54 protein-coding genes (1 of these 54 cut by a window edge) are annotated in these 55,684 nt (G+C 66.2%); 36 read left to right on the top strand and 18 right to left on the bottom strand.

Going from position 1 to position 55,684, the window contains the following annotated elements; all coding sequences use genetic code 11:
• Nucleotides 1–264: hypothetical protein (locus O9Y01_RS19310; RefSeq protein WP_269633244.1), on the top strand; the 264-nt coding region annotated here is incomplete at its 5' end.
• Nucleotides 265–795: 531 nt separating this feature from the next.
• Here the strand turns inward: O9Y01_RS19310 and O9Y01_RS19315 are convergent.
• From O9Y01_RS19315 to radC, 4 genes are all read right to left on the bottom strand, one after another.
• A complete protein-coding gene (locus tag O9Y01_RS19315; RefSeq protein ID WP_269633245.1) occupies nt 796–1,101 on the bottom strand; it encodes a DUF736 domain-containing protein in 306 nt (101 codons plus the stop codon).
• A 696-nt stretch (nt 1,102–1,797) separates the two neighbouring features.
• Nucleotides 1,798–3,885, bottom strand: coding sequence for a ParB/RepB/Spo0J family partition protein (locus O9Y01_RS19320; RefSeq protein ID WP_269633246.1), 2,088 nt, complete (start codon nt 3,883–3,885; stop codon nt 1,798–1,800).
• Between the two features lie 590 nt (nt 3,886–4,475).
• Nucleotides 4,476–4,865: an ATPase gene (locus tag O9Y01_RS19325; RefSeq protein ID WP_269633247.1), complete on the bottom strand. Its 390-nt coding sequence runs from the start codon at nt 4,863–4,865 to the stop codon at nt 4,476–4,478.
• 279 nt (nt 4,866–5,144) lie between these two features.
• Nucleotides 5,145–5,657 (bottom strand): RadC family protein, encoded by a 513-nt coding sequence (gene radC, locus O9Y01_RS19330; protein ID WP_269633248.1) that lies wholly within the window; start codon nt 5,655–5,657, stop codon nt 5,145–5,147.
• A 460-nt stretch (nt 5,658–6,117) separates the two neighbouring features.
• Between radC and dndB the strand changes: the two genes are divergently transcribed.
• From dndB to dndE, 4 genes are read left to right on the top strand one after another with little or no spacing between them, the layout of a single operon-like run.
• Nucleotides 6,118–7,245, top strand: coding sequence for a DNA sulfur modification protein DndB (gene dndB, locus O9Y01_RS19335; RefSeq protein WP_269633249.1), 1,128 nt, complete (start codon nt 6,118–6,120; stop codon nt 7,243–7,245).
• Nucleotides 7,242–8,696 (top strand): DNA phosphorothioation system sulfurtransferase DndC, encoded by a 1,455-nt coding sequence (gene dndC / locus O9Y01_RS19340; RefSeq protein WP_269633250.1) that lies wholly within the window; start codon nt 7,242–7,244, stop codon nt 8,694–8,696. Before dndB ends, dndC begins: the two co-directional genes overlap by 4 nt.
• A 3-nt stretch (nt 8,697–8,699) precedes the next feature.
• Complete coding sequence (gene dndD, locus O9Y01_RS19345; RefSeq protein WP_269633251.1) at nt 8,700–10,682, top strand: DNA sulfur modification protein DndD; 1,983 nt, start codon at nt 8,700–8,702, stop codon at nt 10,680–10,682.
• Nucleotides 10,682–11,065, top strand: a complete 384-nt coding sequence (gene dndE / locus O9Y01_RS19350) for a DNA sulfur modification protein DndE (RefSeq protein ID WP_269633252.1) — start codon at nt 10,682–10,684, stop codon at nt 11,063–11,065. Before dndD ends, dndE begins: the two co-directional genes overlap by 1 nt.
• An 18-nt stretch (nt 11,066–11,083) precedes the next feature.
• Here the strand turns inward: dndE and O9Y01_RS19355 are convergent, their stop codons facing one another.
• The 5 genes from O9Y01_RS19355 to O9Y01_RS19375 are packed head-to-tail and all read right to left on the bottom strand — an operon-like array spanning nt 11,084 to nt 17,377.
• Nucleotides 11,084–11,896 carry a restriction endonuclease gene (locus O9Y01_RS19355; protein ID WP_269633253.1) on the bottom strand — a complete coding sequence of 271 codons (813 nt, stop codon included), beginning with the start codon at nt 11,894–11,896 and terminating at the stop codon, nt 11,084–11,086.
• A gap of 45 nt (nt 11,897–11,941) precedes the next feature.
• The gene (locus tag O9Y01_RS19360) at nt 11,942–12,991 is read right to left on the bottom strand and encodes a DGQHR domain-containing protein (RefSeq protein WP_269633254.1); all 1,050 of its coding nucleotides are present in this window, start codon (nt 12,989–12,991) and stop codon (nt 11,942–11,944) included.
• A 2-nt stretch (nt 12,992–12,993) separates the two neighbouring features.
• Entirely contained in the window at nt 12,994–13,614 is a 621-nt protein-coding gene (locus O9Y01_RS19365; protein ID WP_269633255.1) for a hypothetical protein, read from the bottom strand.
• Nucleotides 13,615–13,674: 60 nt separating this feature from the next.
• Nucleotides 13,675–14,940 carry a hypothetical protein gene (locus tag O9Y01_RS19370; RefSeq protein WP_269633256.1) on the bottom strand — a complete coding sequence of 422 codons (1,266 nt, stop codon included), beginning with the start codon at nt 14,938–14,940 and terminating at the stop codon, nt 13,675–13,677.
• The gene (locus tag O9Y01_RS19375) at nt 14,933–17,377 is read right to left on the bottom strand and encodes a DEAD/DEAH box helicase family protein (RefSeq protein ID WP_269633257.1); all 2,445 of its coding nucleotides are present in this window, start codon (nt 17,375–17,377) and stop codon (nt 14,933–14,935) included. Before O9Y01_RS19375 ends, O9Y01_RS19370 begins: the two co-directional genes overlap by 8 nt.
• A 168-nt stretch (nt 17,378–17,545) precedes the next feature.
• Between O9Y01_RS19375 and O9Y01_RS19380 the strand changes: the two genes are divergently transcribed.
• From O9Y01_RS19380 to O9Y01_RS19430, 11 genes are all read left to right on the top strand, one after another.
• Complete coding sequence (locus O9Y01_RS19380) at nt 17,546–18,157, top strand: DUF6088 family protein (RefSeq protein ID WP_269633258.1); 612 nt, start codon at nt 17,546–17,548, stop codon at nt 18,155–18,157.
• Nucleotides 18,150–19,094 (top strand): nucleotidyl transferase AbiEii/AbiGii toxin family protein, encoded by a 945-nt coding sequence (locus O9Y01_RS19385; RefSeq protein ID WP_269633259.1) that lies wholly within the window; start codon nt 18,150–18,152, stop codon nt 19,092–19,094. The genes O9Y01_RS19380 and O9Y01_RS19385 overlap by 8 nt, the downstream gene beginning before the upstream one ends.
• Nucleotides 19,095–19,964: 870 nt before the next feature.
• Nucleotides 19,965–20,822 carry a branched-chain amino acid ABC transporter permease gene (locus O9Y01_RS19390; RefSeq protein WP_269633260.1) on the top strand — a complete coding sequence of 286 codons (858 nt, stop codon included), beginning with the start codon at nt 19,965–19,967 and terminating at the stop codon, nt 20,820–20,822.
• Nucleotides 20,819–21,793: a branched-chain amino acid ABC transporter permease gene (locus tag O9Y01_RS19395; protein WP_269633261.1), complete on the top strand. Its 975-nt coding sequence runs from the start codon at nt 20,819–20,821 to the stop codon at nt 21,791–21,793. Before O9Y01_RS19390 ends, O9Y01_RS19395 begins: the two co-directional genes overlap by 4 nt.
• Complete coding sequence (locus tag O9Y01_RS19400; protein ID WP_269633262.1) at nt 21,790–22,521, top strand: ABC transporter ATP-binding protein; 732 nt, start codon at nt 21,790–21,792, stop codon at nt 22,519–22,521. Before O9Y01_RS19395 ends, O9Y01_RS19400 begins: the two co-directional genes overlap by 4 nt.
• Nucleotides 22,518–23,381: an ABC transporter ATP-binding protein gene (locus O9Y01_RS19405; protein WP_269633263.1), complete on the top strand. Its 864-nt coding sequence runs from the start codon at nt 22,518–22,520 to the stop codon at nt 23,379–23,381. The genes O9Y01_RS19400 and O9Y01_RS19405 overlap by 4 nt, the downstream gene beginning before the upstream one ends.
• Before the next feature lie 45 nt (nt 23,382–23,426).
• Nucleotides 23,427–23,822, top strand: a complete 396-nt coding sequence (locus O9Y01_RS19410) for a RidA family protein (protein ID WP_269633264.1) — start codon at nt 23,427–23,429, stop codon at nt 23,820–23,822.
• A 64-nt stretch (nt 23,823–23,886) separates the two neighbouring features.
• A complete protein-coding gene (locus tag O9Y01_RS19415; protein ID WP_269633265.1) occupies nt 23,887–25,140 on the top strand; it encodes an ABC transporter substrate-binding protein in 1,254 nt (417 codons plus the stop codon).
• A gap of 18 nt (nt 25,141–25,158) precedes the next feature.
• Complete coding sequence (locus O9Y01_RS19420) at nt 25,159–26,208, top strand: NAD(P)-dependent alcohol dehydrogenase (RefSeq protein ID WP_269633266.1); 1,050 nt, start codon at nt 25,159–25,161, stop codon at nt 26,206–26,208.
• A 63-nt stretch (nt 26,209–26,271) separates the two neighbouring features.
• Nucleotides 26,272–27,078 (top strand): FadR/GntR family transcriptional regulator, encoded by an 807-nt coding sequence (locus O9Y01_RS19425; protein WP_269633267.1) that lies wholly within the window; start codon nt 26,272–26,274, stop codon nt 27,076–27,078.
• A gap of 64 nt (nt 27,079–27,142) precedes the next feature.
• Nucleotides 27,143–27,382 (top strand): hypothetical protein, encoded by a 240-nt coding sequence (locus O9Y01_RS19430; protein ID WP_269633268.1) that lies wholly within the window; start codon nt 27,143–27,145, stop codon nt 27,380–27,382.
• 12 nt (nt 27,383–27,394) lie between these two features.
• On the opposite strand, the gene O9Y01_RS19435 is transcribed toward O9Y01_RS19430, so the two are convergent.
• Entirely contained in the window at nt 27,395–28,480 is a 1,086-nt protein-coding gene (locus tag O9Y01_RS19435) for a DUF72 domain-containing protein (protein WP_269633269.1), read from the bottom strand.
• Nucleotides 28,481–28,511: 31 nt separating this feature from the next.
• Here O9Y01_RS19435 and tadA point away from each other — a divergent pair, with 31 nt between their 5' ends.
• Both tadA and O9Y01_RS19445 read left to right on the top strand, forming a co-directional pair.
• Entirely contained in the window at nt 28,512–29,186 is a 675-nt protein-coding gene (gene tadA, locus O9Y01_RS19440; protein WP_442952777.1) for a tRNA adenosine(34) deaminase TadA, read from the top strand.
• Complete coding sequence (locus tag O9Y01_RS19445) at nt 29,183–30,091, top strand: LD-carboxypeptidase (protein ID WP_269633271.1); 909 nt, start codon at nt 29,183–29,185, stop codon at nt 30,089–30,091. Before tadA ends, O9Y01_RS19445 begins: the two co-directional genes overlap by 4 nt.
• 394 nt (nt 30,092–30,485) lie before the next feature.
• Here O9Y01_RS19445 and O9Y01_RS19450 read toward each other — a convergent pair whose 3' ends face one another.
• Nucleotides 30,486–33,536, bottom strand: a complete 3,051-nt coding sequence (locus O9Y01_RS19450) for a TonB-dependent receptor (RefSeq protein ID WP_269633272.1) — start codon at nt 33,534–33,536, stop codon at nt 30,486–30,488.
• A 755-nt stretch (nt 33,537–34,291) separates the two neighbouring features.
• Here O9Y01_RS19450 and O9Y01_RS19455 point away from each other — a divergent pair.
• From O9Y01_RS19455 to O9Y01_RS19475, 5 genes are all read left to right on the top strand, one after another.
• Nucleotides 34,292–34,933, top strand: coding sequence for an ABC transporter substrate-binding protein (locus O9Y01_RS19455; RefSeq protein ID WP_269633273.1), 642 nt, complete (start codon nt 34,292–34,294; stop codon nt 34,931–34,933).
• A 101-nt stretch (nt 34,934–35,034) separates the two neighbouring features.
• Nucleotides 35,035–35,865 (top strand): MotA/TolQ/ExbB proton channel family protein, encoded by an 831-nt coding sequence (locus O9Y01_RS19460; RefSeq protein ID WP_269633274.1) that lies wholly within the window; start codon nt 35,035–35,037, stop codon nt 35,863–35,865.
• A gap of 24 nt (nt 35,866–35,889) precedes the next feature.
• Nucleotides 35,890–36,318 carry an ExbD/TolR family protein gene (locus tag O9Y01_RS19465; RefSeq protein WP_269633276.1) on the top strand — a complete coding sequence of 143 codons (429 nt, stop codon included), beginning with the start codon at nt 35,890–35,892 and terminating at the stop codon, nt 36,316–36,318.
• 14 nt (nt 36,319–36,332) lie between these two features.
• On the top strand, nt 36,333–36,767 hold the full coding sequence (locus tag O9Y01_RS19470) for an ExbD/TolR family protein (protein ID WP_269633277.1): 435 nt from the start codon (nt 36,333–36,335) through the stop codon (nt 36,765–36,767).
• Between the two features lie 70 nt (nt 36,768–36,837).
• Nucleotides 36,838–38,091 carry a hypothetical protein gene (locus tag O9Y01_RS19475; RefSeq protein ID WP_269633278.1) on the top strand — a complete coding sequence of 418 codons (1,254 nt, stop codon included), beginning with the start codon at nt 36,838–36,840 and terminating at the stop codon, nt 38,089–38,091.
• Between the two features lie 151 nt (nt 38,092–38,242).
• Here the strand turns inward: O9Y01_RS19475 and O9Y01_RS19480 are convergent, their stop codons facing one another.
• The 7 genes from O9Y01_RS19480 to O9Y01_RS19510 form a co-directional block, all read right to left on the bottom strand.
• Nucleotides 38,243–39,001: a 3-hydroxyacyl-CoA dehydrogenase gene (locus O9Y01_RS19480; protein WP_269633279.1), complete on the bottom strand. Its 759-nt coding sequence runs from the start codon at nt 38,999–39,001 to the stop codon at nt 38,243–38,245.
• A gap of 100 nt (nt 39,002–39,101) precedes the next feature.
• Complete coding sequence (adk, locus tag O9Y01_RS19485; protein ID WP_269633280.1) at nt 39,102–39,758, bottom strand: adenylate kinase; 657 nt, start codon at nt 39,756–39,758, stop codon at nt 39,102–39,104.
• 166 nt (nt 39,759–39,924) lie between these two features.
• Nucleotides 39,925–40,680, bottom strand: coding sequence for a 3-deoxy-manno-octulosonate cytidylyltransferase (kdsB, locus tag O9Y01_RS19490; RefSeq protein WP_269633281.1), 756 nt, complete (start codon nt 40,678–40,680; stop codon nt 39,925–39,927).
• On the bottom strand, nt 40,677–40,886 hold the full coding sequence (locus tag O9Y01_RS19495; protein ID WP_269633282.1) for a Trm112 family protein: 210 nt from the start codon (nt 40,884–40,886) through the stop codon (nt 40,677–40,679). Before O9Y01_RS19495 ends, kdsB begins: the two co-directional genes overlap by 4 nt.
• A gap of 2 nt (nt 40,887–40,888) precedes the next feature.
• Nucleotides 40,889–41,920, bottom strand: a complete 1,032-nt coding sequence (gene lpxK / locus O9Y01_RS19500) for a tetraacyldisaccharide 4'-kinase (RefSeq protein ID WP_269633283.1) — start codon at nt 41,918–41,920, stop codon at nt 40,889–40,891.
• 36 nt (nt 41,921–41,956) lie between these two features.
• A complete protein-coding gene (locus tag O9Y01_RS19505; RefSeq protein ID WP_269633285.1) occupies nt 41,957–42,388 on the bottom strand; it encodes an ExbD/TolR family protein in 432 nt (143 codons plus the stop codon).
• Complete coding sequence (locus O9Y01_RS19510) at nt 42,385–43,014, bottom strand: MotA/TolQ/ExbB proton channel family protein (protein WP_269633287.1); 630 nt, start codon at nt 43,012–43,014, stop codon at nt 42,385–42,387. The genes O9Y01_RS19505 and O9Y01_RS19510 overlap by 4 nt, the downstream gene beginning before the upstream one ends.
• A gap of 386 nt (nt 43,015–43,400) precedes the next feature.
• On the opposite strand from O9Y01_RS19510, the gene xseA reads away from it, so the two are divergent.
• From xseA to O9Y01_RS19575, 13 genes are all read left to right on the top strand, one after another.
• Nucleotides 43,401–44,750: an exodeoxyribonuclease VII large subunit gene (gene xseA / locus O9Y01_RS19515; RefSeq protein ID WP_269633288.1), complete on the top strand. Its 1,350-nt coding sequence runs from the start codon at nt 43,401–43,403 to the stop codon at nt 44,748–44,750.
• A gap of 156 nt (nt 44,751–44,906) precedes the next feature.
• Nucleotides 44,907–45,488, top strand: coding sequence for a superoxide dismutase (locus O9Y01_RS19520; protein ID WP_269633289.1), 582 nt, complete (start codon nt 44,907–44,909; stop codon nt 45,486–45,488).
• Nucleotides 45,489–45,599: 111 nt separating this feature from the next.
• Entirely contained in the window at nt 45,600–46,295 is a 696-nt protein-coding gene (locus tag O9Y01_RS19525) for a response regulator (RefSeq protein WP_269633290.1), read from the top strand.
• On the top strand, nt 46,282–47,733 hold the full coding sequence (locus tag O9Y01_RS19530) for a sensor histidine kinase (RefSeq protein ID WP_269633291.1): 1,452 nt from the start codon (nt 46,282–46,284) through the stop codon (nt 47,731–47,733). The genes O9Y01_RS19525 and O9Y01_RS19530 overlap by 14 nt, the downstream gene beginning before the upstream one ends.
• Nucleotides 47,734–47,919: 186 nt before the next feature.
• Entirely contained in the window at nt 47,920–50,211 is a 2,292-nt protein-coding gene (locus O9Y01_RS19535) for a heavy metal translocating P-type ATPase (RefSeq protein WP_269633292.1), read from the top strand.
• 23 nt (nt 50,212–50,234) lie between these two features.
• Nucleotides 50,235–50,417, top strand: a complete 183-nt coding sequence (gene ccoS / locus O9Y01_RS19540; RefSeq protein WP_269633293.1) for a cbb3-type cytochrome oxidase assembly protein CcoS — start codon at nt 50,235–50,237, stop codon at nt 50,415–50,417.
• A gap of 37 nt (nt 50,418–50,454) precedes the next feature.
• Complete coding sequence (ccoN, locus tag O9Y01_RS19545) at nt 50,455–51,894, top strand: cytochrome-c oxidase, cbb3-type subunit I (RefSeq protein ID WP_269633294.1); 1,440 nt, start codon at nt 50,455–50,457, stop codon at nt 51,892–51,894.
• 18 nt (nt 51,895–51,912) lie between these two features.
• Nucleotides 51,913–52,539 (top strand): cytochrome-c oxidase, cbb3-type subunit II, encoded by a 627-nt coding sequence (gene ccoO / locus O9Y01_RS19550; RefSeq protein ID WP_269633295.1) that lies wholly within the window; start codon nt 51,913–51,915, stop codon nt 52,537–52,539.
• 11 nt (nt 52,540–52,550) lie between these two features.
• The gene (locus tag O9Y01_RS19555; RefSeq protein ID WP_269633296.1) at nt 52,551–52,730 is read left to right on the top strand and encodes a cbb3-type cytochrome oxidase subunit 3; all 180 of its coding nucleotides are present in this window, start codon (nt 52,551–52,553) and stop codon (nt 52,728–52,730) included.
• Nucleotides 52,723–53,637, top strand: coding sequence for a cytochrome-c oxidase, cbb3-type subunit III (ccoP, locus tag O9Y01_RS19560; RefSeq protein WP_269633298.1), 915 nt, complete (start codon nt 52,723–52,725; stop codon nt 53,635–53,637). Before O9Y01_RS19555 ends, ccoP begins: the two co-directional genes overlap by 8 nt.
• Nucleotides 53,638–53,664: 27 nt before the next feature.
• A complete protein-coding gene (gene ccoG, locus O9Y01_RS19565; RefSeq protein WP_269633299.1) occupies nt 53,665–55,128 on the top strand; it encodes a cytochrome c oxidase accessory protein CcoG in 1,464 nt (487 codons plus the stop codon).
• A gap of 9 nt (nt 55,129–55,137) precedes the next feature.
• Nucleotides 55,138–55,404, top strand: coding sequence for a hypothetical protein (locus tag O9Y01_RS19570; protein WP_269633300.1), 267 nt, complete (start codon nt 55,138–55,140; stop codon nt 55,402–55,404).
• A 31-nt stretch (nt 55,405–55,435) separates the two neighbouring features.
• Nucleotides 55,436–55,684: the 5' portion of a hypothetical protein gene (locus O9Y01_RS19575; RefSeq protein WP_269633301.1), read on the top strand. It continues 39 nt past the right edge of the window; the window shows 249 of its 288 coding nt (coding positions 1–249); it begins with the start codon at nt 55,436–55,438; the stop codon falls past the right edge of the window.

A 55,684-nucleotide genomic window follows, 5' to 3' on the forward strand; every position in this document is an offset into this window, starting at 1 on the left:
TGGGGCCGCTGGGCCACGTCCCGCCTGCCGAGTTCGAAGCCAATTACCATCGTCAACGCGCTGGTCAGGCCGCGAACGTCTGACTTAAACCAACTAGCCTCCGCGGAAGCCGGGGCGATTCAGCCTGCTTCGGCCTGCCTGAGGAAGCCAATGATCTGCTCCTCGGTGAATCTGCTCTTCTTCATGTCCGTCATTCTCCTGGTTGACGGACTTCACTACCTTTACGCTGGTACGGCTGGGAGGGGGCAGGTCAAGATCGGCTGATCCGGATCGAGCAAGGCAGGACCGGTGTTGCCAGCCTCATCTCCATAGATGAGCGGCAGAGCTCTCTCGACGTCATTGGGGGTCATACCTGCATTTTCGAGCAGCAGCGATCTGACAAAAGATGAGACTGGCCCTGTTGCGGGGGAAGCGGCGCGTCAGCGATGGAAGCCCGAAGGGGGCGAGACGCCCGCAGCGCAGCGAGGACGGCTCGATGCGAAGCACGACAGCGCGGCCCGGCAGCGCCGGGAGACGCACGGATGGGCGGTTCCGTGCAGAACCTCCAAACCTCGAAGCCAATTCGGCGCACAAGCACGAAGCCACGCATGCGACTTCTCACGAAGCCACGCATGCGCAATGCTGCATCTGCTCATCTGTCCGAAAGCGCAGTTGCTCGATTGAACGAAGCCGGCTTCTTGCGAAGCCGCAAAGCCACGAAGCCGGATTTACGTAAAGCCGGCACCACGACGGCGAGCGTGCCGCCGCAGCACGCCGGCGCCCCGCCGGTGGGCGGGGCGCGGAGCCGGAGGGCGTTCAGTCGCCCTTGCTGCGCGACCAGATCAGGTTGTGCGCGCCGTCCTCGCCTTCGACCAGGCGGGCGTAGATGGTCGCCGGGAACGACGGGTCATCCAGCGTCACCGACAGGTAGGGCCGGTCCGCCTGGCTGACCTTCTTCCACGCCGCGCCGATCTCGAAGTTGCCGGCGACGATGCGGTAGTCGGGCGAGTTCTCGCTCGTCTTGTCGTTCGGGACCATCTTGACCTTGACGTTGAGCGTTAGGGTGCGGACGGTGCCGGCGAAGCCGTTGTTCTGTGCGGTGAAGGTGCCGATGTTGGCCATGATGAAACTCCTTGCGGTGGTTGAAAGGTCGCGCCCATCGCGGCCTTGTCGGTGATCTGAAGGGCGAGGTACGGGCGGGCTGCATCCCGCAGCGCAGCGAAGGGGCCGCAACAGCGTGAAGGACCGGGAGTGCCCGAGGAAATTTGCTGCGCGAGGAAGCCGCCGAACGCAGTGACAGCGGCGGGGAAATTTGTTCGGGCCGGACGATTGCAGCCATCAAGCCCGAGGCGCAGCCGGTGCATCGCCAGGATTCACGACAAGCCAAGGCCGCCGGTGGGCTCGATTGCCGCCGCACGGGGTCATGGCGTGGCACCGCCCCACGAACGTTGGCGGCACCGTCCGTGCCTCTCACCGTCGAGATGGTGGCGAACGCGCGAGCGCATCGCCGACATGCAACGTCGCTGGCTGGATCGGCGCTCGAAGCGTGGAAGGTCATGGCGACAGGCCTTTCGGTGCTGCGGCCTCCCGTGCGGTCCTGGCAGCCTGCCCGCCAGCGTTGGCGAGGACGGCTCCCTGCACAACCGGGCGCAGCAAGCGCCGGCGCAGCCCGTCGCACTGCGCATCGCCGCCGGGGGGGCGCCATGCACCAGCCCATGCCCGCCAGTGGCGGGCCGAAACGAAAACGCGCGCGGCACACCTGCCGCGCGCGCCGCAGCGATTTCGGCACGCCCCGGCCGAAGGCCGGGGCTGCCCAGGTCAAGCCGCCTCGGCTGCTTCCTGCTCCTCGGAACCGGTCTCGGCACCGCCTTCATACTCGGGCGCCGCCTCGTCCCCCGCCGCGTCAGCCGGAGCCGCAGCGTCCGCGCCCGCATCAGCCGTGCGGAACATCGCCGGCAGCCAGCCGCTGCCCGTCGCGAGCCGTTCGGCCTCGGCGGCGATCTGCGCCTTCTTGAGCTTGCCCAGCCGGTTCACCTCGGCCGGCGCGAACGCCTGCACCGCTTCCAGCGCCTTGGCCTTGGAGACGTGCTCGAAGTAGCCCGCCGCCGTGGGCGTCCACCACTGGCCCATGTCCAGCCCCACGGCCTGCGCCAACAGCGCGGCGGGGCGCTCGCCCTCGCGCGACGTGATCGCGCTCACCGTGAAGCCCACGCACAGCGCCAGCAGCGACAGCAGCTCGGACTGCGGCATCGCCCGCAGCGCTGCGAACAGCGCATCGGAGTCTTGCGGCAGACGCTCTGCCCACGCCTCGCGCACCTTGCGCATGCCCACGGCGGCGGGCGCCTCGGCCACGTCCGGCGCATGCTGCTCCAGCCGGTCCTGCGGATCGGCGCTGACGTTCAGCGGCGAGCCCTGATAACCCTCCAGCACGACGCGCTGCGCCAGCCGGTGCACCACGGCGACCAGCGCCACCTGCGGATGCCGCGCGACCTCGGCCTGCAAGGCGGCGGTGCGGTGCGCCGACAGCCTGCGGGCCAGCTTCTCCGAGATCGTCAGCGTCTGTGGCTCGTCCTCTGCCTGATTGGCGCCACCGTCCTCGTCGGCCCCTTGGGCGGCAGGCTCCCCCTGTGCCTGCCGTGCCCGCAGCGCCTTGGCGTCTTCTTCGCGCAGCAGGCCCCGGTGCTGCATGATCGCGCCCGCTGCGTCCAGCGTCACCACTACGCCGGCCAGCGGCACCGACCCGGCCGGGTAGTCCAGCAGCGTGCGCTCGATGGCGTCCAGTTCGGTGCCGATGGCATCCATCGCATCCTGCAGCGCCTGCGCTTCCTTGTCGCTGAGGGCTTCGTCCTCGTCGTCGAGCCGGTCCTGCAGCTTGCTCTGCTCGGCTTCGAGCTTGGCGATGCGCTTGGCTTCGGCCTTGCGCGGTTCGCGCCGCGTGGCACGTACGCGCTGGAAGCGGTGCAGGTCGGCATAGGTGGCGCGAACGGCCACGTCCACCCAGCCCCAGCCCTCGGCGCGCACCTCGTCGGCGGTTGCTGCCAGCTTGTCACGTGCCAGCGCGTCGAGCAATGCCGCGTCGGCCAGGAACACGCCGTTCTGCTCGTCGGCGAACAGGTCGCGGCGGACGGCGCCGCCCGCCTGCTCGTAGGCGTCCAGTCCGACGAAGCGCGCCACCGGATCGCGGCTCACGTCGATTTCATCGCGCGTCAGGTGATCGCGCAGCGCGTCCGGGCTGCGCTGCCACTGCGGCGACTCGTAGAACGCGGCTTCCTGCGCCGCGTGGTCGTCGGTGACGGCCAGCGCCATCAGTTGGTCGAGCGACACCGTGTCGGCGCGGTAGTCCGCCAGCAGCCGGGGCGAGACGTTGGCGAGTTTCAGGCGCCGCTGCACCACCAGCGGTGTCACGCCGAAGTCGGCGGCAATGTCTTCGATGGGGCGCCCTTCGGCCACCAGCGCGGCGAAAGCCTCGAACTGGTCGGCCGGGTGCATGGCTTCGCGCTGCACGTTCTCCGTCAGGCTGACGGTGCGCGCCGCAGCGTCGGGCACCAGCAGGCAGGGCACGTCGTGGTCCTTGGCCAGCTTGCGCCGCTTGACCAGCAGCTTCAGCGCCGCCAGCCGCCGCCGACCTGCCACCACCTCGTAGCGCTCGCCATCGGGCGACAGCACGACCGTGAGGTTTTGCAGTAGGCCCACGCGCGCGATGCTCGCGGCCAGCTCGGGAATCGACGTGCTGCCGCTCTTGCGCACGTTGCGCGCCGAGGGGCGCAGCCGCGATAGCGGAATCAGCAGCAGTTCCTGGCCGGCGCCGATGGCGCCATTGGTGCCGCAGGCGCCGCCGATGCCTGCGACGGTCTGCGCCACGGCAGCCGCGACGGCGGTGGTTTCATGAAAGGTAGCGGTGTTCATCATCAAACTCCTGTCGAAGTGAATGGCCGAATGAATGAGTAGGGCCGTTGAAGAAACCCCCACCGGATTCCAAGATTCGGAGCCCTCTTCGGACTCCCCGGTGGGGTTGGCGCAGAGACCTGGGCCGGCCTCGTTGCCACCGTCTTTCCTGAGTTCATCGCCCGCGACCCAAGAAGACCGTGGACGGGCGCCGTCAAGGAGCCAAGCGCCGGGTTGGGGCGGCCCGCAGGCCCAGCCGAGGACACGGCCCGGCGCGCCTTGACGGCGCCCGGCAGCGGGCTACGGTCGCGAGACAGGCGATGGACTCGGGAAAGTCGCCACCAGGCACTGGCCGCGGTCGGCGCCGGCACCCCGCAAGCGAAGCGCGCAGCGCCGCCAGGCGCGAAGGCCGATCAGGCGCAGCCTGTTCGGCGGGCTTCAAAGGGGCGCCAAACGCAGTGCGGCGGGGATGGGCTGTCCAGCCGATCCCCTGGAGGCAAGCGCAGCGCGCAGGCCAGGCAGGGCCGAAGCCTTCGACACGATGCGCGGCAAAGCCAAAGCGCCGCGCCCGTAGCCAGCGGGCGTGGCGCATGAGACGCCGTCACCAACGATCAGCTCGACGCGGACGGCGTCATCGCCTGAAGCTGGTCGATGACGCCGGGCTCGACGAAGACGCAAGGCTGGCCAGCGTCGATCGGGACGTTGAACACGTTGGCGAACACGTGGCGCTTCAGATGCGCCAGTCGGCCCGTGCGATAGGCCTGCTCGGGCTTCAACCGGCCACCCGGCGACCTGCTGCGCTGCGGGTCACACTCGACCAGTGCGACGAAGCCGTCGTCGGCCAGCTTCTGGTGTTCGGCGCACAGGCCCCATCCTGTCGTCGTGTGACGCTCCATGCTCGCGCGCAGGCGCTTGTTCAGCAGGATGGCGCCGGTATCGAAGGCCTGGCCGCAGACCAGGCAGACGCGCTGCTCCATCGAAACGTGTGATTTGTCGCTCATGGCGATCTCCGGTTGCTCGGGCGGAATTGCCCGGAACCGTGGCCCGCACGGCGCAGCGCAAGCAGTCATGGGTCTCAGACGGCCAGCGGCCGCAAGCGCCACCGGCGCGCAGCCCTTGACGGCGAGAACGGCGTGCTACGGTAAAGGAGACAGCAAGCCGCCCCCGCCACCTCCCAACATCACCAGACAGGCAAGCGCAGCGCGCAGTCCCCGGCCAGGCCGGGCCGCAGTGAAGGTGCCGCTATGGAAAAAGAGGGGCCGGTCGCCCCTCGGTGCGGCTCAAAGAAGGCCGCGCTCCGCGAACGAAAGGATGTTTGCGCCCGCCACGATCAGGTGGTCCAGCACGCGCACGTCCACCAGCGCCAGCGCGCTCTTCAACGTCTGCGTCAGCACCTCGTCGGCACGCGACGGCTCGGCCACGCCCGACGGGTGGTTGTGCACCAGGATGACCGCCGCCGAGTTGTGCGCCAGCGCCTCTTTCACCACCTCGCGCGGGTAGACCGAGGTCTGCGTCACCGTGCCCCTGAACATCTCGACGTACTCGATCACCCGGTTCTGCGCGTACAGGTGGATGACCGCGAACACCTCGTGCTCCAGCGTACCCAGCTTGATCCGCAGGAAGTCGCGCACCACCTGCGGCGACGACAGCATCTGCGTGCCGCGCAACTGGCCCGCCAGCACGCGCAGCGCCGCCTGCAGTACCTCGCCGGCATCGGCCGGCCGGTAGCTGCCCGCAACGTCGCGAACGAGCAGGGAGGAATCGAAGAAAGAGGAAGAAGACAGCTGCGACATGATCGGCTCCGGTTCGGAATCGGGCGGGATTGCCCGGAACCGGCCCCTCACGCCGCAGCGCAAGCGGTCAGGGGTCGAAGGCGCAGCCGACAGACGGCCGCCAGGACGCCAGCGTGCAGCGCACGCGCCGCCCTTGACGGCGAGAACGGCGTGGTAGGTTGAAAGGGCACAGCAAGACCGCCTCCGACGCACGCCTCCGACGCACGCCTCCGACGCACGCCACCGCACCCCGGCAAGCGCAGCGCGCAGCGCGCAGCGGCACCGCCGCGGAGGCGTCAGGGATCGAAGCCGGATGGCCGGGATTCGGCACGAAGCCCGGGGGCAGCCCGCGAGCTCGGCGGCGCAGCCGAGACGCCCTCACGGTCTTCGCCACCAGATCAAAACGCAGCCAACAAACCATGTCCTGCCTGCGCGCGTACGTTTGTTTGTGGGTAAACAAACAGGCTAGAATGGAGGGGGTATGGCTGAGAACTTTTCCTATGTCTTTCCGGCGATTCGGGGGGTGCAAGCGGGGCGTGAGTACTACGTCTCGATGTGCCCGCTACGCCTATTGACGCGCCTGTTTACCTTCGACGAAGAAGAACTGGTGCCTGAGCTGCGCGCTCAGCGAACCCTGAACCGGGCCCGCGTTCCGGACATTGCCCGGTACGTCATCGACAACAAGGCGAGCTACACCTTCTCGGCGATCACCGTCTCTATCGACGGAACGATTCGCTTCGACCCCGTGGGTGCCGACGGCCCCGCTAACTTCCGCATGGGTGCGCTGACGGTGTCGATGGACGCCAAGTTCATCGTCAACGACGGCCAGCATCGCCGAGCGGCGATCGTCCAAGCGCTGGAAGCCGCGCCGGAGCTCGGCGACGAGACCATCGCCGTGGTGTTCTTCCTCGATCGGGGGCTGGAGCGCTGCCAGCAAATGTTCGCTGATCTGAACCGCCATGCGGTCAAGCCGTCGGCGTCGCTGGGCGTTCTGTACGACCACCGCAGTGCCGCAGCCAGCCTGGCGCGCCACCTCAGCCTCACGTCGTCGGTGTTCAAGAACCTGATCGAGACCGAGCGCTCATCCTTGTCCCCCCGGTCCCGCAAGCTGTTCACGCTCAGCGCCGTGAACTTCGCAACTTCCGAACTGCTGCCCGATAAGGAACTCGAGGACTTCGCATCGGCGAGCAAGAAGTGCTTGGAGTTCTGGGAGTTGGTCGGCGAACAAATCCCGGAGTGGACCTATGTGCGGGAGTCGAAGATGACGTCGGGCGAGGTCCGCCGCGACTTCATCCACTCACACGCCATCGTGCTGCAGTCGCTCGGCAGGGCCGGGCGCGCGCTCTATCAGCTGCCTGCCGCTGAACGCCAGCGGCGGATCAAGAAGCTGCGGGGCGTCGACTGGTCGCGGCAGAACGCCGCCACGTGGGAGGGCAGGGCGATGGTTGGCGGCGCCATGGCCAAGTCTGGCCAAAACATCACATTGACGTGCAACGAGATCAAGCGGGTGCTGGGTCTCAAGCTGACCGCGGACGAGAGCACTGCGGAGGCAGCGTGGCAGGCCGCCCGCGCCCCGCGCCGCGGTTCCAAAAGGAATGAAGAGAAATGAGCACCCCCTCTGACCAGATCGTCGCCGAGATTCGCGACCTGTACTTGGCGGACTCGATCCCGTGGATCGTCGGCTACAGCGGCGGCAAGGATTCGACCGCTTCGCTGCAACTGCTGTGGACGGCCCTTGCTGCTTTGTCGCCTGAGCAGCGGAACAAGCCGGTCCATGTGATCAGCACGGACACCTTGGTGGAGAACCCCGTGATCGCCGCGTGGGTGGAAACGTCCCTGCTGCGGATCGGCATCTCCGCGAAGCAGCAAGGCCTGCCAATCACGGCGCACAGGCTGCTGCCGTCCATGGAGAACAGGTTCTGGGTGAACCTGATCGGCAAGGGCTATCCCGCGCCTCGGCCGAAGTTTCGGTGGTGCACCGACCGGCTGAAGATCAGCGCATCGACGAAGTTCATCCAAGAGCTGTCCGAGAACAACGGCGAAGCCATCCTTGTGCTGGGCCAGCGCCGAGGCGAGAGCCAGGCGCGCGACAAGGTTATGGACCAGTACAAGGACAGCACGCGGGCGAGGCTCAGCAAGAACCGCGACCCGCGTCTGTCGCGGGTCTGGGTGTACCCGCCGATCGAGACCTGGTCCAGCGACGACGTGTGGGAGTACCTGATCACGAACGAGAACCCCTGGGGCATCGACAACCAGGAGCTGTTCGGCATCTACCGCGGCGCGACACCCGATGCCGAGTGCCCCATCGTGGTGGACACATCGACCGCGAGCTGCGGCGACAGCCGCTTCGGCTGCTACGTCTGCACGATGGTGTCGCAGGACAAGTCGATGCAGGCCATGATTCAGAACGACGAGCAGAAGCAATGGATGCAGCCCATCCTGGACTTCCGGAACAAGCACCTGGCGGTTGAAGACCGGGCTGTCCGCGACTTCCGCCGGATGAACGGCCGCTTGACCGTCTTCCGCGGGGAGCTGGTGCACGGACCCTACAACCAGGCGCACCGAGCGCAACTGCTGCGCGAGCTGTTGCACACGCAGCGCGTCGTCCGCAACGCAGACCAGAAGCAAGGCACGCAGCTGATTGAGCTGATCTCCGTCGACGAGCTCGACGAGATCCGGCGTATCTGGGTGGAGGAGAAGGGGGAGATCGAGGACCAGGTGCCGCGCATTTTCACCGAGGTTTTCGGCATTCCCTATCCCGGCAAGGAGCTTGAGCAGGCGCCCTTGGACGCGGCTGATCTGGGTCTGCTGGAAGCGGTCGCCGGCGAAGTTGACCCAGAAGCTGCACAGGAGCTCTATAAGCTGACGCGCAGCCTGCTCGCGGTGCAATTCCAGTCGATGGAGACACACAAGCGATCCAAGCACTTGGATCGGCTAGAGGACGTTCTGCGGCACTACGCCTTCCGCAATGAAGGCGAAGCCCTGGAGTTCGCGCTCGCGGGCACCTCGGTCAAAGAACAGGATGGGGACGCGTCTGACGCGTCGGCGTTGATTGCATGATTCATGGCAAAAATAACAATATCGAGTCTCTCAATTGAGAACCTAGGACCATTTCGCGAACGACAGACGCTTGATCTTTCGGTGACGGGCGGACGCCCCGTTGTACTCGTCAAGGCCCTCAACGGCAGCGGCAAGACTACGCTGCTGACCGCGCTGCAGATCGGGCTCTATGGGCACAAGGCCCTGGACGGACTGAAGCGCTCGGAGTACGAACAACTGTTGCTGGGCCTGCAACGCAAAGACGCCACGGGCATTGCTGCGGTCGAGATTAGCGTCATCGTCGAGATCGGTGGGGGCCAGCGGCATCTTGAGGTACGACGGGAATGGCACAGGCGGTCCGATGGCTTGGCCGAAGAGCTGAGCATCTTCGAAGGCGGCAGCAAGGACCTCGACTTCTCGCAGACCTGGGACGAGTTCATCGGGTCGATCTTGCCGGCCGAGCTCGTGCAGCTCTTCCTGTTTGACGGCGAGAAGATCGAAGCGCTTGCCAACCCGGAGCGTTTGCCTGACCTGTTGCGGCGCGCGACCGAGGTTTTCCTCGGCATCGGCGGCATCGATGCGCTTGGCAACGATCTGAAGGCGCTGGAGCGCCGTGCTGCCCTCAAGAACAAGAACACCTCGGCGGAGTTCGAGTCCGCGCGCAGCAACCTCGGCGAATGGGAGCAGCAGGTCAAAGCCCTCGAAGAGAAGGTTCAAACGCTGACCCAGGAGCAAGCCGCCGCGAGGAACGATGCGGAGCAAGCGCAAGTGCTGCTCGACAAGTTCACCAACGAGGCGCAGCGGCGTGGGCTGACTGCCTATGAGCAAGCCGCGGTCATCCGCAATGCCGTGGTTGCGAGCAAGGACCGGGTTGACGCTGCCCGAGGCGGGCTCGCCGAGATCATGGCCGATCCCGCGCTGCCGATCGCGTGGCTGTCGAAGCTTTGGAGCCAGTACCGCGACGTGTGGGACCAAGACCAGCACGCTCGGCATTCGAAGCTGCTTGGACAGGAGTTCAAGAAGCGGGATCAGCGTGTGATGTCGGCCGTCGCAGCGTTGGCTCCGAAAGCGGCCCTGGATGCGCTTCGCAAAGCACTGGCAGACGATCTGCAGGCCTACACGCGATCGCGCACGGCTGCTGTGCCGCCGCTGCAGGACGCCAATCCCAGGGACGTCGAGCGGCAACTCAAGGACGCATCATCGCGCTTGGGCAGTGAGCTGTCGCGGCTGCAGTCCGCCCAGGTGGAACTTGACAAAGCCGAGCAGCGTATCGGTCAGATTCCCGCCGAGGAGCAGATTGGCGAGATCCTCAAGTCGCTGCAGGACAAGTCCAAGGCGGCCTCAGCGGCAGAAGCCCGGCTCGCTGGCATCACGGAACGTCTCGAAGAGGCGCAGAGCAACCTGGCTCACACGAGGATGCGGCTCAACGCCGCCCAGGAGCGTTTGGGTACCGAGTTCAGGGACCGATCGCTGGAGGCCAAGAGTCTCGACGCGTCCAGCCGCGCGCGGCGAGCGCTGATGATCTTCAAGGACCGGCTGCTTGCTTCAAAGGCGCAGTGGCTGTCCGAGATGATCACCACGGAGTTCAGGAACCTGCTGCGCAAGCGGAACCTGATCGCCAAGGTCGTGGTCGATCCCAAGACCTATCGCGTGTTCATCGAGGATGGCAAGCATCAGGAGCTGCCGATGGACCGTCTGTCGGCGGGCGAGCGACAGCTCCTTGCAATCTCAGTGCTCAGCGCCTTGATCAAGGAACGCAAGGGGCGCTTCCCGGTGGTTGTCGATACCCCGCTGGCGCGACTGGACCAGCAGCACCGCTCTGCACTCATCAAGAGGTTCTTTGCGACGGTGTCCCACCAGGTTGTCGTGCTGTCTACCGACCAAGAAGTCGACGGGCCGGCCTATGACGCCTTGAAGCCATTTACCAACGCAGAGTACACGCTGGACTACGACGATGCCGCAGGCCGCACGTCAATCCATGCAGCCCAGGCGCCGGAGGTCAACTGATGGAGCGCATCAAACTTACCGCTGCAGCGAAGAACCAGTTGGTCACGCTCAAGCGTCGGACCGGGATCGAGCACAACAATGCAATCTGCCGCCATGCGCTGTGCCTGTCCTTGGCCAATCCCTCGGTGCCGCCCGATGAAACCTTCAGCTTTGGAGGGGGGGTCGAGATCGACTGGCGCACGCTGACCGGCGGGCAGGACGCTCTCTACTACAACCTGCTCGTGGTCCGGTTGCTGGCGGAGGGCAGGCGAGTGACTGAGGATTCGATTCGGCAGACCTTTGTGCAGCACGTGCACAGAGGGCTCTCCTATCTGGCGAGCCGGCGAGAAGATGACCTGTTGGTCGAGATGGCGAAGTCCATCCAAGCAGGCGCCTCCCAGTAGCGCCTACCGCTCGCAGCGTCAGAGGGCGAATGCAGGGATGTCCATGGTGTTCGACTCGACGCGAAACTTCTTCTCGACCATCAGGCTGACGATGGCGGCGCCATCGATCAAGACGACAGGGATGGCGCCACGCTGGATTGAGGCCCCGATGGCGCCTTTGGAGAACGATGCGGTCGTGAAGAAGATTCCCTGCTCGTAGGCGCCCTGGCTCGCGCCCCGGAACTTGTCGATCTCAGGGCGCTGGATGTTCCCGTTAGTCCAGCGCTTGCACTGGAACGCGACGTTCAGGTGGGCAAGGCCCACTTTGAGCTTGCCGTGGCCGTCGATGCCACCGTCGCGGGAGATCGACGTGACAACAGTCTCCGTGAAGCCATAGGCATCGAGAAGGTCGCGCGCGAAGGCTTCGAAGCCCGCTGGGGACAGCCGCTTCAGCTCACGGACCATGTGCTCCTCGAAGAGCTGCAGGTATTTCGCGTGAAGGCCCCAGAGCTGCTTCTCCACCTCTGTGAGCGGGTTGGTGGCGCTTGACTCGACAGTTCGGTCCCTCGCGTCAAGGAGAGTTCGCCTTCGCGATGTGGCAGGGCCTTTCAGCACGGACGGAAGCGGCGAGTACCGATCATCTCCGTGGATCTGAAAGTGCTTCGTCAGTGCGGCGCTCGGGAACTCCAAGCCAGCGCAGTGGCGCCGAATCTGCATGGTGACGACATGCAATGGGTCCTTGGCGTGAAACTCATACAAGGACTTCTCGGCGATCGCCGTGAAGGCTTCGCGCGCGGTCAGCGGTCGCTGAGCGTCGCTCATCACCTGCTTAATTGCCTCAACGATGGTCATCCAACACCTCCGATCGCTTTGATTCTTTGTCGCGGCGGCCGAGGCCTATGCTGCGGCGTTGTTGCCCATCAAAGCATTCGTCAAGCGCTCTACAGCCGCATCCTCGGCTCGCTTGTTCGTGCCATCTGCAGTGGTGCAGGCGAGAATCTCTGCCTGAATCGGCGAAAGCCGCGAGTGAAAGAACTCTCGCGAGAGATTCCCTTCATCGAAGCCTCGCTTAGCCACGTACCCCAGAAGTCGCATGAATACTTTCATACCGACGCTCCGAAGTGCATACTTCTCCCAATTCTCCCCGGCTATCTCTTTCAGGGCTTGAAGATAGTTTCGGACGATCTTTGAGAAGACGATTGTGTTGCCTTCCACATAGAGTTGGCGAAGCGGCAGGCTTGGGTCCGGCTGAATCGGCTGGTTGTCGCGCGCACTTCGATCGTCTTGCTTTTCGTTCTTCGAAATCAATGGAACGATTGCATCAACGAGCGCACCCTGCGACAGCACTTCAGTGTCATTGAGCTTTCGACCCAGCATCTTGATGCGGCGGGACAACGGACCATCCTGGTCATAGTTGAGCGTCTTGCAGACGTCGTGTCCGAATTTGGTCGGAGTGTTCTTGTCGGTATAGTCGAAGAGGTCGTATATGTATGACTTTGGCACCTTGACCTGATTGCTGTTGATTGTGCCGAACACGGTTGCTTTGTCTTCGACCATCAAGTTGACGAATATGCAGACTGGCACCTCGTACTGATGGAACGGTGCAGCGCTTTTTAGGCCTTCGTATCGATGCTGCCCGTCGATGATTTCTCCCCACGGAGAACCTTCTCGAGTCGGGATCTGCATGACCTGAAAACCATGTTCGTCGGTGTGCAACTCTGCAGATTCGACCGTAATTACAAGCGGTGTTGGAAGCACGGCATCAGCGGTCGACAGATAGTCGGCGATTTCCCGGGTCCGACGCCCTGTGAGGTCGCGTTGAACACCATCCGCGTTTGTAGACCTACGAATCACGTTCAGCTTGCCGAGCAAGTCCTGCGCTTTGAATTTTCCATAGTAGAAGGTGCCGCCAGGCTGCTCAATTGGGAAGACATTGATTTCCAGCATGATCATCCTTCAAGGTTGATTTTCTTTTCGCCAATGCTGGCTTCAGTGGTCGAGTCCATCTGATTGGCCGCGCTGATTGCGGCTTCAGTTTTTGATTTCATGTCATCCCCGACGCTCGGTTCGACGACGGAGAATGTGATGTACATGAAGTACGAGAGCAGGACGCCTGCTATGTAGAGGATGGTGTTGTAGTACACAAACCAATCCGGCCAACTGGCTGGTGATGCTGTGCTGTTGATGTATATGTAGTTGAGCATGGCGAGGAAGGCCACAATCATCGCCAGCAAAAGCCAAGTGATACGAAGGAGAAAGAGCGCACGTCTAGGCTCTTCTCCGTACTCTTCAAAGTAGTAGGCCAGGCAGGACAGAATCAAAGATATTTCGAACGTCAGGAAGTTGCCGGATCTGCCTTGCTTCGCGAGTGCTTCCATGAACCCTTCGCCGTTGATGCCTGCCCATATCAGCGACGTGATAATGCCGATCTGGCCCAACGTAACGATGAAGAACCAGAAAGAGAAAAAGCGTTGGGGTGTTTTTCCCCTGTTGAATCGCTCCCGGCGGAGAGTCCATTCTTGTGCAAATTGACTGAAGAAGACCAGTATCGAATCTTTTATGAAGTACACGTGGCCTCCGTCAGCCATTATTGTCGTATGCGAATTTCTCACGAGCCGAGTGCAAGAGCGCTACTCCGCTACCGCCTTCATCATTTTCTGGTAACGCGTAACCACCTGGGCTACCTTTTCAAGGATGGGCTCCAGGTGCTCTTGCTGCGAAACCAGGGTGTCGACCTTCAGCTCCTGAAGGGCCTTAAGCAGGGCGCTCAGCGCATCGATCGGCGTGCGCTGGGTCTTGTGCATGCTGTACTCGGCCTCGACCTTCCTGATAGGTTGAGCCTCTGAGGGCGCTTCGACGTCGAGCTGTTTCGCGAAGCTCGTGCCGGCGGTCGCGTCGTATCGCGACATCTGATGCCACGAGCGGATGCTCTCTGCCTTGTAGAAGATGTTGTCGTTCTCATCCTCCTTGCCGTTCCTGGGCTTGGCAAAGGCCCATTGGAACAGCACCTCCTCAGACTCCGAGGGAAGCTTGAGCATGTCCTTCGTGAAGCCGAACTGTTCCTTCGGATAGCTGTTCTGGAGGATCAGCTCGAAGAAGTAGTGGTCTGCATCGCTGAAGCTGTCGCCCTCGGGCAAGCGGTGCTCGAAGTCACGTTTGAAGTGGCTGAAGGCCGATGCGGCCTGGATGTTGCGGCGTGTCTTGGTGTCACCGAGCGACACCATGGCGGCGACCGCCTTGACCAGGTCATCTTCCAGGCGCAGGTCGGTCTTCGTGCCATGGCGCTTGCGGAACAGATCCTCGTAGAGCGACAGGATGTACAGGTTCGTGGCGAACGGCTTCCATTCCTTGGCGTGACTGATATGGCGCACGCCCAGCAGGCGCGGCAGGATGGCTTGAAGCTGTTCTACCGTCGTCGCGGCGACGGGGAAGACGCGCAACATGCTGGTCTTCTCGACGATCTCTTCGAGTCGCCGAACGGTTTCTTCTTGGACCTTGACCTCTTCGCCAAACCTGGACTTCTTGACCTTTTCGAGCTTCTTGCGCTCACGCTCAAGCCGCTCGCCACGCAGGGCGCGCAGGGCCACCGTTCGGGTGTTGCCCTCGACGACGACGTAGTAGCCCGGTCGGTCGGGGTGCTCCCAGACGATGATGGAATCGATCGGCACCCAGCCGTGGGTCAGGATGGACTCTTCCAGGTTGGTGACCTCGTACACCGACCTCACCTTGGCCTCCAGGGGGGCCTGAAGCTCGTCGTTGAACAGGGCGTCCGGGTTGGTGTAGCCGGGGGGGTCTTCCGGCGCGATGCGCGGGTTGTTCGGATCGAGGTAGATCTTGTCGAACGGCACCGTCTTGGCGCCCTGCAGTTCCGTGATGGGCATGTGGTTGTCAGGCATGGTCTACCCCTTTCGTTTCGTGATGAGCCGGATCGTTGAGATTAAGGATGCGTACTGCCCGATCGGGCGCGGTCAGCAGGAACTCGGCGCGCGAGAGCAAGCGGTTGGGCAGGGATCGATGGTTTGAGCCTGCGATGAACCCGGCGAGCACGCTGAACTGCTCGCGGGGTTCTGCGTCGGCCAACTGCCCGCGCAGCGCGGTGGTGGCCGCGTCGAGCTCGGCGCGACTCGGCTCGTCGAGCAAGAAGGCTTCGGCGCCTCCCAGTGGCAGAGGCACCTTCACGGCGGCAGCGTGCCGAGTCGGACCATCGAGGTACTCGGCTTCGATTTGCGTGGCGTTGTGGCAATCGCGAAGAAACTCGGCGAGCACGGCCGGCACCGCGGGGCGGAAGCTGCAGGTGATGTACTTCAGCCAAGTCGTCGCGCCGTTGGCGCGGTATGGGCGGCTGCCGGGCGACTCAATGGCTGAGGGGCCATGCACCTCGCGCTTGGCGAAGTAACTGGCGGTCAGTAGGCCCATCATCTCCATCCATCGGCTGCCGGCCGCCAGATCCTTGTTGACGCCGTGAGCGGCACCGTCGCGAAGCAGGAAGTCCGACGGGTCTGACAAGTCGGCGCCGATGGCGCAGAAGCTGTTGAAGATGCTGCGCAGCATCACCGACGACTCGCTCGATTCGAGCAAGGCACCCCAGCGCGCCTTGGTCGCGAACTCTTCTTCGGTGCCGAAGAAAGGGAGACCGTAGAGAAAGAGCCTGCAGGTCTCACCTGGTGTCACGGTTGCGAGGCGGTTCAGCACTCTCGCGCCCGCCGCCGGATCGACGTTGTGAATCTCGAGCAGCTTGGTCACGCGTTCGCGCAGTTCGCCCAGGCTTCCATACTCGACATCCTGGAGCTGCGGTCGGAGAAAGTCGTCGATCTCCTGGTACAGCCAGCGCTGATCGAAGTGATAGGCGATGCTGTCGTTCCTCGCCTGGACCACGTAGGCATGCCGCTTGCCGTGCGCATAACGAACGCAGCGTCCCGCCGCCTGCATCAAGCGAATGATGCTGGTGGAGGGGTAGGTCAAGACCACTGTGTTGATGCCTGGGTCATCGAACCCTTCGAGCAGCAACTGGGCGGAAATGAGGACTGCGCGCGGCTTGCTGGCGAAGCGTGCGAGGAAGTCCTCGTTGCCGATTCCCAGTGAGTTGCCGGCGCCGTGGACATAGCCGATGTCTTCGGCCTCCAGGGGGTGGTCCTCAGGAAGCCGCTCAACCAGCGCCTGGTAGAACTCCTCGACGCGATCAACTCTCGGGGCAAGCACGAGGGTCTTGGTGAACTCGGTGGACGTGCGATCAATGACGTAGTCCGCCAGGTCGGCAACCGCTGCGCTTGACCAGTCGAAGTCGTCGACCGGGAAGTCCAGGAACGTCGGCGTGAGAACGGCTCGCCGTTCCGCCAGTTCGCGGTAGGTGATCGTGAACGCAATCTCGTCGATACCGATCGGTAGCTGGTCGCCCCGGTTGGGTGTCGCCGTCAGCAGCAGCACTGGAGCTGCCCACGGGTTTGCGAAGACCGGCTGGTAGGAAGGGGCGGCCGCGTGGTGTGCCTCATCGACAACGATCAGCGCTGGTTTGACTGCGGCGCCCTCCAGCAGCGGCGTCAGATCGCCGACCATGACGAACTTGATGCGGTTGGCCAGCTCCAGCAAGCGATCAGCCGGGACCTGTTCATGGCCGTCTGAGACGAGCTTTTGCAGTTCGCGATGCGCCTGTTCGCGCAGATTGCGGCGGTGCGTTACCCAATAGGTCGGCGCCTTGGCATCGGCGGCTTTGTTGAGCATGGTGAGCACGATGCGGAGCGCAGTGCGTGTCTTGCCGGCCCCGGTGGGAAGGATGAGCCCAACGCGACCGCTTGGACGGCGGCTGAACGCTTCGACGCATCGCAGCACGGCGATGTCCTGGTAGCTCCAGTCCGGCGGTTCTTGACGCCGCTCGGTGAGCTCCTCGGTCGCCTTGCCGATCAGAGGGTGTGCCGAGTCGGTCGCATGCGACTGCCCGCGCAGTAGCCGGTAGGCGACAGCAGGAGGTATACCCAGACGCTGCGCCAGTTCCTCCAGCGCGGCGCCAGCGAACAAGTGCAGGCGCTGCGCTTCGGCTTGTAGATCCTGCAGAGCCTGGGTCGCTCGACCAGGAATGGTGTTGTCACTGGCAAGCGCCAAGCTGGCTGCCTGCTCGGTGAGGTCGATGGTGGCCTCGTTCAGTCCGCGTGCCGTGTCGTTAGACAACAAGGCGTGCAGACGGTTGGGGTGAAGCGTTCCGTCGGTTCCGGCGTTTCGCAGTGCGTCGTTCAAGGTCTTCGTGAGGCCGGCGATGCTGCCGGCGGCCAGGAAGAGGGGAATGACCTTGTCGGCAATCAGCCGCTGGACGCGCTCGCTCTGAATGTTCAATCTGGCCAAGGTCAGCTCCTGTGCATCTTTGGCGTCATTCTGCAAAAATGGAACAGGCTAGTCAAGTTCCGAAAAAACGGAATTCAAGGGGGCGCGATGAGCTGGTGCTGCTCGTGCAGATGGCGCGCTCCCAGCATCTGAGCTAGAATTGCATGAAATCTCAATGAGAGTTCCATCATGTCCGGCGTGACCCAACAGCCTGCAAAGTCCAAGCGAGACGCGGTGACGCGACTTGCGGGTGAGCTGCGCTCGGGGCGCGTCTACAGGCGCGAGGACCTCTTGCAGTTCTCTACGGCGGTGGACCGCCATCTACGGGAGCTTGTGGATGGGGGCAGCTTGGCGAAGCTGGCCCAGGGGCTTTACTACGTGCCTCGTCGCTCGCGGTTTGGCGTGCTGCCGCCAGATGACGAAGAGCTTGTCGCTGCCTTCTTGCGCGACAAGGAGTTCCTGCTGTTCTCGCCGTCCGCCTACAACTCGGCAGGGCTTGGTGCGACCCAGCTCTATAACTGCACGTTGGTCTACAACCACAAGCGCCACGGTGTGTTCAAGCTGGGCAACCGGCAGTTCGACTTCCGCATGAAGCCGCGCTTCCCAAAGAAGCTTTCGCCCGAGTTTCTGTTCGTCGATGCGCTGAACAACCTCGGCGATCTTGCGGAAGACCAGGCTGCTTTGCTGGAGCGCGCCCAAGGCCGGGCAGCGTCCTTTGATCGACAGCGGCTACTGCGAGCTGTCGAGAGCTACGGATCGATGGCAACCAAGAAGCGCCTCGCGGCTTGGCTACATGCCTAACTTCCTGCACGACCGACGCGACTTCGCGCAGCTCGTCTCGATCGTGGCCGACGAACGAGGCATCGATCCTGTGCTCGTCGAGAAGGACTACTGGATCATGCATTGCCTCTGGGGCCTGCAGTCCCAGGGCTTCCGGTTCGAGCTTAAGGGCGGTACCTCGCTCTCCAAAGGCTTCGGTGTCATCCACCGATTCTCGGAAGACATCGACATCCGGATTGAGCCGCCGGAGTCGATGGAGGTGCGAACAGGGAGGAACCAGGACAAGCCCGCGCATGTTGAATCGCGGCGTGCCTTCTACGATTGGCTGGCGGCAGAGATCAAGATTCCAGGAGTCTTGAGCGGGGAGCGCGACACCGCCTTCGACGACGAGAAGCTGCGCAGCGCCGGCGTCCGCCTCATCTATCCCACCGTCAGCCGAGCCTTGGAAGGCGTGAAGACCGGCATCCTGCTGGAGTTGGGGTTCGACGACACGGCGCCGAATCGCGCGGTGACGATCTCGTCTTGGGCTTACGACACGGCGGTGGCTCGAGGGGTGAAGGTCGCAGACAACCGCGCTCAGCAGGTACCTTGCTATGCGCCGACACACACCTTCGTCGAGAAGCTGCAGACGATTTCGACCAAGTACCGACGCCTCGATGCTGCCCAGGAGTTCCCCAAGAACTTCATGCGGCACTACTACGATGTCTATTGCCTGCTCGACTTGCCCGAGGTCCAGGAATTCCTCGGCCAAGCTGCGTACGAACAGCGAAAGCAGCAACGCTTCCGCGGTGGTGACGAACTGCAGATTGCGAAGAACGCGGCCTTTCGGCTCGAAGACGCAGCCCAGCGGCAGCTATTCAGCGGCGAGTACCAGAAGACTGCGGCGCTCTACTACCTTGGCCAGCCGCCGTTCGAAGACCTGCTCAATCGCATCCACGAACACATCCTCGTGATGTGACGTCAGGTGAGGTGTCCGAGCAACGGGCCGCCCGACGTTGTCGCTCGACTTCCGCGCATCAACTCGCGCCCGCGGCCTGTTCCGCCCCGACGTAAAGCGCATGGTGTTCGAGCGTGCAGCGTCGAGACGGTAAAAGCGTGCCGGATGCGAGACCCCGTATAGTGACGTTTCGCGGTCGTTTTCATAGGGAATCCGGCCGTCGATCACGCGCTCAGATGGCCCGCGATAGTTGACGATTGATGGGCAGGAGCAGCCGCCCGTCAAACCGAGTCCATCTCCCGCGCCAGCTAAAGCGCTGGGTTTTTGACGGTAGAAGTGACGGTAAAGCTCGATGGTCCAGACTGACAAAGCTAGTGTTCATGCGGGTCTCCGGGCCTCGGAAACCATCGAATGGGAGTAATGCGGACACACAACAGTCCTGAGGACTGTTGTGTGCCTCATTACTCCGAGGCGCTTGCAAGCGCCGAGGTGGGTGGCGGCAGTCAACCAGACGGTGTGCCGAATGACTCCGAGGCGCTTGCAGGCGCCGAGGTCAGGCGCAGCACCCCGCTGCAACACAAAGGAGAGCTTCGGCTCTCCTTTTTTTTCGCGCGTTCCCCGCGGTCCTGCCTTGCCGCTGCGCCTGGCACGGACGCGCGGGCTTGTCAGCTGTCAACAGGCACAGCGCCGCCCGGCGCCGGCTTCACGCCCCGTTGCCCACAATGAATTCGCGGGCTGTCTGGGGTAACTACCTAGGCTTCTTCAGTGGACATGGTTTTATCGAATTTATTATATTTATCATCATAAATTGACGCAGGAGGTCCTCCATGTGCTCACACCGCGGCGGCAGGCCCAAGCCCTGCTCATGCACCTTGCTCGAGGGGTGCCGCCATGCTTGAGATCGTCCTGTTCACGCTCAGCCGCGGTGCCGTCTACGCCCTGGTCGCCGTGGGCTTCGTGCTGGTGTTCTCGGTGGGTGGCGTGCTCAACCTGGCCCATGGCACGCTGTTCATGCTGGGGGGCTACTTCACCTACCTGTTCTACGGGCCGCTGTTCGGCGGGCGCTGGCTGCTGCTGGCCATCGCGCTGGCGGTGCTGTCGACCTGCGTCGTGGCGGCCCTGCTCCACGCGGTGCTGCTGCGCAGGCGCCTGCAGTCGCCGTCCTATGTCATGGTCATGTCGCTGGCCGTGGCCCTGTTCGTCGAGCAATGCCTGCGGGCGGGCTTCGGTGCCACCAGCACCAGCGTTCCGGGCCTGCTGGCCGGCAGCCAGACGCTGATGGGCGTGAGGCTGCTCCAGCTGGAGCTGCTGCTGTTCCCGCTGGCGCTGGTGCTGCTGCTGGTGCTGTGGGCCTTTCTGCGGCATACGGCGCAAGGGCGCTCCGTCATCGCGGTAGCCCAGAACCGGCAGGGGGCCTTGCTGGTGGGCATGGACGCCTCGCGCATCGTGGCGGGCACCCTGGTGCTGTCTGCCGCCCTGGCCGCACTGGCCGGTGCGTTGGTGGCGCCCACCATCACCCTGGTGCCGTCGATCTGGGCCTACTGGCTGGTGAAGGCCTTCGCGATCGCCATCCTGGGCGGCCTGGGCAGTCTGCCCGGTGCCGTGGTGGCGGCCTTCGTGCTGAGCTTCGCCGAGGTCCTGACCACCTTCACGCTGTCGGATCAGTTTGCCGACCTCGTGGCCCTGCTGGTGATCGTGCTGGTGCTCATCCTCCGCCCCACAGGCCTCTTCGCCACGAGAAGCCTATGAGTCCGCTCGATATCTTTCGCAGCGTGCCGCCCCTGGGCGCCGTGCTGGTGCTGGCTGCCGCGGCTGCAGCCCTGCTCATCGATGCGCCCTATGTGCACGAGCTTCTCATCCTGGCCGTCGTCTATGCGCAGTTCGCCGCCAGCTGGGACCTGCTCTGCGGTCCCACCGGGCTCGACAACTTCGGGCATGCCGTGTTCATCGGCGGTGCGGGCTACGGTTCCGCGCTGCTGGGCCGGCACCTCGGTCTGGACCCCCTGTTCTCGGTGCCCCTGGCCGCGGTGGCGGCCGGCACGCTGGGGGCGCTGCTGGGCTCGCTGACGCTCCGACTGCGCGGCCCCTACTTCTCATTGGCCACCATCGCCGTGGCGGCCATGGGCTACAAGCTGAGCTTCATCCTGTCCCGCTTCACCGGCGGGGAGGAGGGCCTGTCCGGCCTGCGGCCCTTCACCAGCAGCGTGGGGGCGGACCTGCTCGTGTGCCTGGCCCTGCTGTCCGTCTCCTGCCTGGCCATGCAGGCCTTCATGCGATCGCGTCTCGGCCTGGTGCTGCGTGCGAGCAGCCATCATGAGGACGCCGTGATGGCCAGCGGCTACGACACCGCCGCCTACAAGATCCTGGCCTTCACGCTCAGCGGCACCCTGGCCGGCCTGGGCGGCGCCATGTACGCCCATACGCAGATGCAGGTGAACCCGGACCTGCTCTCCGGCGGCCTGTCGGTGATGATCGTGCTGCTGGCCACCGTGGGTGGGCGCGGCCGGCCGTTCGGACCGGCGCTGGCCGCGGCGCTGCTGATCCTGCTGAGCGAGGGCCTGCGCGTGTTCGAGCAGTACCGCGCCGTGATCTTCACCGGCCTTCTGATCCTGCTGGTCTACCTCCATCCCGAGGGCCTGGCTGGGAGCGCCTGGGTCCGGCGCCGCTCTGCCAGGCGGCACCTGGCCGCGCCGCGGCAAGCCGGGGAGGGCCGTCCATGAAGCTGCTCGTCGTCTCCGGTCTGAGCAAGCGCTTCGGCGGGCTGTGCGCCGTCAGGGACCTCGGCTTCGAGGTCGCCGCCGGCAGCATCCACGCCATCATCGGTCCCAACGGGGCAGGCAAGACCAGCCTGTTCAACCTGCTGACCGGCTTCCTGCCGGCCGACAGCGGCTCCGTGCGCCTGGCGGGCACCGAGCTGCTGGGCCGCCGTCCGCATGCGATCGCCCGCCTTGGCCTGGCGCGGAGCTTCCAGCTGGCTCGGCCCTTCGTCGGGCTGACGGCGCTGGAGTCGCTGATGCTGCCCCTGGGCCTGCCCGGCCGCTGCGCCGGTGTGGCGCAGCAGCGGGCGCGGGCCGGTGAGTGGCTGGACACCCTGGGCCTGTCCCACAAGGCCGATGCGCCGAGCGAATCCCTCAACCAGGGTGAGCTGCGCCTGCTGGACATCGGCCGGGCCCTGTCCGCGGCCCCCCGGCTGCTGCTGCTGGACGAGCCCTTCTCGGGGCTGGGGGCGCAGGCCGTGCGCCGCGTGGCCCAGTGCCTGCGTGATCGCCGCGAGGCGGGGCACACCACGCTGATCATCGAGCACCGCCTGCGTGAGCTGATGCCCCTGATCGACCGCGCCCTGGTGCTGAACTTCGGCGCCCACCTGGCCGAAGGGACGCCCCAGGCCATCGCTGCCAATGTGCAGGTCATCGAGGCCTATCTCGGCCGGCAGGGGACGCTGGCATGAGCGAGCCCCTGCATCAACGTCCCGCCAACGGCCAGCACGCACGCGACTCGCGCGAGGGCTGGCCCGACACCGAATGCGACAGCCGGTCGCACGGTACGGGCACACCCGATGCCGAGGAGACCACGGCCTGTGGCAGCCAGTCGGCGCCGGGGCGTGGCGCCCTGGTGGTCGAGCGGCTCTGTGCAGGCTATGGCGGCCTGGCCGTGCTCCACGAGGTCTCCCTGTGCGTGAAGCCCGGCGAGCTGGTGGCCCTGATCGGCCCCAACGGCGCCGGCAAGACCACGCTGCTGCGCGCGCTCTCGGGCCTGCTGCCCTGCAGGGGCCGCATCCAGCTGGGTCAGCAGGCGCTGCAGGGGCGCTCGCCGCGCGAGATCGTGCAGGCGGGCGTGATCCATTGCCCCGAAGGGCGGCAGCTCTTCCCCGACCTCAGCGTCGAGGTCAACCTCCGCCTGGGCGCGCATCTGCGCCGCGAGCGAGAAGCGGTGGAGGCCGATGTCGAACTCGTCTGCGAGCTGTTCCCGGTGCTGAAGCTGCGTCTGCGCCAGCGCGCGGCATCGCTCAGCGGAGGCGAACAGCAGATGCTGGCCATCGCACGCTCCCTGATGGGTCGCCCGGCCGTGCTGCTGCTGGACGAGCCGTCCTTCGGCATTGCGCCCCTGATCGTGGGGCAGCTCTTCGACGTGCTTCGCGAGCTCAATGTCCAGGGGCTGACCGCCCTGGTGGTGGAGCAGAACGCGCAGCTCGCGCTGGCGGCCTCGCATCGCGCCTACGTGCTCGAGGAAGGCCGCATCGTCCTGCACGGGCCCAGCGCCGAGCTGGCGCACCACGAGGGCGTGCGCGCCGCCTATCTGGGCCTTTGAGGCCTGCACCCCGACCGCCATCCCCGCCATCAAGGAGACCCCCCCGTGAACACCGTGCTGGACCCGCAGACCATTGCACCGCCCTACCGCCGTCGCTACTCGCATGCCTTCGTTGTGCCGCCCCAGTCGCGCCTGCTCTTCAGCTCGGGCACCGTGGGCGTGGACCCGGCCGGCGAGGTGCCGGCTGACTTCGGCCGCCAGGTGGAGCTGGTCATGGACAACCTGAGCGAGATCTTGCGAGAGGCCCGCATGAACTGGGACGACGTCGTCAAGTTCACCGGCTATCTGAAGCCCCAGTGCGACATGGCGACCTTCGCCGAAATCCGCCACCGCTACTTCGGCGCACTCAAGCCGGCGATGACGCTGGTGTGGGTCTCCGGCCTGGTGGATGCCCGCTGGATGCTCGAGGTGGAGATCGTGGCGGCCCGCGCTGCCGATTGAGGGAGGGCCGGCAGCGCCCGGGCACACCGCCCTGCAAGCCTGCATGCATCGAAGGAGGATGAACATGAACTGCCTGAAGACCCTGACAACCGCCGCGCGCACGCGCCCTGGCGGCACACGGCGGCACTGGATGGGCAGCTGCGCGGCACTCGCGCTGGCTGCCGGCGGTGTGCTGCCTGCCCATGCCGAGGACAGCGTGAAGATCGGCGTGATCGCGCCCTTCAACACCCCGCCCGGCGACGGGCTGGTCAATGCAGCGCGCCTGGCGGCCGAGGACATCAACGCGGCCGGCGGCATCGGCGGCCGCAAGCTCGAGCTCGTGATCGCCAATGACGAATACAAGCCCGAGGGCGCGGTGAACGCCTACAAGAAGCTGGCGCTCTCCGACAAGGTCGTGGCCGTCGTCGGGACGGCCTCCAGCGGCGCGGCGATGGCCGTCATGGACCAGATGGTGCGTTACAAGGTGCCCTTCGTCTCGACCGGGGCGGCCACGCTGCAGCTGTCCGAGCGCGTATCGCAGGACTACGCGCGGCACAAGTACTGGTTTCGCGTCATGCACACGACCCAGGAGATGGCCGATGCGCTGAGCGACTTCGCCGTGCGCTGCCTGCTCAAGGAGAAGGGCTACGACCGCGCCGCCATCCTGGCCGAGAACGCGGTCTGGGCCAAGGGCCTGCTGCCGACCCTGAAGCAGAACCTGGTCCAGGCCGGCGTGAAGATCGTGGCCGACGAAACCTTCGATGTCGACACCAAGGACTTCAAGCCCCTGCTGAGCAAGATCATGCGGGCCGAGCCGCAGTACATCATCGACCTCTCCTCGCACGTCGACGGCGCGATCTACGTCAAGCAATGGGGCGAGCTGCAGGGGCCGCCCATGTTCGGCGTCAACGCCTCGGGCGCTTCCACGCGCTTCTGGAAGGACACCGAGGGCCGCGCCGTCAGCCACATGAACCTGATGACCGGCAGCCAGCGCGTGGCCATCACGCCCAAGACCATCCCCTGGTACGACCGCTACGTCGCGCGCTACAAGGTCTCGCCCGACTACACCAGCGGCTACACCTACGACGCCCTGTTCCTGCTCAAGCAGGCCATCGAGAAGGGCGGTACCGAGCCCGACAAGCTGGTCACCGCGCTGGAGGGGGCCGATATGGTCGGGGTGGTCGCGCGCTGGGCCTTCGAGAAGCACCACAACGCCCGTTTCGGCACGGGCTTCCGTGCCATCGGCGTCAATCAGTGGCGGCCGGACGGCGAGCGCAGCGTCGTCTGGCCGGCCGAGATCCGTACCGAGCCGGTGGCCCTGCCACCCTGGAAGCGCTGAAGCGAGCAAGGAGTCTCCATGTATCTGACCAAAGCCTTCGCAGCCCAGCGCCGCGGCGAGCCGTTGACCGCCTGGCAGGTGGAACGCCGGGCCCTGCGCCCGCGCGACGTGCTGATCGAGATCGACTTCTGCGGCGTCTGCCACTCCGACCTGCACCAGGCGCGCGGCGAGTGGGGGCGCCAGCTCTTCCCCATGGTGCCGGGGCATGAGATCGTGGGCCGCGTGCAGCGCGTCGGGCCGGCCGTGAGCCGTCGGCAGGTGGGAGACCGGGTGGGTGTGGGCTGCTTCGTGGACTCCTGCCGGCGCTGTGCCTCCTGCCTCGAAGGGCTGGAGCCCTACTGCGAGCAAGGCATGACGGCGACCTACAACAGCCTGGAGCGCGACGGCCTCACCCGCAGCTACGGCGGCTATGCGACGGCCATTGTCGTGGACGAGGCCTACACCGTGGCCATCCCCGAGGCGCTGCCATCAGATGCAGCGGCGCCGCTGCTGTGCGCCGGCATCACCGTGTACTCGCCCCTGCGGCACTGGCGGACGGGGCCGGGCACGCGGGTGGCGGTGCTGGGGCTCGGCGGCCTGGGTCATGTGGCGGTGAAGATCGCGCGGGCCCTGGGCGCCGAGGTCAGCGTCCTGAGCCATTCCGCACGCAAGGAGCAGGACGCGTTCAGGCTGGGCGCCCACGCCTTCCACTGCGCCACCGACTTCGCCGCCCAGACCCATCTGCGTGGCGCCTTCGCCCTGATCCTCCACACGGTGTCCAGCCGCGTGGACCTGGACGCACTGGCCGGTCTGCTGCGGCGCGACGGCACGCTGGTCATGCTGGGCATCTCGCCCGAGCCCCAGGGCATCCGCGCCTTCAGCCTGATCAGCCAGCGTCGCAGCCTGGCCGGTTCCACCATGGGAGGCATTGCCCAGACGCAGGAGATGCTGGACTTCTGTGCGCAGCATGGCATCTGCTGCGACATCGAACGCATCCGCATGCAGGACATCAACGAGGCCTTCGAGCGCCTGCAAGGCGGTGATGTGCGCTACCGCTTCGTGATCGACATGGCCTCGCTGCGCGCCTGAGCCGGTTTCCCGAGCCGCAGGTCCGCGGCCGGGCGCAGCGATTGCCGAGGGAGTCTCGTGAACATGCAGCCAGCCCATCCCTCCCAGAGGGTGCTCAAGCGCGGCGATCTGGTCGTGGAGCAGATCAAGCGCTGGATCACCGAGCGCAATCTGCGGCCGGGCGCTCGCCTGCCCAAGGAGGTCGAGCTGCAGGCGCATTTCGGGGTCAGCCGCGGCACCATGCGCGAGGCGCTCAAGGCCCTGGAGGTGCAGGGCCTGATCCGCCTGTCCACCGGGCCGGGGGGCGGTGCGACCATCGAGGCGGTCTCGCTGGACCGCACCTTCCAGTTCCTGCAGAACTACCTGTTCTTCCAGGACATCGACGTCCATGACATCTATGCGGTCCGGCGTCTCCTGGAGCCCGCGCTTGCCGCTGCGGCGGTGCCTCACTTGGGCGAGGAGCATTTCCAGGCCCTGGAACGCAGCATTGCGTGCTGCGAGCCCATGGCCGGTACCGCTGAGGCGCTGCGCCAGCGCACCGAGGACCTGCACTTCCACGACATCCTCGCCGAGGCCTGCCCCAATGCCTTCCTGCGCTTCCATTGCCGGCTGATCAATGCCTTGCTGCAGACCCTGGTCGTGGGCTCGGTCCATGTGTCCGAGGCCGCCTACCAGGCCCTGGGCTGTGCGGCCGTCGCGCATCACCGCAAGATCCTGGCGGCGGCCCGCAAGCAGGACGCCGCGCGCGTCGCGCGCCTGATGCTCGCCCACATCGCGGACACCGAGCAGCACCTCGAGGCCGTGCAGGCCGAGCTGCGCAGCAAGCTGCTGCTGGACTCCGAGATGAAGCTGCGCCCCGCCATGATCCTGCCGGCGCCGCCCGCGCCGTGAGGAGCATGGCGGCCCATGCGAAGATGCCCGTGGAGAGCATCCTCACCGTTCAAGGGAGTCCACCATGCGTGCTGCGTTCGGCCTTGTCGGCCTGCTTCTGGTGCTGGGCATCGTCCTGTTCAATGCCCGGCAGTCGGCCCGGCAGCTTCAGGCCGCGTCTCCGCCCTCCGCGGGGGCTGCGGACCGTGCTTCGAGCAGCCCGGACGCCGCCGGCCCCAGGGCGCAGACCGAAGCCGTGCGCGAGCAGGTCCAGAGCGCGATGGACCAGGCCGCCCAGCGTGCCTCGGAGGCCGCGGCACCGTGATGCAGTCCGTGCTCAGCCCGGTGCCGGTTCGGGGCTGCCCACGATGGCCTGGGCCAGCGCCTCGGCCGAACGAGGGGCGCATCCCTCAGCGTGATTGCTGATGCCGATATAGACCGGCAGTCCCGCTGCCGCGGTGGCCCGGGCCACGCGGGCCAGCGCCGAGCGGGTGGCGGGATCGGGGTCCAGCAGCTGGGAGTAGTCGCCATAGCGCTTCTCGGCTTCTTCGTAGCCGAAGGGGCCGTGAGCGCGGTGCAGGTTCCACCGGCACACCAGGGGCGAGGGCCAGAGGCGGCGAAGGATCCACAGCTGCTCCTCGATCGGCGGAAGCTTGGGATGCAGGCCCAGGCAATACCTGACCCCATGCCGCCGCAGGATCTCGACAAAGGCCGGGGTCAGCCACTGGGCGTCACGGACTTCGACGGCGAACTGCCCATCCGGGCTGCAGTCCTGCAGCGAGGGCAGGGCGGCCAGCAGGGTGTCCAGCTTCGCCAGGCAGTCTTCCATGCGGGGCAGCCATTGAGGTGGCAGGGGGCTCAGCTGGAAGACCAGGGCTCCCAGGCGGCGCCCCAGCCCCTCCATGGCGGGCTGCACGAACTCCTGCAGGGCCAGGCGCGGGTCGAGAAAGGCGGGGTTGATCTGGCGGCCTCGCCCATCCTCGTCACGGACCTGGGCATCACAGACCAGGGCCGGGGCCTTCACGATGAAGCGGAAGTCCTCACCGACCTGCTGCGCCAGCTGCTCGTACTGGCTGGCGCTGAGCGAGCGGTAGAAGCTGCGGTCGACACAGACGCAGCGCAGCAGGGGATGGCGGCTGTAGGCCTGCAGCCCACGCCGGGCCAGCTGCGATTCGGAGTAGGGGCGGTCCCAGACCAGGCCGGCCCAGCCCGGGTAGCTCCAGGTCGAGCCTCCCAGCCGGACCTGGGGCGGCAGAGCCCGGGCCAGGGCGGCCAGCGAGGGGTCCGCAGGAGCGGGCATCACGCCGCGGCGGGAGGAGGCCGCCTCGGGTGCCTGGGGTGCCTGAGAGGGGATCGCTGCGGCGGCCTTGGGCTCCCGGGCCGGCACATCGGGCGGGTCCTCCGGGAAGAGACGTTCCTGCATGGCGTCAGCATAAGGGCAGGGCAGTGCCCCTGTGCGTCCGGGGGCGCTTGCTACACTGTCGCGCTCCATGACCGATTCATCGCCCGTCCCGCCGTCTCCCGCTCTCGCCGCTGCCGGCCCGGTGGTGGCGCCGGCTTCGCCTGCCGATGAATACGCCATGCGCCTGGCCCTCGATCAGGCACACAACGCCTGGCTGGTGGGCGAGGTGCCGGTAGGGGCGGTGCTGATGCGCCAGGGCCAGGTGATTGCCACAGGCTACAACCGGCCCATCACCACGCACGACCCGACCGCCCATGCCGAGATCGTGGCCCTGCGCCATGCGGCTCAGCTGCTGGGCAACTACCGGCTGCCGGAGTGCGAGCTCTTCGTCACCCTGGAACCCTGCGCGATGTGCGCGATGGCCATGATGCATGCGCGGCTCAAGCGCGTGGTCTTTGCGGCCCCCGACCCCAAGACCGGCGTGGCGGGCTCCGTGCTGAACCTGTTTGGCGAGCGGCAGCTGAACCACCACACCTGCATCCAGGGCGGCGTCCTGGCCGAACCTGCCGCGCGGCTGCTGCGCCAGTTCTTCGCCGAGCGGCGCGAGGCCGCACGCCAGCGTCGCGAACAGCGGCGGGCCGCCGCAGCGCGCCCCGACGAACCGAGCATCCCGGTGGGCGACGCCAGCCCGCTGGACTTTTCACCCAAGGATTTCCCAAGCCTATGAGCAGCAGCCTGACCCTCTACACCCCCGCCGGCGTCCTGCCTGTGGCCCAGCCCCTGCGGCGCGCCGCCAAGCGCCTGGGTGCCCTGGGCTTCGAGGTCAGCATTGACGAGGCGGCGCTGGCCCGCTGTCAGCGCTTTGCCGGCGACGACGACACGCGCCTGGCCGCCCTGCATCGTGTGGCAAAGGCCGCCCCTTCGGTGGCCATGGCCACGCGAGGGGGCTACGGCATGTCGCGGCTGCTGGACCGCATCGACTGGCAGCTGCTGGCACGCAGCGTCGAGAAGGGCACGCGCTGGGTGGGCCTGAGCGATCTCACCAGCCTGCACCTCGGCCTGCTGAGCCATGCCAAGGCGGTGACTTGGGCCGGCCCGATGGCCTGCGAGGACTTCGGCCGGACCGAAGAGGAGGGCGGTGTCGACGACGTCACCCAGGACTGCTTCCTGGAGGCCATGCATGGCGAACTCGAGGCCATCGGCTTCCGCACGGAGGCCGGCTTCGACGGCCTCGAAGCCCGCGGCACGCTGTGGGGCGGTAATCTGAGCATCGTCAATTCGCTGTTGGGCACCCCGCACTTCCCCAAGGTCAAGGGCGGCATCCTCTTCCTGGAAGACATCAACGAGCATCCCTATCGTGTCGAGCGCAACCTGCTGCAGCTCTTGCAGGCCGGGGTGCTGGACCAGCAGAAGGCCGTGATCCTGGGTGATTTCGGAGGCTGGAAGAAGTCCCCGCTGGACCGCGGCTACACCCTGCGCTCGGCAGTGGAGGCGCTGCGCCAGCGCACGCGGACGCCCATCCTGACGGGCCTGCCCTTTGGCCACGTGCCGACCAAGGTCTGCCTGCCGGTGGGGCACCGTGTGGATCTCGTGGTGCAGGGGCGGGACGTGATCATGGCCTGGGGCCACTGAGCCCCGCCAGCGGCCAACCCTCCTGGCGCCGCACCTCAAGGCCGGCCTGAGTGGTCGGTCTGCCCGGCTGCTCCAATCAGCCGTTCTGGCCGGTCTCCTCGGCCGGTCTTCGCTGCACCCTGAGCGTGCCGGCGCACATCAGCCCGGGGACCCCTGCGGCCCCATCGCCCGAGCCTGGATCGCCCGCGCAGGAGGCTGCTGGCCTGTCTTGGCGGGGGCGGGCAGCTCCTTGGAAAAGCGCCCTGTAGAACCTCGCCGGCGCGGGTGCAGACAGGCCATGGGTGTCGCTGCCGGCAAGAAAAAAGCCACCCAGCTTTCACTGGATGGCTTGTTCCCGTGAGGGATTCGTTCACCCGGCCTGCCGCAGGGGAAGGCCGGGATCCGGTCGGCTTGATCAGAACTTGTGATCGTAGCTGGCGGTGAACTTGAAGGAACGCGGAGCGGTCATGCTCAGCGGCAGCTCGTACGTGTTACGCACTTGGGTGCCGTTGTTGTAACGCTCTTCCACGCTGGTCACGGTCTGCTTGTTGAACACGTTGAAGATGTCCATGCGCAGAGCCAGGCCCTTCACAACGGAAGGCTTGTAGACCACGTTGACGTCCAGGCGGTTGTCCCAGCTCAGACGACCCAGCGTGCCGCGGGGCACCAGCACGTTGTTGGAGCGCTTGTCACCCAGGCAGTAGAAGTGCTGGTTGGCGTAGTTGGGCGAACCGGTCGGGTTGGAGGGCTGGCTGCCCAGGCAGCTGCGGGGACGGCCGGAGGCCATCAGCAGGTTGGCACCCAGGTTCCAGCCGTAGCCCACGTCCACGAAGCCGAAAGCCTTGATCTGGTGCTTGCGGTCGTTGGGCAGGGGGCCGTAGGCGCCGATCATCAGCTCGGGGTAATCCCAGACCGAGGTCACGGCGACGTCAGCCTGGCCGTTGTCGGAACGGACCTGGCCTTCGGTGTTGCCCATGTTCTTCGACCAGGTGTAGGCCACCTTGCCGTACCAGCCGTTCTTCAGCGGGTGCTCGACGAAGACGTCGATGGCCTTGTAGGTGCGCTTGACCTTTTCGAAGCCCTGCTCGGCGGCCGTCAGCGCCACCACGGAGTGGTCCTTGCCGGTGCCCTTGAAGTCCACCAGGAAGGTGTTGTCCTGACCCGGGTTGAAGGTCTGGCAGGTGTTGCCCCACAGCGGGTTGGTGATCTCGATGTGGTTGGCAGCAGCCCACTTCTCGAACGGACGCACATCGCAGAAGTCATCGATGGTCGACTTCAGGCTGCGATAGGTGAAGCGTCCGCCGATGTTGTAGGAAGGGCTCAGGGCGTGCTCGAAGCCAGCGCTGAATTCATCCTGGTACGAGGGCTTCATGTTGAGGGCGGCCAGGGACTTGATGTCCTTTTCCTGACCGAACTCGTTGTTGCCCGACAGCGGAGCCGTCAGCTGCTTCAGGCCGGTGGGAGCGCCGGTGACGGGATCCACGCCGGTGTAGGTGTAGAACTGTTCGGTGAAGGTCGAACGGCCAGCGCCACGCACGGTGATGTGGGTGGGGATGGGCACCGAGTAGCGGCCGGCAGTACCGAACAGCTTCAGCGTGCCATCGCCACGGGCGTCATAGCTGAATGCCAGGCGCGGGTTGATCTGGCCCTTCATTTCCAGGAAGGTCTGGCGGTCGCCGTTCTGGTTCTTGAAGGACTCGTTGCGCAGGCCGCCAACCACCAGCAGGTCCTTGGTGACCTGGAACTTGTCTTCGACGTAGAAGGCCGACTGTTCGCCGTAGGAGTCGGTCACGTCGGTGAACAGGCCCTTGCCAACGTAGTAGCCCTGGCCGCCGGGCGCGGGAACCACGCCGCCGGAGACTTCGACCGGCTCGTTGGGCGTGTCGGTCTTGTAGTAGAACCAGGTGCCGCCACCGGCCTTGAACTCACCCGCTGCGATGGACTGGATCTTGTTCTTGTCCAGGCCGCCGCGGATGGTGTGCTTGCCCAGGATGTATTCCAGGTCGAAGCGGAAGGACTTGACGACGTCCTTCGAGCCAGGGGCCAGCACGTTGCCGCTGATGGGCTGCGGGTTGTTGTAGACCACGCCAGGCATCTGGGCGTTGGCGGGGGCGCTGACCGTGAACAGTTCCTTGCTCGGGTCGAAGCCGGCGTACTCGTTCTCGTGCTTCGAGGAGTTCTGGCCATAGATCGCCGTCAGGGTCAGATCGCTGGTCAGGTTGCCGGTGTACTTGAACATGTTCAGCTGACCACCGTTGTCATCAACGTTGGAGAGCTTGTTCGAAGTGGCCAGCACGTAGTCGCGCTGCCTGGTCGTCGGGTTCCAGCCGAAGTAGCGGTTCTCGCTGACGGGGGAATCGCCGATGGAGGTGAACTCCAGGCGGTGCTCATCCGTAACCAGCCAGTCCATCTTCAGCATGGAGCGAGTGATCTTGTACTCGTTCTCGACCCATGCGCGCTTCAGGGCCGTGGCGCTGGCGCCGACGAAGCCGTCAGCGGTGCTCAGGAAGCTGGACTTGGTGTTGAGCTGCTCGGCAGCGGCGAACAGGAACAGCTTGTCCTTGATCAGCGGACCACCGACATAACCGCCGTAGGTGTTCGAGGACAGGGTGTTCTGCTCACGGTAGTTGCGCAGCTTGCCGTCCGTGGCGGGGTTGTACTTCGTGTTGCCGTAGTTGAAGTTCTTCGGCGCATTGCGGAAGGAGGCCGGAGCAACGCTCACGGACACGCCAGCTTCCCACTGGTTGGTGCCGGACTTGGTGGTGATGTTCACCACGCCACCCACGGAACGGCCGAATTCAGCACCGAAGCCGCCGACCAGCACCTGGGCCTGGTCGATGGCACCGAACGGCAGCTGGGAAGCGCCCAGGCCGGTCAGGGGGTTCACGACCGGGAAGCCGTTGATGTAATACGAGTTTTCCGAGACGGCGCCGCCACCAAAGCTGGCCGTGTTGCCATTGCCGAAGCGGGTGTCGCCGCGGGTGGTGTTGGGAGCCAGCTGGACCACGGCTTCCACCGTGCGGCCCACGGGCAGGTTGTCCAGCTGCTTTGCGGTGAAGGTCGCGCCGCTGTTGTTGGTGTTGCTGACGTCGATGGTCTTGCGGGAGCCGGTCACCGTGACGGTGTCCAGCGTGTTGTTGAAGACGATCTCGGCGCCTTGGCCGATGCGGACTTCAACGGCATCCAGGGTCTGGACAATCTTGCCATCCTTGACCAGGCTCACTCGATAGACACCGGTCGGCAGCGACGTAGCCTGCACGCGGCCGGACGCATCGGGGGTCAGCGTGCGCTTCAGGCCAGTGGCGGTGTTCTCAATCGTGACGGTGGTGGCGCCGCCCACCTGCACGTTACCGAACAGGCTGCCGGTTGCGTTCGACTGTGCGTACACCGCGCCGGACGCCACCATCAGGCCCACGGCCATCGCGACCGCAGAGCGGCGCGCGAAGCCCAGGGAGCTTTCATTCATTCGATTTGCCATGGGAAAACCCTCGTGTGTTAGGAAGACTGCATTCAGTCTCGACCAGCCTTTGCGACCTTGTGAGCGCAAAAGCAAGCGCGGTCAGCTGAAACTGCGAGGCCGATTTTCAGAACTTTGCTTGGAACGGCCGTAAGGGTTAGCCCATGACTGTCAGCACCGTGTCTAAGTGCATGGTGGGAGGCATTGCGCGAGGATCCTGCGCCAAGCCTGTGTCAGCCCTGGGAAAACGCAGATCGGGCGGTCTTCACGTGCGTTGGGCGCTGCAGGGTCTGGTGGTGCGATCTTTCGCGTAAACCCTTGTGTTGGGCCGGCAACAAACAGACACGTTGCGGGACGGTCTGTGACTTTTCACGGGCCCCGAGTCTGCGAAGCTGTAGGCTTTTTATGTGACCAGTAGAATACCGCTTTGTGGCAGCGCGGGCCGTCGCCCGTAAGTCCACTCAGCCCGCTGCAAGCTCGGGGTAAGCCCGAACCAGTCTAGAGAGGGCTCTCGCGTATCATTTCGCCTCTTTCGCATGTCCGCGGCGCACTTTGCGCGCGTGTGCCGGGAGTTGCGGTAACCAGCTTGAGACAGGGTCCGAGCTGCTTGCTGGTACATTGCCGGTCCTGCGTTGAGTGTGGCGGCAGGTGCTTTGGAGACTGGGTGCCTGCCGTTGGAGTGGGGGTCCGAAAGGGCTTTCCTGTGTGGCGTCGCTGAGCGGCGCGTGTTGCAGAGTGTTACGAAGTCTTTTGAAGGAGCGCGCATGAACTTTGCGCAGGAGAACAACAGTTCGTCTCGGTTGACGGGCTTCGGTGTCGTGGTGCTGATCCACGTGCTGATGGCCTATGCCTTGGCGAGCGGGTTGGCGAAGAAGGTGGTCCAGGCCATCGCGCCGATCGAGACCAAGGTCATTGAAGAGGTGAAGAAGCCGCCGCCTCCCGTCGAGAAGGTGGTTCCGCCGCCTCCTGACATGAAGGCTCCGCCGCCCCCGTTCATTCCGCCTCCTGAAGTCCAGGTGACGGCACCGGCTCCGGCCCCGACGATCTCGACCCAGTCGCAGACGCCCCCGCCCAAGACCGATGTGCACCCGGCTCCGCCGCCCGCTCCGGTCGCCGCTCCGGCTCCTGCGCCTCGCGTGGGCCCCAAGACGGCAGCCATGGTCTGCACCAAGATGGGCAAGCCGGAAGTGCCGTCCGTGAACTGGTCGGGCCGTGCCGAGTTCAAGGCCACCGCGACCGTCAAGGCCGGCCGCGTGGTCAGCGTCGAACTGGCCGTGATCCGTGGCGCCAGCGACCGCAAGGCGCAACGCGCCATGCAGAACGCCATCTCCCAGGCACTGGCAGATACCTACGAGTGCCCCGGCGATCACGTGTTCGAACAGGACTTCGTGTTCAACATCGAATGACGAACGCGGGCCGTGCGCCCGGTTCTCGACACAAGAGGGGCTGGCACCCGGCCCCGATTTCTCAACTGAACATCAGTTTTCTTTGCGTAGGAGTTGACTCCATGATCTCTCGTATCTCCGCCATGATCGCGGCAATCGCAGTTGCTGCGACCCTGGCCGTGTCGCCGATGGTTGCCCGCGCCCAGGACCAGAAGCCTGCCGAGCAAACCGCAGCTCCTGCTGAAGCCGCTCCCGCTCCTGCTGCCGCTCCCGTGACCGAAAAGTCCACCGAGAACCCCTACAGCCTGGGCAACATCGTCGCCCACGGCAACGTGGTGGACCAGATGGTCCTGGCCATCCTGGCCGTGATGTCCATGGGTTCCTGGTACATCCTCTTCACCAAGCTGTGGGACACCACCAAGCTGGCCAAGGAAGCCAAGGAAGCCCGCGCCACCTTCTTCAAGAAGGCCAGCCTGCAAGACGGCATCAAGACCCTGAGCGAGACCGGCGCCATGCGCTACATCGCCCAGAGCGCTGTGGAAGCCTCTGATCACCACGAAGGTGCCCTGACCGAGAACATCGATCACAACACCTGGGTGACCATGAACGTCGACCGCGCTGTTGGCGAAGTCAACACCCGTCTGCAAGGCGGCCTGGGCTTCCTGGCTACCGTGGGCTCGACCTCTCCCTTCATCGGCCTGTTCGGTACCGTGTGGGGCATTCTGCAAGCCCTGACCCAGATCGGCGTGGCTGGCCAGGCTTCGATCGACAAGGTCGCCGGCCCCGTGGGCGCCGCACTGATCATGACCGCCATCGGTCTGGCCGTCGCTGTGCCTGCTGTGCTGGGCTACAACTGGCTGGTGAACCGCAACAAGGCCGTGATGGCCCAAGTGCGTGCCTTCGCCGCCGACCTGCATGGCGTCCTGATGGGCAGCCGTCAAGTCAAGCGCTAATCCAATTCATCCCGGAGTTCCATCATGGGAATGAACGTCGGATCCTCTTCCGGCGATGATGAAGTTGTCTCGACCATCAACACCACGCCCCTCGTGGACGTGATGTTGGTGCTCTTGATCATCTTTCTGATCACCGTTCCGGTGGTGACGCAATCGGTCAATCTTTCCTTGCCCAAGGAAACGAACCTGGTCCGCGTCACCAAGCCGGAGAATATCGAGATTGCGATCACCAAGGATGGCGACATCTATTGGGCGACCGCCAACGTGCCCGACACGGACGCGCTGTTTGATCGCCTGAAGAAGGTGGCCGTGCTGAATCCTCAGCCTGAGGTGCACATCCGTGGCGACGAAAAAGCGCGCTACGAGTCCGTCGGCAAGGTGATCTACACCTGCCAACGTGCCGGCATCCTGAAGATCAGCTTCATCACCGAGCCGCCTGCGCGCGGTGGTTGAGGCAGGAGCACAGCATGGGAATGAATGTTGGTAGTTCGTCCGGTGGGGACGAAGCCGATGTGATGATGGATGTCAACACCACGCCTCTGATTGACGTGATGTTGGTGCTGCTGGTGATGCTGATCATCACCATCCCCATCCAGTTGCACTCGGTGAACATGAACATGCCGAACGGCGCACCGCCTCCGACCGAGGTGAAGGAGCCGGTGGTGGTCGAGATCTTCATCGACTTCGACGGCACGGTGCTGTGGAACAACGAGCAGGTCGACAAGAACCAGCTGGAGGCTCGCCTGATTGAAGCCGCCAAGCCGGGTCCCGACCAGCCCGAAGTTCATATCAAGCCGAACAAGCTGGTGGACTATGGCCGCGTTGCCATGGTGCTGGCAGCCGCTCAACGCCTCGGTGTGACCAAGATGGGCATCGTCGGCAACGAGCAGTTCGTCAAGTAAAACTTGCGTAGACTTCATGGACGCGCTGTCCGCAAGGGCCGCGCGTCTTTTCACGTCAGGAGATGAAACAATGAAAATCAAGGCACTGGCCACGGCCGCCGTCGGCGCCATGGCACTGGTTCTGGGTGCCGGCCCCCAGGGAGAGATCGGTTTCTCGCAAGCGAGCGCGCAGTCCGAGGGTGTTCGTCCTGAGATCGGCAAGCACCTGAAGGATGCGGGCGCGCTGATCAAGGCCGGCAAGTACAAGGAGGCGCTGGCCAAGGTGAAGGACGCCGAAGGCGTCGCTGGCCGCACCGCGAATGAAAACTACCAGCTGGAATACATGCGCGTGGCTGCCGCCTCGGGCGCCTCGGACACCGATTCCATGGTCAAGGGCTTCGAAGCCCTGAAGGCCAGCGGCAAGCTCGGCGCCCAGGATCAGCTGCGCATGATCGAATCGATCGCCGGCACCTACCTGCGCAACCGCGACCATGCCAAGGCACTGACCTGGGCCCAGCGCTACTTCAAGGAAGGCGGCAACAGTGCCACCATGAAGGAAGTGCTGTCGCAGGCGCAGTACCTGTCCGGTGACATGGCCTCCATCATCAAGGAGACCAGCGAGGAAGTCGCAGCGGACGAGAAGGCCGGCCGCACGCCTTCGCAGAACAAGCTGAACCTGCTGCTGAATGCCGCCATGAAGGCCAAGGACAGCAACACCGAGGCCTCGGCCCTGGAAAAGCTGCTGACCTACTATCCCCGCAAGGAGCTGTGGGCTGACGTCCTGAGCCGTGTGCAGCAGAAGCCCAGCTTCTCCGACCGCTTCTCCCTGGACATCTACCGCCTGAAGCTGGCCACCGGCAACTTCAAGGATGCCACCGACTACATGGAGTCCGCGCAGCTGGCCGTGCAGGCCGGCTTCCCCGACGAAGGCAAGCTGATCGTCGACAAGGGCTTCGCCGCCGGCGTGCTGGGTCAAGGCGCCGACGGTGCGCGTCACAAGCGTCTGCAGGACCTGATCGTCAAGAAGGTGGCCGAGGCCAAGGCGGCCGCCGCGACGGCCGAGAAGGACGCGCAGGATGCCAAGGACGGCAATGCCCTGGTGACCGTGGGCCTGGCCTATGCCTTCCGTGGCGAAGCCGCCAAGGGTGCCAAGCTGATCGAGCAGGGCATCGCCAAGGGTGGCCTGAAGCGCCCCGAGGACGCCAAGCTGTACCAAGGCCTGGCCTACTTCCAGGGTGGCGAGATGAGCAAGGCGCAAGCCGCCTGGCGCTCTGTGAAGGGCACGGACGGCGTGCAGGACATGGCGCGCCTGTGGAGCGTCTACGCTCGCAGCGCCAAGCGCTGATCCCAGGGCATTGAGCCCCAAGACAAAGCGGCCCCTCGGGGCCGCTTTTTTGTCCGCCTGAGGCGCCTCAAGTCGCCTCAAGGGGTCGGATCAGGGCCGCTGTGGCCGGCGGCGCCTGTCGTGCGCCTGCCTCCGGCCGCGGCCCTGCAGCTCAGCGCGGAGCGAGACGGATGGCGCCGTCCAGGCGGATCACCTCGCCATTGAGCATGTCGTTGGTGATGATCTGGTGAACCAGCTTGGCATAGTCTTCCGGGCGACCCAGGCGCGAGGGGAAGGGCACGCTGGCGGCCAGGGCGTCCTGCACTTCCTGGGGCATGCCGAAGAGCATGGGCGTGCCGAAGATGCCGGGGGCGATGGTCATGTTGCGGATGCCGTTGCGGGCTAGGTCGCGAGCGATGGGCAGGGTCATGCCGACCACGCCGCCCTTGGAGGCCGCATAGGCCGCCTGGCCGATCTGGCCGTCATAGGCGGCCACCGAGGCCGTGGAGATCATCACGCCGCGCTCGCCGGTGGCTTCCGGCTCGTTCTTGCACATGGCTTCCGAAGCCAGGCGGATCATGTTGAAGCTGCCCACCAGGTTCACGTTGATGACCTTCTGGAACAGGGACAGGGCATGGGCGCCGTCCTTGCCGACCGTCTTGGCGGCCGGGGCGATGCCGGCGCAGTTCACCAGACCCATCAGCTTGCCCAGGCTCAGGGCCTTGGCCACGATGGCCTGGGCGTCAGCTTCCTGGCTCACATCGGCCTTCACGAAGGCGCCGCCCAGCTCGGCGGCCAGCGCCTCGCCCTTTTCGACGTTCAGATCGGCGATGACGACCTTGCCGCCTTCACGGGCCAGCATGCGGGCCGTGCCTTCGCCCAGGCCGGAAGCGCCGCCGGTGACGATGAAAACCTTGTTTGCGATGTCCATGCTTGTTGTCTCCTGAACAACTGACGTTAACGTAAACGTCAATTCTCCCGCAAAAGAAAAGCCGCTGAACAGCGGCTTGCGGGGATTTTTGTGAGCCGGGTCAGGCCGACAGCGCGGCCATGGCGCGGGCGGTGATCTCGTCCACCGTGCCCATGCCCTCGATACGGCGGTACTTGGGGGCCTGGGCGTCACCCTGGGCGGCCCAGCTGGAGTAGTAGTCCACCAGGGGACGGGTCTGGGCCGAGTAGACCTCCAGGCGCTTCTTGACGGTCTCTTCCTTGTCGTCGTCGCGCTGGATCAGCTCTTCGCCGGTGGCGTCATCCTTGCCGTCGACCTTGGGCGGGTTGAACTTGACGTGGTAGGTGCGGCCGGAGGCCACATGCACGCGGCGGCCGCTCATGCGCTCGATGATGGCCTCGAAGGGCACGTCGATTTCCAGCACGTAGTCCAGCTTCACGCCGGCGGCCTTCATGGCGTCGGCCTGGGGAATGGTGCGGGGGAAGCCGTCAAAGAGGAAGCCCTTGGCGCAATCCGGCTGGGCGATGCGTTCCTTGACGAGGCCGATGATGATGTCGTCACTGACCAGGCCGCCGGCGTCCATGACCTTCTTGGCAGCCAGGCCCATCTCGGTGCCCGCCTTGATGGCGGCGCGCAGCATGTCCCCGGTGGAGATCTGGGGAATGCCGAATTTCTGGCAGATGAAGGCGGCTTGGGTGCCTTTGCCAGCGCCAGGGGCGCCGAGAAGAATCAGTCGCATGGGGGTCCTCAATACTCAAGGGGGCGCACCTGCCCGGTGCTCCGACAAACTGCCGGGGAGAATATCACGCGCCAGCCTTCGTCTGGCTGACGGGGTCCGGGCTGATCATGCGGTGTAACCCGAGGTTTCCGACAAGTCTGGCTTGCCATTTGGCAGGGGTGTTGGTTCAGGCGGCGCTCACCAGGCGCCGGACCCGGTCCAGATCCTCGGGAGTGTCCACCCCCGGGCCGGGCCGGGTGTCGCTGACATGCACCGCGATGCGCTCGCCGTGCCACAGCACCCGCAGCTGCTCCAGGGCTTCGATCTGCTCCAGGGGGCTCTGCGCCAGCTGAGGGAAGCGGCGGAGGAAGCCGGCCCGGTAGCCGTACAGGCCCACGTGCCGCAACACCGCGCCGGGATGCGGCTGTGCGCTGCCTGCCGGGGCGTCGCGCCACCAGGGGATGGGCGCGCGCGAGAAGTAGAGCGCATGCCCTGCCGCATCGCAGACCAGCTTCACCACATTGGGGTTGGCGAACTCCTCGGCGCTGTCGATGCCATGTGCCACGGTGCTCATGGCGCAGTGGGGGCGGCTCAGCAGCAGCTCGGCGCAGGCGCGGATCATGGCGGGGTCGATCAGGGGCTCGTCGCCCTGCACATTGAGCACGACTGCGTCGTCAGCCAGGCCCAGCAGTTCCACGGCCTCCGCCAGGCGGTCGCTGCCGCTGGGGTGGTCAGCGCGCGTGAGCAGTGCGCGAATGCCGTGGGCCTCGCAGGCCGCGAGCACTTCGGGCGCATCGGTCGCCACCACCACCTGGGCCGCGCCTGCAAGGGCGGCCCGCTGCGCCACCCGCACGATCATGGGCAGGCCGGCGATGTCCGCCAGCGGCTTGTTGGGCAGGCGCGTGGAGGCCAGGCGGGCGGGGATGACGATGTGGAAGCTCATGCCGGGTCTGCGGCCTGCGGCTTGTCTGCAGGCGGCGCGTCCAGGGCGCGGGCCTCGTTCTCCAGCATCACCGGGATGCCGTCACGGATGGGGAAGGCCAGGCGGTCGGCATGGCAGACCAGCTCGCGCCGGCTGTCCTCTCGCAGGTGTTCCAGGGGGCCCTTGCAGATCGGGCAGACCAGCATTTCCAGCAGTCGCGTGTCCATGTTCAGCGGAGCAGGGCCTGCACGCGGTCGCGCAGGGCCTGCTCGAAAGCAAATTCGGGCCTGAAGTCTAGCGCCACCACCCACACCCGGGTTTGACCCGCACGGGAGGGGGGGAGCTTGACGGCGTCCTTTTCCGTCAGCAGCAGCTCGGGGCAGTCGGCGGGCCAGGGCAGCTCGGCGAAGTCGTGGTGATCCGGCAGCGGCAGGGGGCGGATGTCCAGCCCCTGGTCGCCCAGCATGTCGAAGAAGGCCTGCGGGCGTGCCAGGCCGGCCACCGCCAGCACCGGACGGCCCTTCAAGGCCTGCAGCGCCTCGGGGCTGGCCGGCCGGCCCTGCCACCAGTCTTCCAGCCGGACGGCGCCGGCCAGGCGGCGCGTACCCACATAGCCGGGCAGGGACGTGCTGGCCCGGCCGCCGCTGTACAGCAGCAGGGTGTCGTCCCGGCTGCCCGGCGGCGCCGGAAGCGGGCCGGTCTGGCGCAGCGGGCCGGCCGGGAGCAGGCGGCCGTTGCCCAGGCCGCGGTCGTCGATCACCACGATGCTCAGCTGCCGGGGCAGGCGCCAGTGCTGCAGGCCGTCGTCGGCCACGATGAGGTGCAGGTCGGGGTGGGCCGCCAGCAAGGCCTGGGCGGCGGCGATGCGGTCACGCCCCACGGCCACCGGGCGGCGGCTGCGCAGGTGGATCAGCAGGGGCTCATCCCCCACGTCGCCCGCCTTGCTGCCGGCCTGGACCAGCAGCGTCCGGCTGTCGTCATGCCGGCCATAGCCGCGGGAGACCACGCCCGCGCGCCAGCCCTGACGCTCAAGAAGATCCAGCAGGGTCAGCGTGGCCGGTGTCTTGCCCGCGCCGCCGACGATCCAGTTGCCGACGACGATGACGGGACGAGGCAGCGGCACGCTCTTCTTCAGGCCGGCACGGTAGGCCCAGACGCGCAGGCGCAGCAGGGCCGCGTGAAGGGCGCCCAAGGGACGCAGGGCCTGCGCCAGCGCGTCATTGCTCGCCCAGGCGCGCTGCAGGCGGTCCTGCCAGCTCATGGCGAGCCCGGCGCGCTGGGGGCGGTCATGGGGTCATCAAGGGCTGCCGGGGCCCTGGGCGGCGAAGGTCAGGCGGGCCAGGCCCACCCGCCGGGCGGCGTCCATCACGTTCATCACCGACTGGTGGGCCGCGGCGGCATCGGCCGACACGGTGACCGTGGTCTCGGGATCGATGCCCTCGCTGCCCTGCGCCGCCTGCGCCAGGGCCGCGGCCAGCATCTCCACCGAGCGGCCTTCCACCACCTGGCGGTTGATGGCGTAGCGGCCATCGGCGGACACGGCCACGATGATCTCCTTGGGCCGGTCCTTCAGCTGGTCGGCGCTGGCCGTGGGCAGGGTGATCTGCAGCTCGGTGAACTTCGAGTAGCTGGTGGACAGCATCAGGAAGATCAGGATCACCAGCAGCACATCGATGAAGGGGATCAGGTTGATCTCGGGCTCTTCGCCCTGACGCTGGCGGAATTTCATCGCGAGCCGCCCTGCGAGAGGCGCATCAGGTGGCTCAGCAGCGCGTCACAGGACTCCTCCATCTCCAGCACATAGGCCTCGATGCGGCCGCGGAAGTAGCGGTAGAACATCAGCGCGGGGATGGCGATGATCAGGCCGAAGGCCGTGTTGTACAGCGCGATGGAGATGCCGTGCGCCAGCTGGGCCGGGTTGTTGCCGCTGGGGCCCTGGCTGCCGAAGATCTCGATCATGCCCACGACCGTACCCAGCAGGCCCAGCAGCGGCGCCGCCGTGGCGATGGTGCCCAGGGTGTTGAGGTAGCGCTCCAGCTGGTGGATGGCGCCGCGGCCGGCCAGCTCGAAAGTCAAGCGCAGCTTGGACTCCGGGATCCGGGGCTCCAGCACATTGGCGCGCAGGCCGGTGGCCAGCACCTGGCCCAGCAGGGAGCTCTCGGCCAGCTTGTTGACGACGTCAGCCGGCGGGATCTGCTGCTGGGTGACGGCGATCACTTCCTCGACCAGCTTGGGCGGGGCGATGCGCTGCGGGCGCAGGCTGGCCAGGCGCTCGATGATCAGGGCCATGGCGATGATGGAACACAGAAGCAAGGGCCAGATCGGCCAGCCAGCGGCTTGTATGATCGAAAACAAAGGCTACCCCTCGACGGTTTCGCAGGTCTGCAGCTGCGAGGCTGCGCGCGGGATTATGGCGCGAAGCCACCCCGCCCGGACCCAGGTTTGCAAGTAGACGTGAGTCCTTCGCACAGCAGGGCCCGCGTGGCAGCGGGGCCGGACCGGGGGGCGCCAAGTCATCCACCGAGCCTGTGGATAACTTTGTGGGCAAGCTGTCACCTGAGGTCGGCAGGGCCCGTCAAATCGAGGTTTGGCTCAGATTGCCGCATTTTTGGGCAGGAAAAAGGTCTTGAAAAACAAGCGTTTATGTGTCTGTGACGCAGACATGACAAGGCGAATGGCCCGCAAAGCCTTGATTGGCGCGGCTGTGGAGTTCTGGACCCGCATGGATACTGGGCTGGCGCATGGATGAGGGCTTCAAACCCGCATCGGCACGGCTCACCTGGACGGTGGGCGGCCTCGTGCGGGCCATCGCCGACAGCCTTTCCAGCCGCTTCGCCAGTGTCACCGTGGAGGGTGAGCTTTCGGGCTTCACCCGCGCCGCCAGCGGCCACTGCTACTTCAGCCTCAAGGATGCCGACGGCGGCAATGCGCTGCTGCGCTGCGCGCTGTTCCGCCGCACGGCGGCCATGCTGGACTTCCAGCCGGCCGATGGCCAGCGGGTGCAGATCCGCGGCCGCGTCGCCCTCTACGAGCCGCGTGGTGACCTGCAGTTCGTGGCCGAGGCCATGCGCCGGGCAGGGGCGGGGGCCTTGTACGAGCAGTTCCTGCGGCTCAAGGCCCGCCTCGAAGGCGAAGGCCTCTTCGACGCCGATCGCAAGCGGGCGCTGCCGGCCTATCCGCGGCGCATTGGCGTGATCACCTCGACTGCCGGCGCCGCCCTGCATGACGTGCTGACCGCCCTGGCGCGGCGAGCGCCGCAGGTGGAAGTCTTCGTCTACCCCAGCCTGGTCCAGGGTGCCGACGCGCCGTCCAGCGTGATGGCGGCCCTGGCCCAGGCCAATGCCCGGCGGGACGCCGAGCTCCTGATCCTGTGCCGCGGCGGGGGCTCCCTGGAGGACCTCTGGGCCTTCAACGACGAGCGCCTGGTGCGGGCCATCGTGGCCAGCGAGCTGCCGGTCATTGCGGGCATCGGCCATGAGACGGACATCACCCTGGCCGATCTGGCCGCCGACCTGCGAGCGCCCACACCGACCGCCGCGGCCGAACTCGCGGCACCGTCGCGCCAGGAGTGCCTGGGGCAGCTGGCGCACCTGGAGCAGGTGCTGCAACGCCGCGTCCGCCGGGAGCTGGACACAGCGGCCCAGCGCCTGGACCGCGTCGCCCTGCGGCTGGCACGTCCCGCCGAGGGCCTGGCCCGCCAGCGTCGCCGGGTGGCCCTGCTGGCGCAGCGATGGGGTCAGGTCTTGCCTCGCTGGGAGGGGCTGCAGTCGCAGCGCCTCGCCCACCTGGCCCAGCGCCATCGGTTGGCCGCGCCCCAGCTGCTGCGCAACGGGCAGCAGCGGCTGGATGGCCTGGCGGCTCGCCTGGCGGCGCTGGATCCCAAGCAGGTGCTGGCCCGGGGCTATGCCTGGCTGGACGACGGCCAGGGCAGGGCGCTCACCTCCGTCGACCAGCTGCAGGCCGGTCAGCAGCTGCGCGCCGTGCTGGCGGATGGGGAGGCCTCGCTGGAGGTGCTGTCCCTGGCGAGTTCCGGCGATGCCGGCGCATCACCCCCGCCTGTCAAGCGCCGTCGCAAAGCCACCAAAGACTGAGGCAGATCAAAGCGCCTGGATTGCCGAGGGTCTTGCAGGCTCTGCCTACAATGCTCCGGCACCGCAAGAGGCCCTGCGCCCTTGCCCTCATTCAGCGGGCCCTGGCTCCCCGGCGGACCTCGGCTCCTTCCTTCACCGACAAAGAGAGGACTCACCATGGAACACACCCTGCCCGCCTTGCCCTATGCCAAGGACGCCCTGGCACCCCACTACAGCGCCGAGACGCTGGAGTTCCACCATGGCAAGCACCACAACGCCTATGTGGTGAACCTGAACAACCTGCAGAAGGGCACCGAGTTCGAGAACAAGACGCTGGAAGAGATCGTCAAGACCTCCAGCGGCGGCATCTACAACAACGCCGCCCAGATCTGGAACCACACCTTCTTCTGGAACTGCATGAAGCCCAATGGCGGCGGCACTCCCACCGGCGCGCTGGCGGATGCCATCAATGCCAAGTGGGGCAGCTATGACGCATTCAAGGAAGCCTTCGTGAAGAGCGCCGTGGGCAACTTCGGCTCCGGCTGGACCTGGCTGGTGAAGAAGGCCGATGGCAGCGTGGACATCGTCAACACCGGCGCCGCCGGCACCCCGCTGACCACCGCCGACAAGGCCCTGCTGACCGTCGACGTGTGGGAGCACGCCTACTACATCGACTACCGCAACCTGCGCCAGAAGTTCGTCGAGACCTTCCTGTCCAACCTGGTCAACTGGGAATTCGCTCAGGCCAACTTCGCCTGAGCCCGGGCGGCGGCAACGCCGTCTCAGTGAAAGACCGGCCCTTGCGCCGGTCTTTTTTTGTGCCCGCACGCGGCACAATCCAGGGCTCCCTCCTGCAGTAAGTGGTGTGCGATGCGAGTGCTCCTGGTCGAAGACGATGCCGCCCTGGGCCTGGGCGTGGCCCGTGCCCTGGAGCGCGAGGGCTGGCAGGTGGACCTGCTGCAGGACGGTCGGGCCGCGCTGGCGCCGGGCCTGATGACCCAGTTCGACCTGGCCGTGCTGGACCTTGGCCTGCCAGGTGTCGACGGCATGAGCGTGCTGCGCGAGTGGCGCGCCCAGGGCCTGAAGCTGCCCGTGCTGCTGCTGACCGCGCGCGACGAGCTGGCGGACCGCGTCAGCGGCCTCAATGCCGGCGCGGACGACTACCTCGTCAAGCCCTTCGACCTCAGCGAGCTGGTGGCCCGGCTGCGTGCGCTCAAGCGCCGCGCCGAGGGGCGCACCAGCGACTGCCTGGTGCTGGGTGCCCTGAGTCTGGATCTGGCGCACAAGGAGCTGAGCCACAGGGGCGAGATCGTGCGCCTGAGCCCGCGCGAGTACGCCCTGACCGAGATGCTCATGCAGCGCCCCGGCCGCGTGGTCAGCAAGGACGCCATCGTGGCGCGGCTCTCCAGCTGGGAGGCCGACTTCAGCGAGAACTCGGTGGAGGTCTACGTCTGCCGCCTGCGCAAGCGTTTCGCGGAGCTGGGCGTGGTGATCCGCACCGTGCGAGGCTTCGGCTACGCCATGGACCAGGTGCAGCCGGGCGAGACGGTCGGTGTCGACGCCTGACAGCGCCGCGCCGCCCGCCGGCCCCCGCCGCGCCCGCAGCCTCAGGGCCCAGCTGCTGCGGCCGCTGGCCTGGATCTGGTCCCTGGGCCTGGCCGTCGCGGCCTTCGGGGCCTACGAGCTGGCGGTGGTGGCCGGAGATGCCGCCTTCGACCGCGGCCTGCAGGACTCGGCGACCGCGCTGGCGGGCAAGGTGGTCTGGACGGACCGCGGCCCGCTGCTGGACGTCAGCCGCCAGTACTTCGAGCTGCTGACCTGGGACCAGACCGAACTCAGCAACTACGCCATGCTGGACGAGCAGGGCCAGGTGCTGGCAGGCGATGCTGCCGTGCCTGCGCCCCGGCAGCGCGTCTCGCGCCGCGCCTTCGAGCGCCCCCTGCTCTACAACGCCCGCATGGGCGATGAGGCCGTGCGCGGGGCGTTGTTCTCCATCGCCTCGCCCATGCTGGACCGGCACGTCAGCATCATCGTGGTCGAGACCCTGCACAAGCGCCAGCGGCTGGTGCTGGACGTGCTGACGGTGATGGCGGTGCCGACCCTGGGTCTTGGCTTGCTCACGCTGTCCCTGCTGGCCTGGGGCATACGCCGCGGCGTGGCGCCCTTGCGCGCCGTGGCAGCGGAAGTGGCCAGCCGCGAGCCCAGCGACTGGCGGCCGCTGGCGGTGCAGGGAGTTCCCGCCGAGGTGCTGCCGCTCATCGAGCGCATCAACAGCCTGCTGGCCAATGTGGAGGAGTCCGTGGCCCTGCAGCGCCGCTTCGTGGCTGATGCTGCCCACCAGCTGCGCACGCCGGTGGCCGGCCTGCGCGTGCTGAGCCAGGAGCTGGCCGCGGAGCTGGGCAGCCAGGGCGGCGCGCCAGCCGGCCGGACCGGCCCGCTGCTGGAGGGGCTGCAGCAGTCCAGCGAGCGCATGGGCAAGCTGATCGCCCAGCTGCTGACCCTGGCCCGCGCAGAGGCCGCGCTGATGCAGCTGCAGGGTGTGGAGCCCATGGCCCTGGGGCCGCTGATCCATGAGGCGGTGGAGCCCTTGGCGCTGGAGGCCGTGCGGCGCGGCAGCGAGATCCAGCTGCAGCTGGACGAGCCGCCGGAGCGGCCGCTGGAGGCGCGGGCCCACGCCCTGTGGCTCAGCGAGGCCATCAGCAACGCGCTGGACAACGCCCTGCGCTACGGCGGGCGCCACATCCGCGTGCACCTGCAGGCTGAGGACGGCTGGGCCTGCATCCGCATCAGCGACGACGGGCCCGGCGTCGCCGCGGCGGACCTCCCCCGCCTGGGCCAGGCCTTCTGGCGCGGCGAACGGGCCGACGTGCAGACCCAGGACGGCACGGGCCTGGGCCTGGCCATCGCCCACGACATCATCCGGCGCCTGGGCGGGCGCTGGGAGGTGCGCAGCCGGCCGGAGTTCCCGGGGCTGGAGCTGGTCTGGCGCCTGCCCCTGGTCTGATGGGTGACAAGGCCGCTTGTACGCAGGGCGGCCAGTCCCGGCAGGGCTGACTGTGGCGTTCGTGAGGAATACGCCGGTCGGCTTGATATAAGTCATGTCCGCGCCGGCCGGTTTGGCTAGATTGGAGGCCTGACGGATTCCGCCGGAGTCCGTGCCCCACAAGCCAGAGCAGGACCTCCACCGCCCATGAGCGCCACGCTGAGCGCCACCGCAATGCCCTCACCGGAAGGTGCTGCTGCTTCGGCGCCCCTGCCTCCGGCGGCTGCCTGCGACGACGCGGCGCAGCTGGACCGTTATACCGAGTGGCTGGACCAGGGCGGGCGCCGCCTGGGCCGCTCCCAGCTCCAGCTGGCGGGCATGCACTGCGCCGCCTGCGCCGGCATCATCGAACGCGCCCTGATGGCCGAGGCAGGCGTGCAGGAGGCGCGCGTGAACAGCGCCGCCGAGCGTCTTCAGCTGACCTGGGATCCGGCCCGCACGCAGGTCTCGCGGCTGATCTCCGCCATCGAGCGCGCCGGCTACGGCGCCGTGCCGGACCTCGCCGCGCCCGCGCGCCAGCTGCGCGAGAAGGAGCACCGCCAGGCCCTGTGGCGCCTCTTCGTGGCCAGCTTCCTGATGATGCAGGTGATGATGCTGGCCACGCCCATCTACGTGGCCGGCCCGGGCGACATGGAGCCCGACCAGCGCAATCTGCTGCAGTGGGGCGAATGGGTGCTGAGCCTGCCAGTGATGCTGTTCTCGGCCGGCCCCTTCTTCAGCGCCGCCTGGCGCCAGCTGCGCAGCCGCAGCCTGGGCATGGACGTGCCGGTGGCCCTGGGCCTGCTGGTGACCTTCGTGGCCAGCAGCGGTGCGGTCTTCGACCCCGCAGGCATCTTCGGGCATGAGGTCTATTTCGATTCGCTGACCATGTTCATCAGCTTCCTGCTGGGCGGGCGCTACCTGGAGCTGCGCGCGCGGCACAAGGTGGCCCGTTCGCTGGAGCTGGCCGGCGAGCGCCTGCCCGAGCTGGTGCAGCGCCAGCAACCGGACGGTCAGTTCCTGACGGTGGGCCTGTCCGAGCTGCGGGTGGGCGACCGGGTGCGCGTGCTGGTGGGCCAGGCTTTCCCGGGCGACGGCGTGCTGCTGGAAGGCGCCACGGCGGCGGATGAATCTCTGCTGAGTGGCGAGTCCCTGCCGGTGGGCAAGGGCGCCGGCGATGCGCTTGTGGCAGGCAGCCTCAATCTGCAGGCACCTGTGCTGATGGAGCTGCGCGGGCTGGGGGCGGATACCCGCTATGAGTCCATCGTGCGGCTCATGCGCAGCGCGCTGACGCAGCGGCCGGCCCAGCTGCGCCTGGCCGATCGTGCCGCGGGGCCCTTCCTGTGGGGCGTGCTGCTTCTTGCGGCCGGTGCGGCCGTGGTCTGGAGCTGGATCGATCCCTCGCGTGCCGTATGGGTGGCCGTGTCGGTGCTGATCGTCACCTGCCCCTGCGCCCTGTCGCTCGCCGCGCCCTCGGCCTGGCTCGCTGCGACGGGCCAGCTGGCGCGCCGCGGCGTGCTGCTGTCGCGCCTCGACCTGCTTGAGACGATGGCGCAGGTCGACACCGTGGTGCTGGACAAGACCGGCACGCTGACCGAGGACCGCATGCGCCTGGGCAAGACCTGGCCCCAGGCGCCGCAGGCCGGGTCGCTGCAGATGATGCAGGCCCTGGCACGCCAGTCCCTGCACCCCTATGCCAAGGCCGCGCTGGAGGTGATGGCCTCCATCGAGCCGGCCTCCGGCACAGCGGACTTGCGCGAGGTGCGCGAGGTGCGCGGGCAGGGCATGGAAGCCCTCGACGCGCAGGGCCGCCGCTGGCGCCTCGGCGCCGCCGGATGGGCCGCCCCGGCCTGTGCAGCGCTGCCTTCGGCGCAGCTCCTGCTGGGCTGCGAGGGCGAGGCCCGCCTGGCGCTTCAGTTCGAGGAGACCCTCAGGCCGGACGCCGTGGAGGCCGTGCAATCGCTGCAGGCGCTGGGCCTGCAGGTGGAACTGCTGTCGGGTGACAGGCCCGAGCGCGTGGCTGCGGTTGCGCAGGCCGTCGGCATCGAGCAGGCCAGCGGCGGTGCCAGCCCGGAAGGCAAGCTGGCGCGGGTCGAGGCCCTGCAGGGCCAGGGCCGCAAGGTGCTGATGCTGGGGGACGGCATCAACGACGCACCGGTGCTGGCGCGAGCCGATGCCAGCGTGGCCATGGGGCAGGGCGCCCTGATCGCCCGCACGCAGGCCGATGCCGTGCTGCTCTCGGGCCGCTTGTCCGAGCTGGCCCGCATGCGAGCGCTGGCCCTCAAGACGCGCCGCGTGATCCGCCAGAACCTGGCCTGGTCCGCGCTCTACAACGCCGCCTGCATCCCGCTGGCCCTGACCGGCTGGTTGCCGCCCTGGGCCGCGGGCATCGGCATGGCCAGCAGCTCGCTGCTGGTGATCCTCAACGCCCTGCGCCTGGCGCGGGATAGCAAGACCTGACCCCGCGGGGCAGGGTGCATGACATGGACATTCTCTATCTGCTGATCCCGATGTCGGTGGTGCTCGTGCTGCTGATCGTCGCGGTGTTCGGCTGGGCCATCAACAGTGGCCAATTGGACGATCTGGAACGTGAAGGCGAACGCATTCTGGATGAGGAATCTCAGGGGGTTGATGGCGATCAAGCCATGAACAAAGTAATCCCCTAAAAATCCCGGGGTCAATCAAGTGTGAAGGAGCACGTCAATGGCAAGTGTCGCTCAGCCGGCCGGGCCGGTTTATGAGGACGGCGTCGTACGAGCGTTTGCGCTCGCAGCCGTCCTGTGGGGCATCGTGGGCATGCTGGTGGGGGTGGTCATCGCCGCCCAGCTGGCGTGGCCCGAGCTCAACCTCGGAATTCCCTGGCTCAGCTATGGCCGATTGCGGCCCCTGCACACCAACGCGGTGATCTTCGCGTTCGGCGGCTGCACGCTGTTCGCAACGGCCTACCACGTGGTGCAACGCACCGGCCAGACGCGCCTGTTCGCGCCCGGCCTGGCCTGGTTCACGTTCGTGGGCTGGCAGCTGGTGATCCTGGCCGCGGCGATCACGCTGCCGCTGGGCTTCACCTCCGGCAAGGAATACGCTGAGCTGGAATGGCCCATCGACATCCTGATCACGCTGGTGTGGGTGTCCTTCGCCATCGTGTTCTTCGGCTCCGTGGGCATCCGCAAGATCCGCCACATCTACGTGGCGAACTGGTTCTTCGGCGCCTTCATCATCGCCGTCGCCCTGCTGCATCTGGTGAACAGCGCCGCCATCCCGGTGAGCCTGTTCAAGAGCTACTCGGCCTACGCCGGCGTGCAGGATGCGATGGTGCAGTGGTGGTACGGCCATAACGCCGTGGGCTTCTTCCTGACCGCAGGCTTCCTCGGGATGATGTACTACTACATCCCCAAGCAGGCCGGCCGTCCGGTGTACAGCTACCGCCTGTCCATCGTGCACTTCTGGGCCCTGATCTTCACCTACATGTGGGCGGGCCCCCACCACCTGCACTACACCGCGCTGCCCGACTGGGCGCAGTCGGTGGGCATGCTGTTCTCGCTGGTGCTGCTGGCTCCCTCCTGGGGCGGCATGATCAACGGCATCATGACCCTCTCGGGTGCCTGGCACAAGCTGCGTGACGACCCGATCCTGAAGTTCCTGATCGTGTCCCTGTCCTTCTACGGCATGTCGACCTTCGAAGGTCCGATGATGTCGATCAAGACGGTGAACGCCCTGAGCCACTACACGGACTGGACCGTCGGCCACGTGCACTCCGGTGCCCTGGGCTGGGTGGGCCTGATCTCCATGGGCTCGCTGTACCACCTGATCCCGCGCATGTTCGGCCGCACCGAGATGTACTCCAAGCGCGCCATCGAGCTGCACTTCTGGGTCGCGACCCTGGGCATCGTGCTGTACATCGCCGCGATGTGGATCGCCGGCGTGATGCAGGGCCTGATGTGGCGTGCGGTCAATCCTGACGGCACCCTGGTCTACACCTTCGTCGAGAGCGTCAAGGCCACCTATCCCTTCTACGTCATTCGTCTGTGCGGCGGTCTGCTGTACCTCGGCGGCATGGTCATCATGGCCTGGAACGTGGTGAAGACGGTCGGCGTCGGCAAGGTGCAAGCGCAACCTGTCCCCGCTGTGGCGGCTCACGCCTGAGGCATGGGAGAACTCAACATGGCTAACAACAACCACGCCGTTTCCGGTCACGAGAAGATCGAGACCAGCAACTTCCTGATGATCGTGCTGGTGCTGCTGACGGTGGTCGTCGGTGGCATCGTGGAAATCGTGCCGCTGTTCTTCCAGCGCTCGACCACCCAGCCCGTCGAAGGCCTGAAGCCCTACACCGCGCTGCAGCTGGCCGGCCGGGACGTCTACATCCGCGAGGGCTGCTACAACTGCCACTCGCAGATGATCCGCCCCTTCCGCGCCGAGACCCTGCGCTATGGCCACTACTCGGTGGCCGGCGAGTTCGTCTACGACCACCCCTTCCAGTGGGGCTCCAAGCGGACCGGTCCCGACCTGCACCGCGTGGGTGGCAAGTACAGCGATGAATGGCATCGCATCCACCTGAACAACCCGCGCGACCTGGTGCCCGAGTCGAACATGCCGGCCTACCCGTGGCTCACCAAGGCCGTGGTGGACCCGGCCGACATGGCGCCCAGGATGAAGGCCCTGCGCATGGTCGGCGTGCCCTATACCGATGACGAGATCGCCAAGGCTGGCGAGGAAGTCAAGGGCAAGACCGAGCTGGATGCCGTCGTCGCCTACCTGCAGGTGATGGGCACCGCCCTGAAGAAGTAAGGAGGCACCTCATGGACGTCAATGACATCCGCATCGCCTTCACGCTGTTCTCGATGGTGATCTTCCTGGGCATCGTGTCCTGGGCCTTCTCCAAGCGGAACAAGCAATCCTTTGACGAGCTGGGCGGTCTGCCCCTGATGGACGATCAGACCGCTGGCGCAATCTCCTCCCAAGGAGGCCGCAATGAGTGACTTTTTCTCCAGCGGCTGGTCGACCTTCGTCGCAGCCGCCACCATCGCCGGGCTGGTCCTGTGCCTGGTGCTGCTGATCATCGCCAGCCGCCGCCGCGTCATGGCCGATGACAACACGACGGGCCACGTCTGGGACGTGGACCTGCGTGAGATGAACAACCCCCTGCCGCGCTGGTGGATGGGCCTGTTCGTGATCACCGTGGTGTTCTCCGGCATCTACCTGGCCATGTACCCGGGCCTGGGCAGCAGCGAAGGCAGCCTGAAGTGGACCAGCGTGGGCCAGTACGAGGCTGAGCAGGCCAAGGCCCGCGCGGCCCTGGAAGGCGTCTATGCCAAGTACAAGGCCATGGATGCCGCGGCCCTGTCCAAGGATCCGTCGGCCATGGCCATCGGCGAGCGCCTGTTCGCCAACAACTGCGCTGGCTGCCACGGCTCCGACGCCAAGGGTTCCAAGGGCTTCCCGAACCTGACCGACAACGACTGGCTGTACGGCGGCGCGCACGAGACCATCGTGCAGACCATCAGCAACGGTCGCAATGGCGTGATGCCCCCGATGGCCGCGGCTGTCGGTGGCCCGGAGGACGTCAAGAACGTGGCCAACTACGTGCTGAGCCTGTCGGGCAGCCCGCACAACTCGATCGCGGCCCAGCTGGGCAAGGCCAAGTTCGGCGCCTGCGCGGCCTGCCACGGTCCGGACGGCAAGGGCAACCAGGCGATCGGCGCCCCCAACCTGACGGACAAGATCTGGCTGCACGGCTGGGGCGAGGACGCTGTCATTGCCATGATCAACAACGGCAAGAACAACGTCATGCCGGCCCATGCCTCGCGCCTGAGTGCCGAGCAGGTCCATGTGCTGGGCGCCTATGTGTGGAGCCTGTCGCAGGGCACCGCCGTCGCCGCCAAGTAAGTTCCCTCGCGTCAAGGATTGATCCCCATGAGCAGTAGCAGCGATACCGCCTCGAATGCTTCGTCCCCCGCCCTGCCGGGCGATGACGCCGCCCGTGAGATGGTGTCGCTCTACCAGGCTCAGAAGAAGATTTACCCCAAGGCCGTCAGCGGATGGTTCATCCGCTGGCGCTGGGCCTTGGTCTGGTTCACGCAGCTCCTGTTCTACGGGCTGCCCTGGCTGGAGTGGAACGCACGCCAGGCCGTCCTGTTCGACCTGGGCGCGCGCCGTTTCTACATCTTCGGCCTCGTCCTGTATCCGCAGGACTTCATCTACCTCACGGCGCTGCTGCTGATCTCGGCGTATGCGCTCTTTCTCTTCACCGCAGTCGCCGGTCGACTGTGGTGTGGCTATGCCTGCCCGCAGACGGTCTACACCGAGATCTTCATGTGGATCGAGCGCAAGTTCGAAGGTGACCGCGCCGCCCGCATGAAGCTGGACGCAGCGCCCTGGTCCCTGGACAAGCTCGGCCGCAAGGGCGGCAAGCAGCTGGCCTGGATTGCGCTCGCAGTCTGGACCGGCTTCACCTTCGTCGGCTACTTCACGCCCGTCAAGGTCCTCGGGGCCGAGGTGCTGGCTCTGGGACTCGGGCCGTGGGAGCTGTTCTGGGTGCTCTTCTATGGCTTTGCCACCTACCTGTTCGCCGGTCACATGCGCGAGCAGGTCTGCAAGTACATGTGCCCGTACGCGCGCTTCCAGAGCGCGATGTTCGACAAGGACACGCTGATCATCAGCTACGACGCCGAGCGCGGCGAGCCGCGCGGCTCGCGCGGGCGCAAGATCGACATCAAGGCCGCGGGCCTCGGGTCCTGCATCGACTGCAATCTGTGCGTTCACGTCTGCCCCACGGGCATCGACATCCGCAACGGCCTGCAGTACGAGTGCATCGGCTGCGCGGCCTGCATCGACGTCTGCAACGGCGTGATGGACAAGATGGGCTACCCGCGCGGCCTCGTCCGTTACGACACGCAGAACGGCCTCAGCGAGCACCTCAGCCGCGCGCAGCTGATCCGCCGCATGTTCCGCCCCCGCGTGCTGATCTACTCGAGCATCCTGGTGCTGATCTGCGTGGCCCTGTTCTGGCACATGCTGACCCGCACGCCCTTCAAGGTCGACGTCGTGCGGGATCGCGCCTCGCTGGCTCGCCTGGTGGATGATGGCTACATCGAGAACGTCTACCGTCTGCAGGTCATGAATGCGACCGAGCAGACGCAGTCCTACACCGTCACCGCCGAAGGCCTGCAGGGCCTGGCCCTGGCGCAGCCCCTGCACATGAGCGTGGGGCCGGCCGAGGCGCGCTGGGTGTCCGTCGCGCTGCGCCTGCCGCCGCAGACGGCACAATCGGCGGGCGGTGGTGCCCATGAGATCCATTTCCGCATCGTTCGCGATGCAAGCGCCAGCGAGGTGCCAAGCCAGCTGGTCGAGAAATCCACCTTTGTGGTTCCCCGCTAGGAGCGAAACATGGCTGACATTCAATCCCCTTCGACTGCACCACGTGCCTGGTGGCGTGAGCGCATGATGTGGCTGGTGGTGGGCGGGCCCGCCACCGTGGTGCTGGCCAGCTTCGTGACCCTGGGTGTGGCCCTCAAGCATCCCGATCCGGTGATCGAGACCCAGCAGCGTCTCTCCGCCGACAGCGCCGCGGACGGTCCGCAATCCGCAGCGCTCGCGCCGGCCATCGCGGCCCGCAACCATGCCGCCACCGGCGGCCCTGCGAGCGGCAAGTAAATCCTCGAAGTCCATCGTGGAGGAGACCGGGATGGGACTGATTGGTGAAAAGCCGGGCCCGGCGCGATGGGCCATGCACATCCTCTGGCCAGCCTTCGTGATGGCCGGCGTGACCGAGGCGCTGGTGTTCGCGCTGGTCGATCCCATGGACCTCAGCTGGTTCGGTCTGTCGCCGGTGCAACTGAGCCGCGAAGCCATCTACACCTTGAGCTTCCTGGCCTTCTGGCTGCTGATCAGCCTGGCCTCGGCCGTGACCATGCTGCTGGCGACCCTGCCCCCC

It is taken from the genome of Pelomonas sp. BJYL3 (genome assembly GCF_027257975.1).
Lineage (GTDB): Bacteria > Pseudomonadota > Gammaproteobacteria > Burkholderiales > Burkholderiaceae_C > Roseateles_B > Roseateles_B flavus.

Coding starts and splice junctions, on each gene's coding strand:
- O9Y01_RS19315 (WP_269633245.1), bottom strand. CDS start 1,101: ATGGCCAACATCGGCACCTTCACCGCACAGAACAACGGCTTCGCCGGC.
- O9Y01_RS19320 (WP_269633246.1), bottom strand. CDS start 3,885: ATGAACACCGCTACCTTTCATGAAACCACCGCCGTCGCGGCTGCCGTG.
- O9Y01_RS19325 (WP_269633247.1), bottom strand. CDS start 4,865: ATGAGCGACAAATCACACGTTTCGATGGAGCAGCGCGTCTGCCTGGTC.
- radC (WP_269633248.1), bottom strand. CDS start 5,657: ATGTCGCAGCTGTCTTCTTCCTCTTTCTTCGATTCCTCCCTGCTCGTT.
- dndB (WP_269633249.1), top strand. CDS start 6,118: ATGGCTGAGAACTTTTCCTATGTCTTTCCGGCGATTCGGGGGGTGCAA.
- dndC (WP_269633250.1), top strand. CDS start 7,242: ATGAGCACCCCCTCTGACCAGATCGTCGCCGAGATTCGCGACCTGTAC.
- dndD (WP_269633251.1), top strand. CDS start 8,700: ATGGCAAAAATAACAATATCGAGTCTCTCAATTGAGAACCTAGGACCA.
- dndE (WP_269633252.1), top strand. CDS start 10,682: ATGGAGCGCATCAAACTTACCGCTGCAGCGAAGAACCAGTTGGTCACG.
- O9Y01_RS19355 (WP_269633253.1), bottom strand. CDS start 11,896: ATGACCATCGTTGAGGCAATTAAGCAGGTGATGAGCGACGCTCAGCGA.
- O9Y01_RS19360 (WP_269633254.1), bottom strand. CDS start 12,991: ATGCTGGAAATCAATGTCTTCCCAATTGAGCAGCCTGGCGGCACCTTC.
- O9Y01_RS19370 (WP_269633256.1), bottom strand. CDS start 14,940: ATGCCTGACAACCACATGCCCATCACGGAACTGCAGGGCGCCAAGACG.
- O9Y01_RS19380 (WP_269633258.1), top strand. CDS start 17,546: ATGTCCGGCGTGACCCAACAGCCTGCAAAGTCCAAGCGAGACGCGGTG.
- O9Y01_RS19385 (WP_269633259.1), top strand. CDS start 18,150: ATGCCTAACTTCCTGCACGACCGACGCGACTTCGCGCAGCTCGTCTCG.
- O9Y01_RS19390 (WP_269633260.1), top strand. CDS start 19,965: ATGCTTGAGATCGTCCTGTTCACGCTCAGCCGCGGTGCCGTCTACGCC.
- O9Y01_RS19395 (WP_269633261.1), top strand. CDS start 20,819: ATGAGTCCGCTCGATATCTTTCGCAGCGTGCCGCCCCTGGGCGCCGTG.
- O9Y01_RS19400 (WP_269633262.1), top strand. CDS start 21,790: ATGAAGCTGCTCGTCGTCTCCGGTCTGAGCAAGCGCTTCGGCGGGCTG.
- O9Y01_RS19405 (WP_269633263.1), top strand. CDS start 22,518: ATGAGCGAGCCCCTGCATCAACGTCCCGCCAACGGCCAGCACGCACGC.
- O9Y01_RS19415 (WP_269633265.1), top strand. CDS start 23,887: ATGAACTGCCTGAAGACCCTGACAACCGCCGCGCGCACGCGCCCTGGC.
- O9Y01_RS19420 (WP_269633266.1), top strand. CDS start 25,159: ATGTATCTGACCAAAGCCTTCGCAGCCCAGCGCCGCGGCGAGCCGTTG.
- O9Y01_RS19425 (WP_269633267.1), top strand. CDS start 26,272: ATGCAGCCAGCCCATCCCTCCCAGAGGGTGCTCAAGCGCGGCGATCTG.
- O9Y01_RS19430 (WP_269633268.1), top strand. CDS start 27,143: ATGCGTGCTGCGTTCGGCCTTGTCGGCCTGCTTCTGGTGCTGGGCATC.
- O9Y01_RS19435 (WP_269633269.1), bottom strand. CDS start 28,480: ATGCAGGAACGTCTCTTCCCGGAGGACCCGCCCGATGTGCCGGCCCGG.
- O9Y01_RS19445 (WP_269633271.1), top strand. CDS start 29,183: ATGAGCAGCAGCCTGACCCTCTACACCCCCGCCGGCGTCCTGCCTGTG.
- O9Y01_RS19450 (WP_269633272.1), bottom strand. CDS start 33,536: ATGAATGAAAGCTCCCTGGGCTTCGCGCGCCGCTCTGCGGTCGCGATG.
- O9Y01_RS19455 (WP_269633273.1), top strand. CDS start 34,292: ATGAACTTTGCGCAGGAGAACAACAGTTCGTCTCGGTTGACGGGCTTC.
- O9Y01_RS19460 (WP_269633274.1), top strand. CDS start 35,035: ATGATCTCTCGTATCTCCGCCATGATCGCGGCAATCGCAGTTGCTGCG.
- O9Y01_RS19465 (WP_269633276.1), top strand. CDS start 35,890: ATGGGAATGAACGTCGGATCCTCTTCCGGCGATGATGAAGTTGTCTCG.
- O9Y01_RS19470 (WP_269633277.1), top strand. CDS start 36,333: ATGGGAATGAATGTTGGTAGTTCGTCCGGTGGGGACGAAGCCGATGTG.
- O9Y01_RS19475 (WP_269633278.1), top strand. CDS start 36,838: ATGAAAATCAAGGCACTGGCCACGGCCGCCGTCGGCGCCATGGCACTG.
- O9Y01_RS19480 (WP_269633279.1), bottom strand. CDS start 39,001: ATGGACATCGCAAACAAGGTTTTCATCGTCACCGGCGGCGCTTCCGGC.
- adk (WP_269633280.1), bottom strand. CDS start 39,758: ATGCGACTGATTCTTCTCGGCGCCCCTGGCGCTGGCAAAGGCACCCAA.
- kdsB (WP_269633281.1), bottom strand. CDS start 40,680: ATGAGCTTCCACATCGTCATCCCCGCCCGCCTGGCCTCCACGCGCCTG.
- O9Y01_RS19495 (WP_269633282.1), bottom strand. CDS start 40,886: ATGGACACGCGACTGCTGGAAATGCTGGTCTGCCCGATCTGCAAGGGC.
- lpxK (WP_269633283.1), bottom strand. CDS start 41,920: ATGAGCTGGCAGGACCGCCTGCAGCGCGCCTGGGCGAGCAATGACGCG.
- O9Y01_RS19505 (WP_269633285.1), bottom strand. CDS start 42,388: ATGAAATTCCGCCAGCGTCAGGGCGAAGAGCCCGAGATCAACCTGATC.
- xseA (WP_269633288.1), top strand. CDS start 43,401: ATGGATGAGGGCTTCAAACCCGCATCGGCACGGCTCACCTGGACGGTG.
- O9Y01_RS19520 (WP_269633289.1), top strand. CDS start 44,907: ATGGAACACACCCTGCCCGCCTTGCCCTATGCCAAGGACGCCCTGGCA.
- O9Y01_RS19525 (WP_269633290.1), top strand. CDS start 45,600: ATGCGAGTGCTCCTGGTCGAAGACGATGCCGCCCTGGGCCTGGGCGTG.
- O9Y01_RS19535 (WP_269633292.1), top strand. CDS start 47,920: ATGAGCGCCACGCTGAGCGCCACCGCAATGCCCTCACCGGAAGGTGCT.
- ccoS (WP_269633293.1), top strand. CDS start 50,235: ATGGACATTCTCTATCTGCTGATCCCGATGTCGGTGGTGCTCGTGCTG.
- ccoN (WP_269633294.1), top strand. CDS start 50,455: ATGGCAAGTGTCGCTCAGCCGGCCGGGCCGGTTTATGAGGACGGCGTC.
- ccoO (WP_269633295.1), top strand. CDS start 51,913: ATGGCTAACAACAACCACGCCGTTTCCGGTCACGAGAAGATCGAGACC.
- O9Y01_RS19555 (WP_269633296.1), top strand. CDS start 52,551: ATGGACGTCAATGACATCCGCATCGCCTTCACGCTGTTCTCGATGGTG.
- ccoP (WP_269633298.1), top strand. CDS start 52,723: ATGAGTGACTTTTTCTCCAGCGGCTGGTCGACCTTCGTCGCAGCCGCC.
- ccoG (WP_269633299.1), top strand. CDS start 53,665: ATGAGCAGTAGCAGCGATACCGCCTCGAATGCTTCGTCCCCCGCCCTG.
- O9Y01_RS19570 (WP_269633300.1), top strand. CDS start 55,138: ATGGCTGACATTCAATCCCCTTCGACTGCACCACGTGCCTGGTGGCGT.